Source organism: Paenarthrobacter sp. YIM B13468, from assembly GCF_042788025.1.
GTDB classification, from domain to species: domain Bacteria; phylum Actinomycetota; class Actinomycetes; order Actinomycetales; family Micrococcaceae; genus Arthrobacter; species Arthrobacter aromaticivorans.
In genome coordinates this window covers 1-56,150 of sequence record NZ_JBHZPI010000014.1, presented here as the reverse complement: position 1 = coordinate 56,150, position 56,150 = coordinate 1, and the positions used below count along the sequence as shown (strand labels likewise).

Here is a 56,150-nt window from a genome sequence, read left to right as displayed (position 1 = left end):
CGCGTCATGCGATCTTCCTAGCTCAAGTTCGTCTTCGTTAGCGCCCGCTGAGGCCTCACAACGCGAGTGGGGCAGTACGCGCCACAGTGTCGCCGACGTCGAAATCGTGACGCGGGCCCAGATAACAATCTGGCTGCAGGCATGAAACGGGCGCTCATTGAACGAAACGTGAAGCAGTTATTGTGGTAGTTTCCTCTTGAATGTGACCCATGCCATACATGGCTCGGTGATCACGGAAGGGGCGCTGGGGGACCCAAACTACCCGCTGCGCCAATTCGTAGCTGACGCCGGCCACAGCCGGGAACCGCGGAAGGACGAGCATTGAGCTTTGCCACGATCCAGGGCAGCCGCCCGACATGCTGAAATATCTGACAAAGCGGTCGGGCATCTACCTGATCATGATCTTCCTGACCACGAGCGCGGGCTATTTCCTGGCAGTATCAACGCTCAAACCGGCGGTCCTGGAACAGGAGAAGATCCCCCGGCCAACCCCGGAACAAGTAGCCGCCTCTTTCCGTGGACTCGGCCTGGACCCTGACGCCACTCCTTGGGAACGCTACATTGGTTGGCTCGGCGGCATCATCACCCGCTGGGATTGGGGCCGCAGCCCAAACGGGGCATTCGTCAACGCCGAATTCGCTGACCGGGTACTTGTTTCAACCAGGCTGTTTATCGCCTCCATCATCCTGACGCTGATCATCGGCGTCGCGCTCGGCGTTTATTCAGCGGCGCGGCAATACAAGTACCAGGACCGCGTCATCACGTCCTACAGCTACCTGGTGCACATCCTTCCAGCGCCGATCGCCTACTTCCTGGTCCAGTTGGGCGCCATCAGCGTCAACGAAACCGTAGGCCAGCGCATCTTTTTCGTCACGGGCATCTCGACGCCGGGGATCGAGCCGGGCTGGCCGGCTTTCGTTGACCTCGTTGCCCACTACGCCGTGCCCACCTTCGCAATGACCATCTTCGGTTGGGCCGGTTACCAGATCGCCCAGAGGCAGTATCTCCTGGACAACGTGAATGCCGACTTCGTCCGCACCGCCAGGGCAAAAGGACTTACCCGCAACCAAGCCATCCGCAGGCATGCCCTGCGGGTGTCCTTCATTCCCGTGGCACAGAGCATCGCCTTCACCATCCCCGCGATCTTCACCGGCGGCTTCTTTGCCGAGTCGATCTTCGCCTGGCCCGGCATTGGCCTGTGGAGTATCCAGTCAATCGGGCTTCAAGACGTCAACGTCGCCACGGCCACACTGGCCTACGGGTCGGTGATCTTCGCGATCGGCGCCATCCTTGCCGACTTCGCGACGACGCTGGTGGATCCACGAGTGAGGGTCCAGTAATGACGAACATCATTGATCCCATTGCGGAAATCGACGAGTCAAGGGCTGCCGACCAGGACGTCGTGATTGGGAAGTCCCGCATTATCTTCCGTCGTTTCATGCGGAACCGTACCGCCGTCGCCGGTTTGTTCATCTTCCTGGCGCTGTTCCTCTTCTCCCTGTTCGGCGGGTTCCTGACACTCTGGGACAAGGACACGATTGATCCCCTCAACATCGGAATGGGACCGTCACCCGATCACTTCCTGGGCACGTCCCAAGCAGGTATCGACCTCATGGCGCTCATCGTTGAAGGCACGCGGATCTCGATCTTCATCGGCCTGATCGTGGGCGGCGTGTCTGTCCTGATTTCCGCCGTCTACGGCTGCACCATGGCGTTCTTCGGCGGCAAAGTGGACGCCGTGATGTTGTTCATTCTTGAAGCCCTCATCATGATGCCGGCGATTCTGGTGGTCGCAGTGGCCACCAGTGGGGGCGGCGGACTGAAGAACCTTCCCAGTTGGCTCCTGCTGATCATTGTTTTGCTGTTCTTCAGCTGGATGGGCACCGCCCGACTGGTGCGTTCTTTGTCGATGTCACTCATGCAGCGGGACTACGTCAAAGCCGCCAAGTATATGGGTGTTCCCTCCCGAAAAATCGTGTGGCGTCACCTCGTTCCGAACATCGGCTCACTCCTGGTCCTCGATTTCACCCGCGGTATCACCGGGGCAGTGCTGGCCGAAGTGGCGTTCTCCTTCATCGGCATCGGCATCAAGCTCCCCGACGTCAGCCTGGGAGTCCTCATCGGCCAAGCCACCGGCCAGGTGTCCTCGTTCCCGTGGATGTTCTGGGTTCCGCTGACCGTCATGTTCCTCCTGACCGGTTCGCTGGCCATGATGAACGACGGCCTCCGCGACGCCTTCGATCCCAGCTCAAGTTCCATCGGCCGCGCGAAGACCAAGACCGCAAAGAAGACGATCAAATGAGCACCAACATCTCCCACACGCCCGCGGAGCGTCTTCGTGACGCCGGCCTCTACGCACCCGGCGACGCCGTCCTGAGCGTCCGGGACCTCAACGTCCGCTTCAATTCTGAAAACGGCGTTGTCCACGCCGTGCGAGGTGTGGACTTCGACCTCATGCCCGGAAAAACCCTGGGCATCGTGGGCGAATCGGGCTCGGGAAAGTCTGTGACGTCCATGGCCATCATGGGACTCCTCCCCGAGACCGCGGACGTCTCCGGCTCCGTGCGTTACAAGGGCAAGGAACTCCTCGGCCTCAGCGACAAAGCGATGTGCAAGCACCGTGGCAGCGATATCGCCATGGTGTTCCAGGACCCGCTGTCGTCGCTGACCCCCGTCTACACCGTGGGGAACCAGATCATCGAGGCCCTCACCGTCCACAACCCCACCATGAGCAAACAGGCTAAAGAAGCCCGCGCCGTCGAACTTCTGCGGATGGTGGGCATCCCGAGCCCCAAGGACCGGCTGAAGGCATTCCCGCACGAATTCTCCGGGGGCATGCGCCAGCGCGTGATGATCGCCATTGCGATTGCCAACGATCCGCGGGTCCTCATCGCGGATGAACCGACGACGGCGCTGGACGTCACCATCCAGGCGCAGGTGTTGGAAGTCCTTCACACCGCGCAAGAGGAGACCGGGGCCGCCGTCGTCATGATTACGCACGACCTCGGCGTCGTAGCGGGCATGGCGGACGACATCATGGTCATGTACGCAGGCAAGCCGGTGGAAACCGGGACCGTGGAGGACATCTATTACAACCCCCGCATGCCGTACAGCATGGGTCTCCTCGGCGCCGTGCCACGCGTCGACACTGCCAATAAACAGTCACTGGTTCCGATCGAAGGCACGCCGCCCAACCTGGCACTGCCCGTAACCGGCTGCTCCTTCGCACCGCGCTGCCCGCTCGCCAGCGATGCCTGCCTGCACGGTGAGCCCGAACCCGTTTCGGTGCCAGGCTCCGAAGGCCACAGGGCTGCCTGCATCAAAACGGACGAACTCTCCGGCGAAGCTAATGCCCACGCGATTTTCCAGGCGCCGGCCAAGCCCGTTTCAAAGTTCGACGGCGTTGCGCGGCTTGAGCGCGAGAAGGTCCTTGAGCTCAAGGACGTCAAGAAACACTTCCCACTGCTCAAGGGCGCGCTCATCAAGCGCCGCATCGGCACAGTGAAAGCCGTTGACGGCCTCAGCTTCGACATCCGTGAAGGTGAATGCCTCTCAATCGTGGGCGAGTCCGGCTGCGGCAAGACCACCACACTGCTGGAGATCATGGAGTTCCACCCGGACCAAGTGGGCGAAGTGGTCATTGGCGGCGTCAGCAATAAGGTGGCCACCGACTCCAAGACCAAAATGGCCATGCGCAAGGAAATGCAGATGGTGTTCCAGGACCCCACGGGTGCGCTGGATCCGCGCTTCACGGTGTACGAGGTCCTGGCTGAGCCGCTGGAAAACCTCGGCATGCCAAGGGCCGCCGTCCGGAAGCGCATCATGGAACTCATGCGGCTCGTGGGCCTGCAGGCGGACCACGTGAACCGTTTCCCCAACCAGTTCTCCGGGGGGCAGCGCCAGCGCATCGGCATTGCGCGGGCGCTCGCAGTGAATCCGAAACTGGTGGTGCTGGATGAGCCAGTCTCCGCTTTGGATGTTTCGGTCCAGGCTGGTGTCATCAACCTGCTTGACCAACTTCGCGCCGAGCTGGGCCTGAGCTACCTCATGGTTGCCCATGATCTCTCCGTGGTCCGCCACATCTCGGACCGCGTGGCTGTGATGTACCTAGGCAAGATCGTGGAGACCGGCGATGTGGACGAAGTGTTCGACAATCCGCGGCATCCCTACACCAGGGCCCTGCTCTCTGCGATCCCGGTACCCGATCCCAATCTGGAACGCACGCGTGAACGGATCATTCTGCAGGGCGACCTGCCCAGCCCGCTTGACGCGCCGAAGGGTTGCAATTTCGCAACGCGTTGCCCCGTATTCGCCGCACTACCTGCCGCCAAGCAGGAGAAGTGCCTTACTCTGGAGCCGCCACTTGCTTCAGAAGGTCAACAGGAGTTTGCATGCTTCTTCCCGGACGGGGAAATAGATGCCGACATGCTGGTGGTGCATGCCTGACGACAAATGACTCATTGATTGAACCCTGTATTCAATTCGTAAAGAATTCCAGTCGTAAAACATGAAGGGCAAACCATGAAGAAGTACACGACGATCGGCGGCGTGGCAGTTGCAGCGGCACTGCTGCTGACCGCTTGCGGCGGGGGAACGCCGTCGGGTCCGGCCTCCCAGAAGGCCGAAGAAGCTGGCGGTGACATCAGCAAGCTCATTAGCGTTAATGCCAAGGAAACCAAGGACCTGGAGCAGGGCGGCACTGTCACCCTTGCCATAGGCAGCATTGGCCCGGACTTTAACGGCTTCTCCAATGTGGGCAACAGCGCAGACAACTCTGCGCTGATGACTCCGGTTAATACGGCCTCCATCAACAGCGGCGGCATCGGCGGCTGCTGGAAGCTGGACTTCGACGGCAAAGCAGAGCCCAACAAGGACTTCTGCGAAGACGTCAAGAGCGAAGTCAAGGATGGGAAGCAGACCATCACCATCAAGGTCAATGACAAGGCGACCTGGAACGACGGAACGCCGATCGACGTCAAGACCTTCGAAAACACGTGGAAGATGCTGAAGGGCGACGATAAGTCCATCGACATCGTTTCCGCCGGCGCTTACGCTTTCGTGGACTCGGTAAAGGCCGGCGCCAACGACAAAGAAGTCATTGTTACCACCACCCAGCCGGTCTTCCCCCTGGAGGGCCTTTTCTTCGGCCTGATCCACCCGGCAATCAACACGCCTGAAATTTTCAACACGGGCTTCGCAGGCAACATGCACCCCGAGTGGATGGCCGGCCCGTTCAAGATTGAAAACTACGACACCACCGCAAAAACGGTGACTATGGTGCCCAACGACAAGTGGTGGGGACAGAAGCCGGTCCTTGACAAGGTGGTTTGGCGCCAGATGGAGCCGAGCGCCACGATTGCCGCCTTCAAGAATGGTGAAATCGACGCAGCCAACGGCCGTACCCTTGGCCGGTACAAGCAGCTCGAAGGTACCAAGGATTCCGATATCCGCCGCGGCCAGCGCCTGTTCGCAGGTGGCCTCAACCTGAACGCCAAGCGCCCGGCCCTTACCGATGTGGCCGTACGCAAGGCAATCTTCACCGCAGTGGACCGCAAGGCCATCCGCGATGTCCGCTTCAACGGCTTGAACTGGTCCGAAGAGAGCTCGGGTTCCATGATGCTCATGCCGTTCTCCGAGTACTACCAGGACAACTACCCCGTGAAGGACACCGGCGCTGAGGCTGCCAAGAAGGTGCTGACCGATGCCGGCTACGCCCCGAACGATAAGGGCATCATGGCGAAGGACGGTGTTCCTGTTTCCTTCAAGATCACCAACTTCGGCGACGACCCCACCACGGCCGCAACCTCGCAGACGCTGCAGAAGCAGCTCCAGGCTGCGGGAATGGATGTTGCCATCGATCAGCGCGGAGACGCCGACTTCGGCAAGGTCATTGGTGGCCGCGAGTTCGACGTAACCATCTCCGGTTACACCGTGGGCGCAGACGCTACCGACGCCGTAAAGCAGTTCTACGACTCCACCACCAACGAGAACGGCCTGGGCGACGCTGAGCTGGATGCCGAGATCAAGCGCCTGGCAACCATCGCAGATGACAAGGAGCGCAACAAGGCGGCCATGGACGTAGAGAAGAAGCACATGGAGAAGTACTTCTCCATGGGCACCGTCCTCAACGGCCCGGAGATCCAGTTTGTGCGCACGGGTCTGGCCAACTACGGCCCGTCACTGTTCAAGAGCCTGTCCAACGTTCCGGACTGGACCACTCTCGGCTGGGTAAAGGGCGCCAAGAAGTAACGCTCTGCAGTAAAGCTTGAAACACACGAAGGCCGGGATCTTCCTCTGAACCTGTAAATGGTTTGGGAGGTCCCGGCCTTTGCCGTGCCATCCTCTCTCACATCCTGAGGTCTTTTCCCGAACGTTCTCTCACATCCTGATCCTGGGAACAGCGCACCGGCGGGACACTTACTGAATTAGCCTTGGGGCATGACTTCCAGGCCGATCCGTACCGCCATCGCAGGTTTTGGGTTATCGGGCCGCGTGTTCCATGCGCCCTTCATTGCAAGCAACCCTTCGTATGACCTTGCCGTCATTGCTACATCCGACGCTCAAAGGCAGGCAAGTGCGGCTGAACGCTACCCGCAGGCAAAGGTAGTCAACACGCCGGCGGACATCCTGGCGCTGGCCGACGAATTGGACCTCATCATCCTCGGCACACCGCCAGCGACCCACTATCCGCTTGCGAAAGCCGCGCTGGAAGCCGGGCTCGACGTCGTCGTCGATAAGCCGTTTGTTGTGCACAGTGCGCAAGGTGAGGAACTGATCCAACTCGCCGCGCGAGCGGGCCGCGTCCTCACTGTCTACCAAAACCGCCGCTGGGACGGGGACGCGCTCACCCTGAAGAAACTGCTCGACGCCGGGACGCTGGGTACCGTGACCAGGTTTGAAGCGGGGATGGAGCGCTGGGCGCCGGAGATCGCCAAAGCGTGGAAGGCAAGCGCTACTGCCGAGGACGGCGGTGGGGTGCTGTTCGACCTTGGTGCACACGTACTGGACTTGGCCGTCCAGTTCTTCGGCCCCGCGTACGTCACCTATGCGGAGATCATTGCACGACGTCCGCAGGAGAAGGCCGACGATGACGTCTTCATCGTGCTCCAGCACCAATCCGGCGTCGTCAGCCACCTGACCCTGAACCTCAACAGCCACCTCCACGGACCACGTTTCCGTGTGCTGGGAACGAAGGGTGGATTTGTAAAGTTCGGCACCGATCCGCAGGAGCCCTTTGTTCTGGGCGGTGGATTGCCGACGGACGCGGAGTACGGCGTCGAACCTGCCGAAAATTACGGGACCCTTGAGTCGGACGGCCAGCGCCGAACCATCACCACCGAGCGCGGGGCCTACCCGGAGTTCTATCGCCTCCTCGCCGAAAAGATCGACGACGGCGGTGCGGCATCCGCACGTCCCGCACCAGTGGATCCGGCTGACTCGGTGGAAGTGCTGAAGCTGATCGAACAGGCGCGTGCCCTGAGTTCCTAAACCGGACCTGCTCAGGCAGGCCCGGCAGTCACGTCCGCACTCGCCACCAAGGAATAGATTGCTTTCAGGTCCTGGTCTCCCTCAAGCGGCTGGCAGCTACCGGTCAACTGCACGACGTCGGCGGCTACTTCGTGGTGGAACACCGTCACCGCCGTGAATTGTGCCAGGGAGCCGGCTTGCGGGTGCGTATAACGGGCCTCCCGGACATGCCATGGGCGGCCATTGATGGCCACCGGCTCGGTCCCCAGAAGTACGGCGTCAGGCAAGTCAGCCAGGAAGGCGTCCACGGAAGCAGCGATGTCCTGCAGTTGGTAGCCAGGCAGGCGGCGGGATACGGAAATCACCACATTCGGCGTGTAGCCGCCCTCGGAGGCGGGTCCCATCAGCGCACCCACGGCGTCGGGGACCACCTGCTCCGTCCAACCTGCCGGCGGGTTGACGCGGATAGTGGGGTAGGCGGGGAATGCCTTTGACGGGAAAACTTGCTGTGCGGTCATCGTGAGAGCCCTTCCGGCGCTGTTTTAGGGAAGTTCAGGGAACGGGAATGCTTATTTGTTGAGAAAATCGACAAAGCCGGTGACGGAATCCACAAATGCGGACGGACTGAGCGTGACCTGCACGCCAGCGCCAAGTCCCAACTCCGCCGTGATCTTGGCACCAACGCCCAAGGTGAGTCCGTCCTCGTCCAGGGAAGCGTTGAAGAAGTGTCCCTCGCCCGCACCGGCGGCAACTGTTTCCGACGTCGCGAGTTTTTGGCCGAGGACTTCCACGTACTGGGATGCGGTCAGTTCGGCGCCGACACCTGCACTGGCGCCTGCACCCGTCACATCACCGGTTTTGTTGACGTTGATTTCGCTTTCTCCAGCGCTTGCCCAGGCGCCGCCACGGATTTCCGTGCCCTGCCCGAATCCGAACAGGCCGCCGGCGATTTCTGTCTCGTTGCCGACGGTCATTTTCTGGCCCGCAAAAGCTTCGCCGCCGGGGGAGAAGAGGAACGGGCTTTGTCCGGTGATGTGGGCGCTTGCTTCCGCACCAGTCATGACCCTGGTAGTGACGGTGTTGTTGATCCAGCCATCGAAGAAGTCGCTCTTCGCAGTGGTGATGTTCTCCACGCCCACGAACGCTTCACCGTTTGCTTCAAGGTGTGCCGGGCCGAAGCCAATGGGAATTTTTCCGTCAAACTTGCCGTCGGCGCGCCACCCGGCGAACGTCTCGTTGGTTACGGTGGTTTTGGCAGGTCCCCGTTCCCCCTCGGCGGTGAACGTTACTCGAGCGCCGGATGAGACCTTCCCCGAGGCGTCAATGCTGATTCCATCAGGACCAACCGATACGTGGGCCTCTGACGTGCCCTCAGTGCCGACGGTTCCGCTGCCCTGGACAGTGATGGGCCCATAGGTCCGGGGGCTCATGGTGAAACCGGGCAGGCCAGACGGGTCCTTGCCCTCTGAAGCACCTGAAATACCTGAACCACCCCCGCCCCCGGGGAGACCAAGGGACGCCTGTTCCTGCTGCTCCGCGTTGAGGCGAAGGGTGCGCGCGTTGGTCTTCAAGCACAGTGCTGCTGCTGCGAGCCTTCCATGGAGGTCGCTGTTCCATTGGCTACGGAATTGCTCGGCATCGTTTCCCCGCCAGTAATGGCCGTTCTGGATCATCGTGCTGAGCTGCCGCTGAAGATTGCTGATCTTCTCTGCTTCGGAATCCATGACGGCCGATAGTCGCCGCAGGTCTTCGACGTCGGCGCCAACCAGTCCCTGTCCCATAACGCTCCCCCTGTACGCCGTGGCGTGTCGATCGCCGACGGGCATGAAGTGCTGCGCCGGGCATCCCATGAGCATAATCGCCTGCCCGATGAAGCTGCCATGGGGAGAACTATCGGATGTGGAAAACCAGCACCTCCATTGCGGCGCCGAAAAAATTCTTGAGGAAGGCGTAACCTCAACCGCTTCCGGAACGATGTAGAGGGTGTGCGGGCCACGTCCGCACGATGATCATCCGGCAGCGACCCAAACGCTGCCGGGGCAATCCCCACATCGTTTGTCGGAGGCTTTTATGTCCTTGTTCACTGTCCTTGCCACTAGCAAAGTCGCCGCCGGCGTCCTGGCTGCCGGAGCTGTAGCTGCTGGCGGAACCGGTGTCGCTGCCTTCAATGGCGCGCTTCCCACCGAAATCCAGCAGAGCGCCCACGACCTCGTCGGTGCTCCTGCGCCCCTCGCCACGAAGGCAGCAGACGCAGCCGAAGCCGGGCAGACCAAGGCGACTGACGCCGTCGAGACCGCACAGGCCAAGGCAACTGACGCTGCCAAGGCTGGCGAAGACAAGGCAACGGACGCTGTTGACGCTGCGAAGTCCAAGGCCGAAGACGCCGTCGCTGCAACGCCTGAAGCTTTCGGTCTCTGCACTGCCTTCATCAATGGCGGACTCAAGGCTGACACCAAGGTCCCCGGTTTCAAGTCCCTGGTTGTGGCCGCAGGCGGCGAAGCCAACGTTGAATCGCACTGCCAGGCCGTAGTCGACGCCGGCAAGGCTGCCGGTCTCAAGGCTGACGGTTCCGCTGACGCTGACGCTTCCGTTGCAGCCAAGGTGCCGGCCGTTCCTGCTGTCCCGGCCGTACCGGGAACGGACGGTGCCCCTGCTGTCCCCGCTGTCCCGGCTGTCCCTGCAGCACCGACCGCCCCCGCGCTGCCGACGCAGGTGCCCACCGATGTTCCTGCCGCTCCCGGTGCAGGCCTCGATTCGGTCCGCTAAGCACTCAGCGGTTACGGTTTAAGGGTGGGGCTCCTTCGTTTAGTACGGGGAGCCCCACCACTTTACGGACGGTGGCGTACGTAACAGACGGCAGTGGCAACGGATGTCCTGAGCCCGGGAAACAACCGGGGAGGGTGCTCCAGAGAGGCCGCTGCGCTGCGCGGGATGGAGGCATCCACGGGTGCTAAACCCATTAGCTGATGAATATGTGCAGACGGACGATGACGATCCCGCTCTGCTCTTCACTGATGCCTACAACCAGTTCTCTGGACCCGTCTTCGGCTACCTCCGCGCCCGCGGCGTGGATGATCCCGAAGCCGTGACGCAGGACGTCTTCCTTGCCCTGTATCCGAAGCTGGCGAACCTGCAGGGCGGTCTCCAGGGCGCCAGGACCCTGCTTTTCTCGATCGCCCACGCGCGCATGGTGGACCATTATCGCAAGCGTGAACGGACCCCGGATTCAGCTCCGTATGAGGCTGAGCTGGATGCGCGGAGGGCGCCCTCGGCGGAGGAGCAGGCCTTTGGCCGCGGCAGCCTGGGTGTCACGGAACTTCTGGAGGACCTCGCTGCAGATCATCGCGAAGTCCTGGCATTGAGGGTGGTGGCTGACCTCTCCGTGGAAGAAACGGCGGCCATCATGGGCAAGTCCCAAGGGGCAATAAAACAACTGCAGCGCAGGGCATTGAGTGCACTAAGGAAAAGTGCACTACGAAGGAATGGCACACCATGAGTGAAGACAGCACCCCGGCCGGACGGCGGACGGCTCGCACCGAGGGTTATACGGGCGAGCAGGCAATTGACCGCCTGTTGGCCGATTCCGGACTCGACGATGCCCGCGACATCCGTGCCGAACTTCTTGAACTGCGCTCCCTCGCCAGCACCGCTCCGCCGCCCTCTGCGGCCGTCCGTGCGCTGATGATCACTGACCTGGCTGCCGGCAGCAGAAGCACGACGGCGGAGCTCGCCTCCACCGTGGCAGGTGCACCGACGGCGGTACTTACCTCGGTCCAAGGATCCACTGACCTGACCTCTAGTGACGAACTCGCGGCCCGCCGTCGTCGTAAGCGCCGCACCGCGATCGCCGGGCTCGCTGTGGCAGTGTCATTGGCAGGCGGTGCTACAGCCGCGGCCGCCTCCGAGGGTGGCATCCCTGGCGCTTTCCAACATCTGGGCTCGACAATCGGTTCAGTAGTTTCGCAGCTCACGCCGGGATCAGGCAATGGATCGCGGCAGAATCCTGGTTCCCCCTCCGATCAGGAGCGAGGCCGCACTGTGACTCCGGCCACCCCATACCCGTCCGGCCGCAATCCTGCCGGCAGTGGCACTTCGGGAAATGGCGCCTACCCAAGCCAGGAGCCACAAGGCGGCACCAATGGCGCGTCCGGACACTCCAATTCGCCCAAGGCTCCCAACGGGGGAACGCCCGAAACACCCAAGATCCCCGGGAATGGCCAGCCCGGAAACATCAGCATCCCGACTCCCGCAGCACCCATCACGCCGCCGGGCATCGAGGCGCCTAATTTAACCCCGCCGACCCTTCGGCAATCGGATATCCCCGTGCCGGTACCCACCCACGTTGTCCCTGAGGAACCAGTTACCCCCGGCAACGGCTAGGCACGGGTCTGCCCGCCCCAGCACGGGTTTGCCGCCCCAACACGTGCAAAGCCCGCTATCCCGTTGCTGGGCAGCAACGGGATAGCGGGCCAGCGACTTGTCACCGCCGCAAGGGCAAAGCCTACGCGGTAACCACGCTGTGCCAGTCGGCGACGAGGGGCAGGTTGTGCGCCTCCGACACCGAGTGGTGTGCCACGTGGCCTGCAGCGATATTGAGGCCTGCGGCGAGGGCGGGGTCGCGGTCGAATGCGGCCTTGACGCCCAGGTTGGCCAGTGCCACGGCGTAGCGCAGGGTGACGTTGGTCAGTGCGTACGTGGACGTGTTCGGAACAGCGCCAGGCATGTTGGCAACGCAGTAGAAGATCGAGTTGTGGACCTTGTACGTCGGTTCCTGGTGGGTGGTGGGGTGTGTGTCCTCGAAGCAGCCACCCTGGTCCACGGCGATGTCCACCAGAACCGAACCCGGCTTCATTCGGGACACGAGTTCGTTGGTGACCAGCTTGGGAGCCTTGGCGCCCGGGATCAGGACGGAGCCGATCACGAGATCTGCGTCGACAACTGACTTCTCGATCTCGTAGGCGTTGGATGCCACGGTCTTCAAGCGGCCCTGGTAAAGAGCGTCGAGTTCCCGCAGGCGGTTGATGTTGATGTCCATGATGGTGACATCAGCACCGAGGCCCAGCGCCATGGCGGCAGCGTTGGTTCCGGCAACACCGGCACCGAGGACAACAACTTTGGCGGGACGGACACCCGGCACACCGCCGAGGAGGATGCCCTTGCCGCCAGCCGGAGCCATCAGCGAGGAAGCGCCGACCACCACGGACAGGCGGCCCGCGACCTCGGACATCGGGGCGAGCAGCGGGAGGGTGCGTCCTTCCTGGACCGTCTCGTAGGCGATGGCCGTGACGCCGGAGTTGATGAGCTCGGCGGTGAGTTCGGGCTCTGCGGCGAGGTGCAGGTATGTGAAGAGGATGAGGCCCTTGCGGAAGCGGTGGTACTCGGCCTTGATGGGTTCCTTGACCTTCATGACCATGTCGGCCCGGCCCCAGACGTCGTCCGCGTCGGCAACGATTTCGGCGCCCGCGATCGAGTATTCCTCGTCCGTGATTCCCGAGCCCAGGCCCGCGCCCCGCTCAACCAGAACGGTGTGTCCGTGAGTGCGGAACTCGTGGACACCTGCGGCCGTGATGGCTACGCGGAACTCGTTGTTCTTGATTTCTTTGGGGACGCCGATGATCATTTGCTGGCTCCATCGTTAGCGGCTTTTCGGCCGGATATTTGCTGCGGGCTGTGATTCCAGAATAAATCCGGCTGTGAGGCAGGCGACATGGACCTCCCAGCTCGGCGCAAGTGAAAACCCCGTAAATTCAAGGAACAGCTCAAATCAAGCTCGACATTTGTCGAGAGCTGGAGCGTCAGGTGTCGCCTTGTGTTGGTACGCTTTCTGGATGCAGCAGGACGTCGAGGAGATCGTTGAACGAGTGGCGCTCAAGCTTGGCAGGGGGTTGTCCCTGGAGGACCTCGACGGCGTCCTCCTCGCCTACAGTTCCAACCAATCCCACGCCGACCGCGTCCGCGTGAACTTCCTGTTGAGCAAACGGGTGCCGAGCGATGTCAGTGCTTGGCAGCTCTCCCACGGCATCGCGACGGCGGTGCGCCCGGTTGTTGTTCCGGCGAACGACGAGCTAGGCATGCTCGGGCGCGTTTGCGTCCCACTGTTGGTGCGCGGTTTTCGGGTTGGCTACTTATGGGTGCAGCAGGACCTTGAGGAGCAAACCGCGACGGCGATACTCGCCGAATTGCCCGGCGTGCGTGACGAACTGGACCTGTTGGCTGGTTTGCTGCTCGATTCCAACACGGCCGAGTCAGAGTTTCGCAGGAGGCGGGAGCAGGAGTTTCTGGCGGCCTGCACTGGCGAGTCGAACGCAGTGGCAGCGGTGGCCGGTTGGAAGGAGATCCAAGGCCGCGGTCCGTGGCAACTGGTGACCATCCTGGACGCGGACGGCGGCGGAACCGACGTCGACCCCATCGCCGCGACGCTAACGCACCGAACAGCAGCGCTGCAGTCCACCATTGGTGTCAACGCCGCGCTGTTCAGCGCCGGGACGGAGACGCATTCCGTTGTCCTGTTCCGCGAATCCGGTGGCAGGGCGGATCACGCCCAGGTCCTGGTGCACTATCAATTGGAGCTCGCAAAGCGTGCGGGCCGCAAAGTGGACCGGGTGATCCTGGGCATCAGTGAGCCGTTCCAGGTTATCCGGCAACTGGCAGGCGCCTACAGGCAATCGAAAGTGGCAGCACAGGCCGCCGCCGTGGATCCGCCCCTCGGGGAACTGGTGGAGAGTCGGGCGGTGGGCGTTTATCAACTCTTTGATCGTCTTCAGGCGCCGGGCGGCTGGGATGATACGGGCTCCGTTCATTTCAGGACTTTGGAGGACCAGGATAAGAACGGCGAACTCCTGCCCGTGTTGGAACTGCTCTATGACAACGACAGCTCAGTGCAGGACGTTGCCGCGAAACTTCATCTGCACAGGAGCAGCATCTACAACCGCCTCGGCCGCATCCGCCAGCTCATCGGAGCTGATCCGTTGAGCGGTGGGATCAGGCTCGAGTTGCACGCCGCACTGAAGGCCCAGAGGTGGGCCTCGCGGCCCCGGATCTAGGCCCCGGATCAGGTGCGGAAGGGAGCACAAGGGGCAGACACCCTGGTAGGTGCCTGCCCCATCTTGTTGCTGCTATTCCTATCGCGTGATTCCTGGTGCCGTGAGTCCTTAGGCTCGGCGCAACCGCTGGCAGCTCCAGCGGCCCATCCGACTGCGGAACGTGGCAGTGCGGCTGCTGCTGCAGTACCGGCCGTGCCATCCGACGTGCGCGCTGGTCCTGGGAAGCCGCGTGCTCATTTCAAGATCCCTGTGGCGCCGTCAAGTACGGAGTCCAGGTCCAAGGGTGAATCAGTGGACGGTGTGGTGGTGCTGGGGCTGCCGGTCGGCTTTGGCTTTGGCGCCGGAGTCTGTGTTGGAGTGGGCGCCGGCGTCCCCGTTGGAGTCGGGGTGGTCGTGGCCGGTGGGGTGGTAACCGTGTCCGACGGGACCGGGCTTGGGGCCGGCTGGGTTGGGACAGGAGTGGTCACGCCCGGCACAGGAACCACAGCCGACGGGACTGCCGAAGGAACCCAAACAGGATCCGCAAGTGAAACCTGCGGAGTCGGAAGGGACGACGGCGACTGAGCGGGTGCCTCTTCTGACGACTGCGTTGCAACAGTTGCCGGCAGTCCGGCCTCGCTGGTGGCCGACGAAGCGGACGCGGCGGAGGTGGACGAGCTGGGTGCAGGGGCGGCCGAAGTTGACTGCCTGCTGTCGCCACCCGTCTTTGCGTCACTGGCTTCCTTCGTCGGCGTTTCCTGCCCGAAGAAGGGGAGCTCGAAGGCCTGGCTCATGGTGCCAACAGTCAATACCAAGCCCAAGGCTCCAGCCACAACTGCCATGCGCTGGCCCATCGTTTTGACCGAGGCCGCCTTGGTGAGCACGGAGTGTGGTTCGTGGCTGAAGGACGACCCACCCCGTGATGACCCGCCCACGGATGAAGCTCCGAAGGTAGGGGCGCCTGCTGGAGTTTCGGCAGCGGGTGCCAGTTTATGGGCCGTACCGCTCTCGGTTTCCTGGGCGCGAAGGGCTTTCCGGCTTGCGAGACCAGCAGCGGCGGTCGCGGCCGCGGCGAGCTGGGCAGGGCTCTTTGCCTGAACGATCGGGATCGCAGCGGTGGCGGGTTCCGGTTCCGGCGCGGCGGGGGTGGATGCAGCGGCAGGGCTCTTTGACTGAACGACCGGGATGGCAGCGGTGGCGGGTTCCGGTTCCGGCGCGGCGGGGGTGGGTGCAGCAGCGGGCGTGGCCGCCTGAACGATCGGGATCGCAGCGGTGGCCGGCTCGGGATTCGCAGGCGGTTCGGACGCGACCGGTTCGGGCGCCTGAACAGTTGGAATCGCAGCAGTTGCCTGCTCCAGGGGAGCAGAACCCGCCGGAGCAGAATCCGCCGGAGCAGAGTCCACCGGTGCTGTTTCTGTTGGAGCAGTTTCAGCGGGAGCTGTCTCAGTTGAAATAACTGCCTGGGCTGCCCGTGCACGCTCTGCCGCGCGAGCGGCCGCGCGCGTGGTGGGTGCCACAGGGGTGGGAGTGGAAGCAGTGGCGGGTTCCGGCGTCGTGCCTTCTAAACCTTCTGCTGGCGCGCTGGTGGAGGATCCGCTGGGTTGGGCCCGACGGCGTCCGGTTGGCTGGGTACGCTCGCGCGCTATTTGGGCGCGGCGCGGCTGATCCATGGTTGGGGACATGGTGGTTGCCTCTCAACGCCTGCGAGGTTAGCTGTCGGGTTCGGACGAGGCCGTCCGGCCGCACATGGCGGCTTCACCCCAAGGGCCTATGGAAAATCAGGCCCGGGAACTCTGGGTCCCCCGTCTCTGCCGCGAGTCTGGCGGATCCCGGTTTGCGGCAGAGCTCGGCGTCAACCCGGAAGCGGCCCAGCGGAGATACGGGTCGCTCTTAGACCGTACATGAGCGCCATACTAAAGTCACATTAATGTAACGGGCGGGACGCCTTCCAGCGTGAAGGTCCGTTAGGACTTAGGCTCCGGGGCCGGAGCCGGGGCTGGCAGCTCGTGCTGGATCCTTTGGACCTGGTGTGCGTAATGGGTCTCGGGTCGGAAAATTTCGTCCGCCACACCCAGCACCCCGCCCGTGGCGCCGCGCCGTACTTTCCCCTTGCTGTTCTGGCGGGAGACCCAGAACCATAGGGCCGCAACGAGGGCAGGTGCTGCCAGCACTGCCACTAGAACGGCCAAGATATCCATGGCCCAAGACTAGCTTCAGCCGCGGGCGGCAGGTAGAACATAGTCGTATGGACCTCCCAGTGATGCCGCCCATTTCGCCCATGCTTGCCAAGTCCGTTCCTTCGATCCCTGATGTGGGCCATTTTGAGCCAAAGTGGGACGGGTTCAGGACGATCGTTTTCAAAGACGGGGATGAGATCATCCTGGGCAGCCGCAACGAACGTCCCATGACACGGTATTTCCCTGAGCTGGTGGAAGCCCTCCAGAAGAATCTTCCGGACAAATGCGTGATCGACGGCGAAATCGTCCTCATAGCTGGGAACAGGCTCGACTTCGAAGGCCTTCAGCAGCGCATCCACCCCGCAGATAGCCGTGTACGGATGCTTGCCGGGAGCACCCCGTCCTCCTTCATCGGATTCGACATCCTCGCGCTGGGAGACGAGAACCTCATGGGCAAGCCGTTTTCCGAGCGTCGGGCCGCCTTGGAGAAGGCGCTGGCCAAAGCTGAGGCGCCTGTGTACGTAACGCCGGCGGTGACGGAACTCGACCAAGCACAGGAGTGGTTCGTGCAGCTGGAAGGTGCTGGGCTCGACGGCATACTTTCCAAACCGCTCGAGGGGACGTACCAGCCGAATAAGCGTGTCATGTTCAAAACCAAGCATGAACGCACCGCGGACTGCGTGGTGGCTGGATTCCGCTGGCATAAAACGGGAAAGGTTGTGGGGTCGATGCTGCTTGGGCTGTATAACGACGCCGGTCAGCTGCAGCACGTGGGGGTGGTGGCCTCATTCCCCATGGCCAAGCGCGAAAGCCTGGTGGCCGAACTTGAGCCATACCAGACGGAGTTCAGCGAACATCCTTGGGGGCAATGGGCCGATCAAGGAGATGCCGCAGCTACAGGTTCCCGAATGCCGAGCGCGCAGAGCAGGTGGAGCGCCGGCAAGGACTTCACCTTTGTTCCCCTTCGGCCTGAGCTCGTCATCGAGGTTGCCTATGACTACATGGAAGGCGACCGGTTCCGGCACACCACCCAATTTCGTCGATGGCGTCCGGACCGGACTCCGGAGAGCTGCACCTACTCGCAACTGGAGGAGCCAGCTGACTACGACCTCGGGGAGATTCTAAGGCTGCCATAGCCCGGGGCGTCCGTCAGTTGCCGGTTATCACGTTGTTGAGCCGCTACCCCGTTGTTGAGCAACGACGGGATAGCGGCTTGGCGACGAGCTATTCTTCGTGCCCTTGGTCGCTGCTCATGCTGCCCTCGGCCGGCGGGGTTTCGCCCGGGGGAACTCCACCGCCGGGCTCAAGTCCTGTGACGTTGCCATCCAACGGATCGGGATTGGCGGAGGCAGCGGGGTCGTCGTCTTCGTCCTGGTGCATATCCGGATCGGTGTGCACATCGCCTGTCGTGTCGGCTGGCTCGGCGGCGTCGGAACCTCCGAAGGTCCGGGGATCGTCCTCAGGGTCATAGCTGGTCATGGTCACCCTTCCTAAGCAAACTTACTATTGTGCCTGCCCGGCCAGCCTAGTCTCCGGATCGCAAACCCAACAAGGGGCATCCCAAGCTGGCGCCGCCGTCGTACGAATACGCCTAGTTGGAGCGGGACGTTGCCGAAACGAAGCTCATGATGGCATCCGCCACGGCCTTCGGCCGCATGTGCTGGGCGACGTGCCCTACTCCGGGGATTTCAACGAGGCGCCCCTGGAGTACCGCCCGGGAGAGCCTAAGCGACCACTCCGGCCCTGCCACATGATCGCGGCTGCCGCGGAGCACCAGCACGGGAATCCGGACTTTGGCCAGCTGCTTCTCCGTTGGGTAGCTCATCATCACGGGCAGCTCCGTCATGTACCAGCGCGGACCGCATTGAAGGTAGTCCGTGATCACGACCCAGTTGGACGATGGGCTTTCGCGGAGTACTCCGTCCAGGAACAGTGCGAGCGACTGCTGTGCCACGTTCTTGTGTCGTGAGTCCACCACGGGACCCATAAGGACAAGGTGCAAGGCGCGTTCGGGCGTGTGGAGGGCCGCTTCAATGGCGAACTGCACGCCCATCGAGTGGCCTACCAGGATGTACGACTCGATGCCGCAGGCCTTCAGCGCCTCAGCAATGAATGCACCGTAGTCTTCCACGGACAGTTGCCGCCCGGGCTTGGGAGTACCCGCAAAGCCTGGGAGGTCCAGCGAGTAGGTGGGCGCGCCCGCTGCCAGGACGCCGTGAAGGCGCGCAAGGTAGCGATGCGAGACGCCGATTCCGTGGATAAGGATGAAGGCCGGCTGGTCGCTCCCGTGCGTCCCTGGAGGCGGCGTTCCTTCCGTCCAGAGAATCCGACCCCCTAGGCCGCAAGCCTCGACGTCGGCACACAGTAGCGTGGTCCGCGTCCCTCGGCGCCCCGTCAAGGCCGGGCCTGTTCCAGGAACACCGGAGCTCCGGGACCGGTTAGCTCGTCCTCAGACACTAGCCGTCCTGAAACAGCGAGAAGCAGGGAAATGGCTGGTCCTTGAACCTCCGGGCCGTCGCCGTGCTGGAAATCGGTGTCCGTGGCAACCAGTCGCCAGCCTGCGGCTATCTCCTTGCCGCCGCCCATCCTTGTTGTTGTCTTGACCTGGTAACCAAGAGCCAACGCGACCTGCTCGGCCGGGTAGTTGCGTGTCATGCCCAGGGGGCGCCGGATGTCTTCGCCATGGACGAATGCTTCCACCAATCGGGTGGCAATCCCCGCCGGCGGCCCCGATGTCCGAGACACTACAGCACGTAGCGCGGTCAGCGTGCGGCCGGGATCCTTGGCCTTTTCCCGTTCCACGCCCACGGCGTTGTCGCGGTCGAAGTCGAAGCGGGCTTCAATCATTCGCCTGATGAAGCCCAAGCGGGTGGTCTTTGCGCTGTCCACAACGTGCGCCAGGACGTCATGGATGTCCCAGCCCGGGCAGAGTGAAGGCGTCTCCCAGAGTGGCTCGGGAAGGGGTTCCAGATCGTGGATCAGTGCACGACGCTCATCGTGCACAACGGGCCAAATGACGGAGCGGGGACTCGAAGCCATACCGCTATTGAAACAGCCCTGGTTCGGATTTGGGGCTGTTCGACCCGCCCGCGGGCTAATCCCGGGTGGCGTCGTCCGATTCGGCGGGGTCGCTTGTGGGACGTGAAACGTCAGGGGTGCCTGTAGCATCGGCCGCTTCCCGGCGTCGGGCGATTTTGGATTCTGTCCACATGGCGACCGCGACGAAGACGACGCACGCAAACATGAAGGTGGCTACGAAGTTCAATCCCATGGCCGATCCCAAGGGTGCGGCAAGGGCCATTGCGGCCACCCCGGCCACGATATGCCACCCTTTGAAATTGCCCACCAAACAAGCGTAACCCCGGGCTAATCAGGTGCTGGCCCGTTGGCTGGGATCGTTGCTTGATCCTTATCACTCCGACGCTTTTAGCCGCCGGGTGCGTCATTTCCGGGGCCATCCCGGCTGTCATCTTCGATGGTGGCTTCGGCCTGCTTGCGCTTCTGGGTTTCCAGCCACGCGATGATCGCAGCCTGACGGATCCGCCGATGCGTGCCGCGGTATTCCACGGGGATCTCTCCGCGGTCGGTCATATTGCGCAGGTAGGTGTGGGAAATGCCTGCGAGCTCCGCGGCCTGGGACGTCGTGAGCATTTCCTCCACGCTGCTGACCGTGACGGTTTCGCCCCGGCTCAGCCGAGCAAGAAGATCGACGACGGCGTCCCTCGCCTGATCGGGGAGGCGGTGGACCGTGCCATCAACGAACACGGTGATGTCGTCGCTGTCTTGGAGGGAGCGTGCGAGATTCCGGGCGTCGTCGGCGGGGAGGCCAGCTGTAACGCGGGGAGCTATCAATGCCATGGCAGAAGCCTAGCGCGGTGCTGGCTGGTGGCTGCGCCGGGCAGGGCTGGTGGCTGCGCTGGACTGGGCTGGTGGCTGCGCCGGCCGAGGGAGATTGCCCGATTCGATGCTTCGCTGCGTGCAAGACGGGAGGAGCCGTCTTGTGCACAGCGCGTCGTCGAGTCGGGCGGGGGTGGGTCAAAAGAAGACGTTGACAGGAAACAGGTAACGCGCGTAACCTGAATCACACGTTCCAAGTAACGCGCGTTACCAAATTCCGTTCTAACAATAAGCATCACCAACCCGAACCAACACCGGAGCATTCAATGGCGAAAAGCACCACCCCCAACAAAGCCGCGGCTGTGCGGCAGCGGGGAGTCACCATGAATGACGTCGCCAAGCACGCCGGCGTCTCCCGGACCGCAGTCTCGTTCGTGCTGAGCAACCGCGAAAACGCCAGCATCTCCGAGGAAACCCGGACCCGTATCAACGACGCCGTGCAGGCACTGGGCTACCGCCCGAACGCCGGAGCACGTGCGCTGGCATCCCAGCGCAGTGATTGGTACGGGCTTGTCACCGAGATCGTGACGGCACCGTTCGCCGTCGACATCATCAAAGGTGCCCAGGACCAAGCCTGGCTTGATCGTCGGTTCCTGCTCATCGCGCCCTCCGACCAGGCCGATGCCGTAGGACCCAACAAAGGCTTGGAAGATGCCGCCATTGAAAAGCTGCTGGAACAACGCGTGGAAGGACTGCTCTACGCAGCCACCTTTCACCGGGGCGTGCACGTTCCGCAGAGTGCCAACGAAGTACCAACCGTCTTGATCAACTGCTTCGACGCGGACGGAAAGCTGCCCTCGATCGTCCCTGACGAGCGTGCGGGTGGCAGGGTCGCCGTCGAGCGCTTGCTTCAAGCCGGCCACACCCGGATCGGAATCATCAACCTTGACCCGGTCATTCCCGCAGCAGTCGGGCGATTGGAGGGTGCCCGCGAAGCACTGGCCGTCGCAGGACTTGAGCTGGATCCGGAACTGGTGGTGTCCGGATACGCAACGGCCGACGGCGGCTACGAAGCCGCATGCCGGATTCTGGACCGCTATCCCCAACAGGACAGGCCAACCGCGCTGTTCTGCCTCAACGACCGCATGGCGATGGGCGCCTACGACGCCATCAAAGAACGGGGCCTGACCATCCCCGGAGACATCGCAGTGATCGGCTTCGATAACCAGGAGCTGATTGCGGCCTACCTGAGGCCAAAGCTGACCACCGTTGCGTTGCCGTTCCAAAAAATGGGAGCCCTGGGAGTCCAGACGCTCGCCGCTCTTACAGCAGGACAGCCGATCATTGCCGACCAGCAATTGGTCGACTGTCCGCTGCTAGAACGCTCTTCGGTCTGACCGCGAAATCAACCTCGAAGAGCAAACCCCTTACCCACCCCTTCACCTTGGACGATGAAGATAGGAAAGAGATAACCATCATGACACAACCCCGATTCCTGAGGTCTGCCCGCATCACGGCGGCCGGACTGGCGGTGGGCGCTATGCTGCTGACCGGCTGTGCCGCCACCGTCAACAAGACCGCCGGCACGGACGCCGCAGCAAACGCGAGCGCGTTCCTCACCATCCCGCGTGAGGACATGGGCACGTTCGTGCAGAACTTCAACCCGTTCGCACCCACCGTCAACCCGATGGTCCAGCAGTCCATCTACGAGTCCTTGCTGATCTTCAACCCGGCAAAGGGAGACACGGTGCCGTGGCTCGCAACTGAGTGGAAGGCGGCCGACGACGGCAAATCGATCACCTTCACGTTGCGGGACGGCGTGAAGTGGTCCGACGGCCAGCCCTTCGTCGCTGACGACGTGGCTTACACGTTTGAGCTGCAGAAGAAGATCAAGGGCGGCTACGAGTACCTGGACAGCGTAACGGCTGATGGCACTAACAAGGTCACGTTCAACTTCAATAAGCCGTGGTCGCCGGCGCTTTACGACGTCGGTCAGCTCAGCATCCTGCCCAAGCACATCTGGTCCGCGCTGGCCGACCCGGAGAAGGATGCCAACGCCAAGCCTGTGGGCACCGGCCCCTACACGGAAGTGGACAGCTTCCAGGCCCAGTCCTTCGTACTGAAGAAGAACCCCAATTACTGGCAGCCGGAAAAGCAGAAGATCGCCGGCATCAAGATGCTCGCCTTCGCAGGGAACGACGGCGCCAACCTCGCCGCTGCGAACGGGGACGTCGACTGGGCCCCGCAATACATCCCGAACATCGAAAAGACGTTCGTCTCCAAGGACAAGGAGCACCGCCAGTACTGGTTCCCGGCCACGGGCGCCATGATCAACTGGCAGCTCAACACCACCAAGGCTCCCTTCAACGACGTTGATGTTCGCAAGGCACTGAGCATGGCTGTTGACCGTGACCAAGTCACCAAGATCGGCATGAGCGGCTACGCCAAGCCCGCGGACTGCACTGGCCTTTCCGGGAACTACGAGAAGTGGAAGAACTCCGAGGTCAAGGACAACTGCACCTGGACCAAGCTGGATGTGCAGAAGGCCAACGAGCTGCTGGACAAGGCTGGCTACGCCAAGGGTGCTGATGGCAAGCGCAAACTGAAGGATGGCTCGCCGTTCGAGTTCAAGATCTCCGTGGGCGCTTCGTCTTCTGACTGGCTTTCAGTAGCCAACGTGATTTCGCAGAACCTCGCCGAGGTTGGCGTCACGGCAAAGGTTGACTCCCCGGACTGGGCAGCCGTGGTTGCGGGTTACGAGACGGGCGACTTCGATTCCGGCATCGTATGGAGCGCCAACGACCCCAGCCCTTACAAGTACTTCAACACCTCCATGGGCACGGCAACCGTGAAGCCGGTGGGAACCAAGACGTTCGACAACTACCACCGCTTCGGTGACACCAAGGCTGATGCCCTGCTGGCCGACTTCGCAGCAGAGGCCGACGAGTCCAAGCAGAAGGACATCGCCAACAAGCTCCAGGAAGAGTACAACGACGTCGCACCGCTGGTGCCGCTGTTCTCCGGCCCGGAGTGGGGTGCCTTCAATGACACCCGCTTCACCGGCTGGCCCACCGAAGGCAACCCGTACGCAACCCTCTCGGTACGGTCTCCCACCACAGTCCTGGTGCTGACCACGCTGGAACCGCGTAAGTAATCCTTCACACTGCACGCCCGGCGGCGAGCCGCCACCTGATAGCCCCCGCCGGGCGTGCCCCAAACTTTCCGCAATTCCCGAATGGAGGGAAACCGTGCGCTTTATCCTGCGCCGCCTGGGTTTCTACCTGATCGCCTTCTGGGCATCCATCACCCTGAATTTCCTGCTCCCGCGCTTCATGCCCGGCGACCCCGTCTCCCGCATGTTTGCCCGCTCCCAGGACAGAATGCAGCCCGAACAGATCGAGGCCCTGCGCAAGCTTCTTGGCGTGGACGATCGGCCCATTTGGGAGCAATACGTCGACTACATGCACAACATCTTCACCGGCCAGATGGGCGTCTCCATCTCCCGTTTTCCAACACCGGTCACGGAGGTTATCTCTGCCCAGATCGGGTGGACCCTCCTGCTGGGCGGAACCGCACTGGTGATCGCCGCCGTCGTGGGTAACCTGCTGGGCATCCTGGCCGCTTGGCGGCGGGGTGGCGCGATCGACTCGGCACTGCCGCCGGTGCTCGTTTTCATCGGCTCGTTTCCCTACTTCTGGCTCGCGATGGGTGCCCTGTACCTGTTCGGTGTGGTGCTGGGTTGGTTCCCGATCCGCCACGCGTTCACGGATGGTTTGGAACCCGGGTTTACGTGGGAGTTCATCGGCGACGTCGGTGCGCACCTCGTGCTGCCGGCGCTGACGATCGTGCTCGTTTCCATTGGTGGCTGGATGTTGGGCATGCGCAACACCATGATCGCCACGAACTCCGAGGACTACATCACCATGGCCGAGGCCAAGGGTCTTAGGCCGGGCCGCATCATGCTCCGTTATGCAGCCCGAAATGCGATGCTGCCGTCCGTCACGAGCTTCGGCATGGGACTAGGTTTCGTGGTGGGAGGTGCGCTGCTCACCGAGGTGGTGTTCGCATATCCCGGCGTGGGCTACCAACTCCTCAACGCCGTCCAAGGCCTGGACTACCCCCTCATGCAGGGCCTCTTCCTGACCATCACCGCCGCCGTGCTGCTGGCGAACTTCCTGGTGGACATCCTCTACGTCCGCCTCGATCCGCGCGTGCGCAGCAACTAGAGGACTGATCATGACAACCGCACTTCTGAAGCAGCCAACTCCAAGCCAGGCTGTCCGCAAGCCCAACCGCAGCTTCGTCCACGGGCTCCTCACCAATAAAAAGGCCATGCTGGGCATGACCGTGATGCTCGTATTCATCGCACTAGCGTTGCTGGCACCCGTGCTCTTCCCTGGCGATCCGTCGCGGATCACCGGGATGGCCTCGCTGGAACCCTCCCCCGAGCACTGGCTGGGCACCACCGCCAAGGGACAGGACGTGCTCGCACTGACCGTCCACGGCTCACGAAGTTCACTGTTCGTCGGGCTCACCGTAGGCTTCGCGTCCACGTTCGTCGGCATCCTGGTGGGCCTTGCTTCTGCCTACTTCGGCAAGTTCATCGACGAAGCACTCTCTTTGGTGACCAACGTCTTCCTGCTCCTTCCCGGCCTGCCGTTGCTGGTCATCCTGGCCGCATTCCTGCCACCGGGCCTTGGCACAGTGATCCTGGTCCTCGTGGTCACAGGATGGGCCGGTTCGGCACGTGTGCTGCGCTCGCAGGCATTGTCCATCCGTTCCAAGGACTTCGTGGCCGCAGCCGTGGTGTCCGGTGAACGGGCGGGCCGGATCATGTTCCGCGAGATCCTGCCGAACATGGCCTCGATCGTCATGGGTACGCTGCTGGCTTGCGTCATTTACGGCATCGGTGCGCAGGCTGGTCTCGAGTTCCTGGGCCTGGGCGATGTCAGCACGGTCTCGTGGGGCAACAACCTCTTCTGGGCCGGAAATGAAGGCGCCCTGCTGACCGGTAGCTGGTGGGTCTTTGTTCCCTCCGGCGTTTGCATCGCCTTGGTCGCCTTCGCCCTGGCACTTATCAACTACGCCGTGGACGAGGTTACCAATCCGCGGCTGCGGAAGATCAAGACACCCAAGACCCCTGCAACCACAGAAAGGAGCGCCGCCAAGTGACTGTCTCCCAAGTCTCCTTCGGCTCCCATGAGCCCGTCCTGGACGTCAAGGACCTCACCGTGAAGTACGTGGGCGATACCCGCTCAACCACCGCCGTCGATCGCGTTTCCTTCAGCATCGGCACCGGTGAGGTGTTCGGGCTGGCCGGTGAATCGGGTTGTGGGAAATCGACCATTGCCAACTCGATCATGCGGCTCCTGAAGGACCCGGCCAAGATCGCCGGGGGCAGCATCTCCTTTGGCGGCAAGGACGTCCTGGCCATGAGCCCGGAGGAACTGCGGCGATTCCGGTGGCAGGACGTAGCCATGGTGTTCCAGTCTGCCATGAATTCGCTCAACCCGGTGCTCACCATCGGCGAACAGATCGTGGACATCTTCACCACGCACGCCGGTTACTCTCGCAAGGAATCCCTCCGCCGGGCGGGCGATCTGCTGGAGCTCGTCAGGATCGACCCCGCGCGCCTGAAGTCCTACCCTCACCAGCTCTCAGGTGGCATGAGGCAACGGGCAGTGATTGCCATGGCCGTTGCCCTCAAGCCGTCGCTGCTGATCCTGGACGAACCAACTACCGCACTGGATGTGGTGGTGCAGCAGGAAATTATGGCCCAAATCAAGGAACTCCAGCGCGAACTCGGGTTCTCCGTCCTCTTCATTACCCACGACATGTCCCTCATGGTGGAGCTCTCGCACCGCATGGCCGTCATGTACGGCGGCCGGATTGTGGAGACGGCCAAGGCCCAGGACGTCTACGCCAACCCGCGCCACCCCTATACACAGGCGCTCATGGGTGCGTTCCCGCCGCTCACCGGTCCTCGCGTTCCGCTCACGGGACTGCCCGACGGCGTGAAGTTCCGGAACATCCCCGATCTCACCGAGGTGGCACCAGGCCATCTGGTGGCCCCCTTTGGTGCCGACGCTGAAGCACTTGTTCTGGAAGGAGCAGCACGATGAGCCACTCTGCACTGTCCCCCACACGGCCGGACGTTTCCACCCAGACACCCGCTCTCGAAGTCCGCGGCCTGGGCAAATCGTTCCCCATCGGCGGCCTGTTCTCCCGGCAATCCGTCCGGGCCCTGCACGGCGTGGACCTCACCATTGGCCGCGGCGAAATCGTGGCACTCGTGGGGGAGTCCGGTTCCGGCAAGAGCACCCTGGCCCGCTGTGTTGCCCGGCTCGAAAAGCCGAGCTCCGGCGCGATCCTGGTTGACGGCGTCGACGTCCTCAAGCGCGACCGATTCCAAGCGTCCCGTGCCTTCCGGTCACAGCTGCAGATGGTCTTCCAGGATCCGTTCGGTTCGCTCAATCCGGCCCACAGGATTGAACACTTCCTGCGGAGATCGCTGGCCATCCATGGGAAGGGCGGCTCGGAGTCCGAAACCCAGCGCCGTCTTGAGGAACTCATGACCACCGTTGGCCTGCAGGCCGACATGCTCAACTCCTACCCGCACGAACTCTCCGGCGGTCAGCGCCAACGCGTAGCGATCGCCCGGGCGCTCGCCGTGGAGCCGCAGGTCATCCTTGCCGACGAACCGACGTCCATGCTGGACGTGTCAGTGCGGATCGGCGTTTTGAACCTGATGCGGAAACTCCGCGACGAGCAAGGCATTTCCATGCTCTACATCACCCACGACCTCGCCTCGGCACGCTACTTGGCCGACCGGACCGCGGTGATGTTTGCCGGCGAACTCGTGGAAGAGGGGGAGTCCCTGGACTTGCTGGCCAACCCGGCCCACCCCTACACACAACTGTTGGTGTCAGCCGTTCCGGACCCGGCGCGCGCAGGTTCCTACGATCCTGTCCGCCGCGCTGAGCTGCGGCAGGCCGTCATGGCTTCCACGGGCTGCGCTTTCGACGGCGATCCCCACCAGGCCTGCTCCGCCTCCGAGCCTGTACGCCATCAGGTGGGCGATGCCGCAAACCGCCACTGGGTGCGCTGCCACCTCTACCGGCCGCGGGCTGGAGCGGGCGGACACGCGCTGGCAACCGAACCCGTGGCGACTGAACCTCTGGCGACTGCACATACAGACAAGAAGGCTTCCGCATGACTGAACTGACCCACCCGCTCGCCACCGTTCCGCGTGACGAGCTGGTTGCCCGCGCTGAAGCCGATCCTCTCCGGCCGCGATTCCACTTTGTTTCCCCGGCTGGCTGGCTCAACGATCCCAATGGCGTCAGCCAGTGGAACGGCGTCTACCACCTCTTCTACCAGTACAACCCGGAGGGCGCGTTCCACCACCGTATCCAGTGGGGCCACGCCACGAGCACCGACCTCATCACCTGGACGGACCAGCCAATTGCCCTGGAGCCGTCGGCGGGTCCGGATGCGGACGGGTGCTGGTCCGGTGTGTTGGTGAACGACGGCGGTACGCCCACCTTGGTGTACTCGGGACGACTCGACGAGCGTGAGCTGCCCTGCGTTGCCGTAGGATCTGCTGACCTCATGACCTGGACCAAAGTGTCCGAAAACCCGGTGATCGCGGCCCCTCCCGCCGGCGTCGACATCACCGCATACCGGGACCACTGCGTGTGGCGGGAGGGCACGGTGTGGCGGCAGTTGGTTGGTTCGGGCATTCGGGGGCGCGGTGGGACGGCGTTCCTGTACGAGTCCGCGGACCTGCGGACCTGGACGTACATCGGCCCCCTCTTCATCGGCGACGCTTCGCAGGGCGACCCTGCAGATACCGACTGGACCGGGACCATGTGGGAATGCGTGGACCTGTTCAGGGCGGGGGAGGGTGCTTTGGGTGCTGCCTCGCTCGGTTCTGTTCAGCCGGACGAGGATCCTGATGTGCTGGTTTTCTCTGCCTGGGACGACGGCGATACCCGCCACCCGTTGTATTGGACCGGACGCTACTCCGGGGACGCGTTCGAGCCCGCTGCCCTGCACCGGCTCGACTATGGTGGGCGGTTCTTCTACGCTCCGCAGTCGTTCGAGGATGAATCGGGCCGGCGCATCATGTTCGGTTGGATGCAGGAAGGCCGCAGTGATGCCGCCATGGTGGAGGCAGGATGGTCTGGCGTCATGAGCCTGCCACGGGTCACCACCTTGGCCGATGACGGAACCCTGGACTTTGCGCCGGTTCCTGAGGTTGAGAAGCTCCGGCGGAACCACGTGAGCGTACCGGGCAAGAGGCTCGTCGGGGGCGGTACGCCTGTGGAGACCGGTGTGTCCGGGAACCAGCTGGACCTTGAGTTGGACGTTCAGCTGACACCGGGTTCTGTGCTGCAACTGGGCGTCCTCGGATCAGGGGACGGTGCTGAGGAGACGGTTATCGAACTCTGCTGCTCTCGCGAAGGCGAAAACGGCACCGTCCGACTCGACCGCACACGGAGCAGCCTTGATCCTGGCGTGGATGTGGAGGACAAGTCCGGCCCCGTCCCGATGCCTGACGGACGTGTGCGCCTGCGCGTCCTGGTGGACCGGTCCGCCGTCGAGATTTTCGCGAATGGAAAGCCGCTCACCGCCCGGGTTTACCCAACCCTGGGCGGCGAGCGCGTGACCCTGACTGTGGAAGAGGGTACCGTCACCTTGGCGAGCTTCGATGCTTGGACCATGGCCGACTCCTGGGGAGGTCCGCGTCCCCTCTTCCCCTAGCACCACCCGCCCAAACCATCCTTCTCTCACATCCCGAGCGCTTTTCGCCGATCTTCTCTCACATCAAAGGAGGTTTTGGCGAACGCTCTCTCACCCCTGAGATCAAAGGCGATCTGAATGCATAAGAGAATAGTTGCCGGCCTCACGGCCGCGGTCCTTGGTGTTGGCTTGGCGGGGACGGGGGTCACTGCTCCGGCGGTGGCCCTCGACCCCGCGCCTGTCACCCTCAACAGCACCACGAGCCCCATTCCGGATGTCGTCGGAGTCAGCGGTTCGTGGACCCGGACAGCGCACGGCGGGTACACCGCCGTCGCGCCTTCCGGCCAGAATGCGGCGGCCACCAGCGAACAAGTGGTTGCAGGAACCGCCCGGTACACCGCCTCGGTGACGGTCGACGCCGGGAGTCCCTACGGTGTGGGGGCGCTCCTCTTCCGTGCAACTCCCGACGCCGGGGCGGGTTACGCCGCGACGATCGACCCCAACCTGGACCGGGTGAGGTTGTTCGACCTCGCGACCGGAGACGATGTTGTAAGCCCCGTGCCCGTGCCACTGAATTCGGGGCAGGCCTACACCGTGGATGTCCATGTGGATGGACCTCGGATCTACGTTGCCGTGGATGGCATCAAGAGGATCGACGCCACGGACTACCGTTACGAGTCGGGGAGGGTGGGCCTGCACGCGTTCAACGGGACCGTGGCTTTCGGAACTCCCGGTGTGCGGACCATAGATACCAACCTGAGCGGATGGGCTGTCACCGCCAACGGCTGGCAGGCCTCGGCCACCGGTTTCCGCGGTGATGCGCCGTCGAACAGCAACATCCGGGCCATCGCGACAGGACAGTCACCCACTGACGTCGACTTCTCCGCCGACATTCAGGTCGGCTCGCAATACGGCGTGGGCACATTGTTGTTCCGCACCAACGCCGCGGGCACAGCGGGTTACGCCGCGGAGGTGGACCCGAACGCCGGACGTTTGCGCCTTTACCGGGTCTCGGACAATGCCACACTGGGGACCTTCACCACTGCCATAACCCTCAACCAGGTCTATCGCCTGCGGGTCACGGCACTGGGCAACCAGTTGGCCGTCTACTGGCAGACCGACTTCCTGGACCCGAACGGCGCCACACCCGCTATCACCGCCACGGATTCCGCCCAGGCGTCGGGTCACGTCGGGCTGGGTTCCTTCAACGGCACCGCTGTGTTCCAGAGCATGACCCTTCGAGGACTTGAGACTTCGTTGCAGGGTTGGCGTCCGGCCGCCGGCTCCTGGGAGCCCGATGCCAAGGGGCTCCGAGCGGACGCAGCGGGTGCCACCGCGGCGCGGTTCATCCCGGCGGTGGCTTCCGACGTCGTTGCCTCCTTGGACCTGACCGTCACCTCGCCGGCCACCGCCTCAGTCGTGGTCCGCAGCGCTACCGACGGCACCGGCGGCCTGGAACTGAGGATCGACCCCGGGGCGGGCACGGCGACACTGTACAACCGGGCCACCTCGGCGTTGCTGCACTCCGGATCGTTACCCCCAACCAGCTTCAAAGCCGGCCAACTCAACCGCGTCCAGCTCACTGTCCAGGGCAGCGAAGCGTCCGTTTTGATTAATGGCACGCCTGTGCTAAATGGGGCGGTTCCGACCTTATCCGGGCAAGGTTTCGCCCTGCTGACCACCGGAACGGCCCGGTTCCAGAACGTCCGTGCAGACGATGTGGATCAGTACATGAACGGCCTCTACCAGCCCGGCTACCACTACAGCCAGAACTCGGGTACCAGTTCTGATCCCAACGGACTGGTCTATTTCGACGGTGAGTACCACCTCTTCCATCAGGACCGCGGGCGCTGGGCACACGCCGTCAGTGCAGACCTGATGCACTGGAAGCAACTGCCCATCGCCCTCCCGCACATGGCAGCGGGGGAGTCTTGGTCCGGCTCGGCGGTGGTGGACGCCTCCGACTCCAGTGGCCTCTTCGACGGCGGGTCCGGGCTTATCGCCTACTACACCAGCTTCAACCATGATGCTTGGAACGGAAACCAGTCCATCCGCGCCGCCTACAGCAAGGATAAGGGGCGAACCTGGCAGACACTCCAGGCCGATCCTGTGGTAGAAAACCCGGGAGGTCCCGACGGTGGGTGGGACTTCCGCGACCCCAAGGTCACGTGGGACGCGGCTTCCAGTAAATGGGTCATGGTGGTGGCCGCTGGGGACCACATCCGCTTCTACTCCTCCACAGATCTCATCCACTGGACCTTCTCCAGCACCTTCGGCTACGGCGACTGGGTACGTGGTGGCGTCTGGGAATGCCCGGACTTCTTCGAGATGCCTGTGGAGGGACAGCCGGGCGTGAAGCGGTGGGTCCTGTGGTGGAGTACTGGGGCGGTCCGGGCCACGAACGGTTCGGCAGCCCAATATGTGACGGGCACATGGAACGGCGCAGCGTTTACCCCGGACACCGCCGCTTCGCAGGTCCTTCAAGCCGATCGCGGCCGGGACTACTACGCAGCCATGAGCTTCTTCGGCGCGCCCGAGGGCAGGCGCATCATGATCGGTTGGATGAGCAACTGGGACTACGCGTTCAGCCCGCCCACAGGCCGCTGGAATGGCCAATTGTCCATCCCCCGCGAGCTCAAACTCGCTGACGTTCCCGGCGCCGGGCTCCGGCTGACGCAGACTCCCGTTGTGGAGGAAGAGTCCCTGCGGACGTCAATCTGGCAGGCCTCTGATGTGACCATCACGCCAACGTCAGCCAACGCGCTCGCCGGTGCGGCGGGCAGATCTTTCGAGCTTGAGGCGGAGGTAGGGATTCCTTCTTCCGGAGGGGCAACCTCCTTCTCGTTCGGGCTGAGGAGGGGCAACGGAACCTCGGGCGCCCAGGAGACAACGGTGAAGTACGACGCCGGTGCTGCCGCACTCACCGTGGACCGCGGCACTGCCGGGCGGGAGGACTTCACGCGGTACTTCGCGGGTTCGACGGCCGACAATTCCTCGGCCCCCTGGAGCTCCACGGTGGTGGGATCCGAGCGCCGCGTGAAACTTCGAATCCTGGTGGACGCGTCCTCCGTGGAAGTCTTCGGTGGGGATGGCACCGCGGCCATCACGTCGCTGATCTTCCCTGACCCTTCCTCCGCAGGCTTGTCCTTCACAGCCACCGGAGGGAATGCGCGGCTGGTGTCCGTCAAAGTACACCAACTCAGCGACACGGCCCGCCTGACTGCCGCCCCGCCGTCGAACATTTTGCCTGCTGCGGGTGGGACGGCCCGGCATAACCTCGGCGCCTATTCAGTGGTCCCCGGCGGAAAATGGGAGAGCACAGGCGCGGGCTTGGCAGGTACGTTCGACAAGGATTCGACGGCCATGAGCGCAGCCGCGTTCGCCAACGTGAGAGTGCAGGCAACAGTGCGGTTCGGCGGCGAACCGTTCAACGGCGAGCTCCTCAACCGGGACCTGGCTCCGGAGAAAGGGTACGGCGGTGCAGGCTCGGTGTTGCTGAGATCCTCCGCCGACGGATCTAGCGCCTATTACGTGAACCTGGACCCCAACCTGCGCGAGGTACGTGTGTTCAAGCTGGTCGACGGCGTATTCACCGTCATTGCGAGCACGCCCGCAGCCTTGGGCCATGGAGTGAGCTATGGCCTGGACATGTTTGCTGTCGGCAACAGGATCACGGTCTCCGTGGACGGCGCGCAGGTAATCGACGTGACGGACTCCGCGTTGGCTTCAGGCAAGGTTGGCGTCAACGTGTTTGATGGACGGGCCGCGTATCAGGATGTGGTGGTGACAGCGCTCCCTTAGGCCCGGCATTCAAGCTGGTGAGCCCGATTCGATGACTCCCTGCAGGCCAGACGACTCCTACCGTCTAGTGCGCAGCGGACCATCGAATCGGGCAGCCAAGCCCACAGGCCAAAGCTACACCGCGTCCAAATCCGTCTCCAGCAACGCCACCAGTGCGTCCAAGGCAGCGTCGGCCCCGTCGCCCTCCGCCCGCAGCACCACGACGTCGCCCTTGGCGGCACCGAGCGTCATGAGCGAGAGGATGCTGGCGGCGTCGAGGGCTTCATCGGCGGGTTCGCCTTGCATGGCAATGGTGACCTCCACCGGCTGCTCACCTGCGGCTTCGGCGAACAGTGCGGCGGGCCGGGCGTGCAGGCCGGAGCGGCTGGCGATGGTGGCTGTGCGTTCAGGCATGGGTTTCTCCTTTGATGGAAATTGGCAGGGTTTAGAGGCCGAGTTCTTCGAGCACGGGGAGCTTGGCCCGGACCCACTCGCGCGCCTCGGTAGCGCTGGGCGCGGTGAGGGCCAGCCGGGCGAGTTCCTGCGCCTGCTCCAGTGTGACGGTCTTCAGCACAGTCCCGACGGCGGCCAATGAGCGCGCGGTCATGGACAGTGTGCTGACGCCGAGTCCGGTAAGTACGACGGCGAGGGCAGGGTCCGCGGCTGCCTCGCCACAGACTCCCACGGGTTTGCTGCCGCCTTCCCGGCCGGATGCTTCCTGCTCTGCACCCTCCACTGTGAGCTGCACCAGCCTCAGGACAGCGGGCTGCCATGGAGTGTTCAGTTCCGCGAGGGGCCCGAGTTGGCGGTCGGCGGCCATGGCGTACTGGGTGAGGTCGTTGGTGCCCAGTGAAGCGAAGCCAACTTCGCGGAGCACGGAGGCGGCGGTCAAAGCAGCCGAGGGAACTTCCACCATGACACCAGGGGTTTGGATGCCGGCAGCAGCGCACAATGAGGCGAACCGTCCGGCTTCCGCGGCCGTGGAGATCATCGGGGCCATGACCCAGACGTCGGCCTCGGATTCGGAGGCGGCCCGAGCGATGGCTTCCAGTTGACGTTCCAAAACGCCGGGCGTGGTGAAGTCTGTCCGGTAGCCGCGAACACCAAGGGCGGGGTTGGGCTCGGTGGCGTCGGTGAGGAAGGGGAGGGGCTTGTCCGCGCCGGCGTCGAGGGTTCGCAGCACTACTTTCTTGCCGGGGAACGCGTCAAACACAGCCTTGTACGCTGCGGCTTGTTCGTCGACGGAGGGCTCGGTATCGCGCTCGAGGAAGCAGAACTCGGTGCGGAACAGGCCAACCCCCTGGGCGCCGAGGCCGGCTGCTGCCACGGCATCCTTGGCCCCACCCACGTTGGCGAGGAGCGGGACCAAGTGGCCGTCCGCCGTCGTGCCGTTTCCGTCGAAGGCGGCCAGCGTTGCGGACGTTTCTGCCCAGGCGGTCGCTGCAGCGCGCTGCTCGTCCGAGGGGGAAACTGCCACAAACCCTGCAGCGCCGTCCACATAGACTTCGGAGCCGTCAGGAATCAGGTCAACGCCGTGGGCGGCAACCACCGCTGGCAGGCCGAGCGAGCGCGCGATGATCGCCGTGTGCGATTGCGGCCCGCCGCCCGAGGTCACCAGGGCAAGCACCTTCTCGGCGTCAAGAGTGGCGGTGTCCGCGGGAGCGAGGTCCTCGGCCATCAAAATGAAAGGAGTCTCCGAAGCCGGGATGCCGGGGGCGGGGACGCCCCGCAGCTCAGCCACAATGCGGGCGCGCACGTCCAGCACGTCCGTTGCGCGTTCGGCCATGTAGCCGCCCAGGTTGTGCAGCATTTCGGAAACGGAGGCGCCGGCTTCCCAGATGGCGCGTTCCGCGGATGAACCTGCGTTGATGAGCTTGGCCGCGGATTTCAGGAGCATGGTGTCCTTCGCCATGAGCGCCGTGGCTTCCAGGACGGCCTTGCCATCGCCGGAGGCAGAATCGGCCCGGCCCTTGAGCTCGTCATGGACAGCTTGGGCTGCGGTTTTCAAGCCCGCGACGGCGTCCTCCGGACTCACGTCTGCGGCCAACCGTTCACCCGACGGCGGTTCACTCACCGGTTTGGGCATCTGGCGGACGGTGCCAATGATGCGGCCAGGGCTTACCCCTACTCCTTGGAAATTCTGCACTGAATCCTCTGTTCCTTGGTGTTGGTTCAGACCCACCGGCGACGGCACCACGAGCCTGTGAAATTAGCCTACAAAATTCTGTTGTGAGCCACTTCATATAGCAACGCTATAGGTGCTAGGGTAGCGGTTATGAGTTTCGATGACCAGCTTCCGCCAAAAATTCGGTTGCTCCGTGCAGCTGCTGAATTGCTGGCAAGTTCGGAGGGGTCAGCGGTCTCTACACGCCAGATCACAGCCTTGGCCGGGGTTACGGCCCCAACGCTCTACCACCACTTTGGAGACAAAGAAGGACTGTTCGACGCCGTCGTTTCCGCTGGCTTTGAAGAGTACGTGGCAGGGGAGCGGGACTTTGCACCGTCCGGGGAGCCTTTGGAAGATGTCCGACGGATGTGGGACAACCACGTCCAGTTCGGGCTGAGCCAGCCCCACCTGTATTTGGTGATGTTCGGCAATATCAGGCCGGAAAGCCGCCCAGCCATCGTGGCCGATGCTGAAGCGCTTCTGGAAGAAATGCTGAACAAGGCCGCCATCGCCGGTCAGATCAATGTGCCGCCCCGCGAAGCGGCACGAAGCATCCTCGCGGCCAACGTGGGTGTAACGCTCATGCTCATCGCCGAACCGGTGGAAGAAAGGAACCTCGAGCTCTCAACGATGACCCGGGATTCCATGATTTTCGCCGTCTCCACGGATACCGCCCGTGGCGCCGCAGCGGAGGACTCCGGTAAGTCCTCCGTGGTTGTTGCGGCAATCGCCCTGAATGCGGCACTGCAGGCCTCGCATTCAGACCAACTTTCCAGCTCTGAATTGAAGCTCTTCCTTGAGTGGCTTCACCGCATTTCCAGCAGCTCCTAAGGCTGTTCTCTCTCGATCTATATCGACTGACCCCGCGCCGCTGCGGGACACACGTTAGGAATTCACATGGCAACAGAGACCGTTGCGAAGCCCCGCACCAGCCTGCGCGTTGGCGTCCAAAAGTTCGGAACATTCCTCTCCGGCATGATCATGCCCAACATTGGCGCCTTCATCGCCTGGGGCCTCATCACGGCCCTGTTCATCAAAGAAGGGTGGATTCCAGTCGCGGAACTTGGCGGTTTCGGGACCAACGCTGAGGGAGTAACCAACCCCGGCCTCGTTGGCCCCATGGTCAAGTACCTGCTGCCACTGCTGATTGCCTATACCGGCGGCCGGATGGTCTACGACGTCCGCGGCGGCGTGGTGGGTGCTATTGCCACCATGGGTGTCATCGCCGGTACAAGTTCCCCGATGTTCATCGGCGCCATGATCATGGGTCCGCTGGGTGGCTGGACCATCAAGCAACTCGACCGCCTTTGGGATGGCAAGATCCGTCCCGGCTTCGAGATGCTGGTGAACAACTTCTCCGCAGGCATCTGGGGCGCAGCCTTGGCCTTGGGTGGCTTCTACGGACTTTCGTGGCTCGTCAAGATTTTCACCGATGGCGCTGGACAGGTTGTCCAGTTCCTGGTCAACAATGGCCTGCTCCCGCTGACCAGCATCTTCATTGAGCCGGCAAAGGTCCTCTTCCTCAACAACGCCATCAACCACGGCGTGCTGACTCCCCTGGGAATCCAGCAGTCCCTGGACCACGGCAAGTCCATCCTGTTCCTCCTTGAGGCCAACCCCGGCCCGGGCATGGGTATCCTGCTGGCCTACATGTTCTTCGGCCGCGGCGCAGCAAAAGCTTCGGCACCGGGCGCAGCGATCATCCACTTCTTCGGCGGCATCCACGAGATCTACTTCCCGTACGTGCTCATGAAGCCGATCCTGATCCTCGCTGCCATCGGTGGCGGCATGACGGGTATCGCAACACTGGCCATCACCAACTCCGGCCTAGTGGCTCCGGCAGCGCCAGGTTCCATCCTTGCAGTTATCGCCCAGACGTCGCGTGACAGCTACGTCGGCGTGATTCTGGCTGTACTCCTGGCGACTACCGTTTCCTTCCTGATAGCTTCAGTGATCCTGCGCACCTCCAAGAACAAGGGCGAGGACGATCTTTCCGAAGCCACATCCCGCATGGAAGCCATGAAGGGCAAGAAGAGCTCTGTCTCCTCGGCCCTGGTGGGTGACCGTGGTGGCCGCAGCGACGTTGCCGTGCTGACCCGGCCGGTGCAGAACATCGTGTTCGCTTGCGACGCCGGGATGGGCTCCAGTGCCATGGGCGCCTCGGTGCTGCGCAACAAGATCAAGGCAGCCGGCTTCCCGGACGTCAAGGTCACCAACTCGGCTATCGCCAACCTGAGTGACACCTACGATGTTGTGGTCACCCATCAGGACCTTACGGAACGTGCCCAGCCGCGAACTTCCAGCGCGGTGCACTATTCCGTGGACAACTTCATGAACAGCCCCAAGTACGACGAAATCGTGGACTTGGTCAAGACGAGCAACACGGAAGGCCCTGCGGCAGCCCACGCCGACGGAGCGGTCGAAGCTGAAGCAGCCGCGACGCACGGTGCGCACGCAGCTGAGCCAGCCGCCGTCGTCGGGGGTAAAGCAGTCCTGCTCCCCGAAAGCGTTGTGCTGAATGGAACGGCACGCGACCGCGATACCGCGATCGACGAAGCGGGGCAGCTCCTGCTTGACCGCGGTGCCGTGGATGTCAGCTACGTGCACGCCATGCACGAACGCGAGGAATCCGTATCCACGTACATGGGCAGCTTTCTGGCAATCCCGCACGGCACCAACGATGCCAAAGAACACATCATGCACTCGGCAGTTTCCATCATTCGGTACCCCGAGGGCATCGACTGGGGTGGCAAGCAAGTGAAGTTCGTGGTCGGCGTCGCTGGCCTCAACAATGAGCACCTCCACATCCTGTCCTCGATCGCCAAAATCTTCACCAACAAAGCCCAGGTAGCCCAGTTGGAGGAAGCAACCACGGTTGAGGAAGTGCTGGAGCTGTTCGGAAAGGTCAACGCATAGTGAAGGCAGTCCATTTTGGGGCAGGCAACATCGGACGCGGCTTTGTGGGGCTGCTGCTCCACGAAGCCGGCTATGAGGTGGTGTTCGCGGATGTTGCGGACGCCCTGATCAGCCAGCTCGCTTCCGCGAGCAGCTACGACGTCCATGAGGTGGGGGAGAACCCGGCGGTTAAAACCGTTGACCGGTTCCGTGCACTGAACTCCAGCACGCAGGAAGCCGCCGTTGTTGAGGAAATCTCGACGGCGGACCTGGTCACCACCGCGGTGGGCCCACACATCCTGAAGTTCGTGGCACCCGTGATCGCTCGAGGGCTCGCTGCGCGGGAGCCCTCACTCCCGCCCCTGCAGATAATGGCCTGCGAGAACGCCATCAACGCGACGCACCTCCTTCAAGTGGAAGTCCGGGCGGCTTGGGACGATTCCGCGGCTGATTTGGATTCAGTCGCTGTCTTTGCCAACACCGCCGTGGACCGAATTGTCCCGAATCAGGCGCCGGGCCAGGGCCTGGATGTCACCGTGGAGACGTTCTACGAATGGGTCATCGACCGCACACCGTTTGGTGACCACGTCCCCGACATTCCTGGTGCTACCTTTGTGGATGATCTTGGCCCGTACATCGAGCGGAAGCTGTTCACCGTGAACACCGGGCATGCATCTGCTGCTTATTTCGGTTACGCGGCGGGCCTGGAGAAGATCTCCGAGGCCATGGCTGATCCGTCCGTGGCGGCAAAGGTCCGGGCGGTGCTGGAGGAGACCAAGGAACTACTGGTGGCCAAGCACGGATTCGTGGAGGCCGAGCAGGAAGCGTACGTGCAGAAGATCCTGTCGCGCTTCACCAACCCGTACCTGCCCGATACCGTGGTCCGCGTCGGCCGGGCACCGCTGCGGAAGCTTGGCCGGCACGAGCGGTTTGTGGGCCCCGCGGCTGAGCTCGCCGAGCGTGGTGTCACTCCGGTTGCGCTCCTGGAGGCGATGTCGGCCGCCCTTCGTTTCGACGACGGATCTGACGACGAAGCCGTGGAACTCGCAAACATGCTCTCCGAGCTGGACGCGGCTGCCGCCGTCGAGCGCATTACCGAACTTCCGCCGTCGCACCCGCTGTTCCCGGCGATCCAGAAGCTCATAGAGGACCGCAAAGCCGAAGCCTAGTTCCTCTCTCACATCCTGTGGCTTTTCGGGCGATCTTCTCTCACATCCTGCGGGTTTGTGGGCGATCCTCTCTCACATAAGAAACGTTCGACGTCGGCACCCAGCCTTGGGTGCCGACGTCGACGGTTGTCCTGCTCTGCCGAGAAGATCATCAGCCGTATCTTCTTCTCTGAACCAGTTCAGTGGGATGTGAGAGAGCGTCTACGGGGCTGCGGCGTGGTGGGCATCGCGAAGCGGGCACAGCCCCATAGACGCTCGGCTACTTTCTCACTGCCGCCGTTTCGGCTTCCGCCATCGCCTTCCATTCGGCCACGCGCGCCTGATGCAGCGGGGATTTGCGGACCACGGCGTAGGCGATGCCAAGGATCGCGAACCAGATCGGCGTCACCAGCAGGGCCGTGAGCGTGTCCGGCTGTGTGGTGAGAGCCCAGACCAGGAACGCGAAGAATGCGAAAACAACCCACACCATCGGAATGCCGCCGGGCATCTTGAACGGGGAAGCCGCGTGTTGCTCGGGGCGGCGCTTGCGGTACACGAGGTAGCTGGCAAGGATGATGGACCAGACGAACATGAAGCAGACCGCGGACACGGTGGTGACCATGTCGAACGCCGCGCCGACGTCCTTGCCCGCGTAGAGGAGTACGACGCCGGCCAGCAGCAGGACGCAGGACAGGAACAGCGCGTTCTGGGGTACTTTGCGGCTGGAGAGCCGGCCGAAGACCTTGGGTGCGTCGCCGTCGTTGGACAGGCCGAAAACCATGCGCGATGTCGAGTAGATGCCCGAGTTGGCCGAAGACATGGCAGAGGTGAGCACCACGAGATTGACCACGGTTGCCGCCATGCCCAGGCCTGCCAGGGAAAACATGGCGATGAACGGGCTGTGTCCTGCCTTGAACTCGGTCCACGGGGTGACGGACATCAGGATGATGAGGGCGCCTACGTAGAAGAGCATGACGCGCAGGGGGATGGCGTTGATGGCGCGGGGAAGGTTGTGCTCGGGGTTCTTGGTTTCGGCTGCGGCGGTGCCCACCAGCTCGATGCCCACGAATGCGAAGACGGCGATCTGGAAGCCGGCAACGAAGCCCATGAATTCCTTGGGGAAGAACCCGCCATGGCTCCACAGGTTGGTGAAGCTGGCTGTGCCGGCGTTGGACTGGAAGCCGGTGAAGATCATGACCAGGCCAACGACGATCAACGCGACGATTGCAACGATCTTGATGAGTGCGAACCAGAACTCGGTCTCGCCGAATGCCTTCACGGTGGGGAGGTTTAGGAGGAGCAGGATGATGATGGTCGCAATTCCCGGGACCCACAGTTGAACACCTGGCCACAGCTCATTGGCATAGCCGGCAATGGCGATAACATCCGCAACACCCGTGACTACCCAGCAGAACCAGTAGGTCCAGCCCGTGAAAAAGCCTGCCCACGGGCCAAGGAGGTCGCCCGCGAAGTCGCTGAAGGACTTGTAGTTCAGGTTGGACAACAGGAGTTGACCCATGGCCCGCATGACGAAGAACAGCATGAAGCCGATGATCATGTACACAAAGATCACGGAGGGCCCGGCAACCGAGATGGTTTTGCCTGAGCCCATAAAGAGGCCTGTGCCGATGGCTCCGCCAATGGCGAGGAGCTGGATGTGCCGGTTGCTGAGCGAGCGTGATAGGTGGGGCTCGCTGTCCCGGCTGGAGGCGTGGAGTTGCGCCTTTGTCGTCTGGTCGGACATTAGTTCAAGAACCCTTCGAAGAGCCCACCAAAATGGTGACGGCCGTTACAAATCTGTTTCGATAAAGCTATAGCTAATGTCTGACAAATGGCCAATCGGTCTGCATGCGCTGGATCCACCCATCATCCATGTGAGGAGGTCGGGCGCAATGAACCACCACGCCGGGGGCGTCCAGAGGTCGGGGGTCATCTGAGTAAAGGCCTGCAAGCGTGTCCCACCGGCATAGCCGACCGGTGGGACACACATGCACGAGCGTCAAGGCAGACCCACAAGCGACGAGTACCCTTATAGCGATAAAACTTATCAGCTTTCATTTAGAAGTAGATTAAAAATAACTACCGCCTGCAGGTGCGCGGGAATTAATCACCCTACAGAGAATCGGCTAATTTGGATTGGTTAGCATCCGCCAATGTAATACGCAAAGTTGAGGCCACCCAAGTTCGGGTTCGCATAGAGGCGGGTCTCTCCGGGGGTCACGCACAGGTCGCGTTCGGCGTAGTAGTACTGGACTCTGATCTTGACGTTACCTGGACCGCAGTGGTTATAGATCGCTTCTTCCCACGGGGCTACGTTGCCGCCGATGTTCGGAGTGACAACACCCTGAAAACCGCACACAGCTGCAGATGCCGGCGCGGCGGTGACTACCAGCCCGGTGAGTACAAGCGCTGCCCCAGTCGTTATCGCGGCGCAAATGCGCTTGAAACCGTTGACCTTGATCATGGGAGCTGTCCTTTAGCAGAGGCCGACGTAGTAGGCGCCAGTGATCCTGTCACCCTGGTTCACGAATCCCAGCCAGCTGTCACCCGGGGGCACGCACACGTAGCGGTTGCCGTTGGGTGATTCGGTGACGATCTTTACGTTTGTGGGACCGCAATGACCGTAGACAGACACGACCTTTTGGCCGCCAAACGGGTCCAGGGTCTGACCGAGCAGGCTCAGGCTGAGGATGGAATTGTAGGAGCGGACCTCTTGTGAGTAACCACACACCGACGCCTTCGCTTCTTCCGGCGCCACTAGTGAGGCCCCGGCGATACCACCGGCAACAAGAAGCACCGCCGACAGGATTCCAGTAATTTTTCGAGCTTTCATACAATTTCCCCCATGTTGTTTACAAACCTGTCAATTTAGGTTTGATCGACACGATAGAATATATCCATGGCTACTTCAAATAGATCGCCGATGACTCGCGAGGATCGCAGGCAGAAAGTACTGGGCCTGGCGTTTTGCGTGTCGATGGCGGGCCTATTGGCATCAATCTTCCTTACCGGCGGGAACCCGCTTTTCCCCGGGATGTCAGGTCCGCTTCTGGTGCTGTTCTTCTTCTTGGCCGCAGCGGGGAGCGTCCTCGGACTGGCTGTTATCAGATTGCGGCGAACGGCGAAGGAAATCTCGGGCAAAGGATAAGTGAGCAGTCTTCGCCCCTTTGGAGGTGACGTACGGCTACAGGACGTCCTGTCAGGACGGAGAAGAACTCTCGTAGTCGAGCTTAGGCCCTGCATGGCGAAAGCTCACTTGCGGAAAAGGGAGCTTAAGCCGGTGATATGGGAAGGCGCGACTAGGCGATCTTCCGCCGGTATGCGGTCATGGCGAAGGCGAACGCCAGGACCAAGATGCCGAAGCACCAGGCCAGCGCAATCCAAATGTCGCTGCCCACCGGCTGCTGCGCGAACAGCGCGCGGATGGAGTTCACGATCGAGGTCACTGGCTGGTTCTCGGCGAACCAGGCCACCGGGCCCGGCATCGTCGCGGTCGGCACGAAGGCCGAACTGATGAACGGCAGGAAGATCAGCGGGTAGCTGAACGCGCTGGCGCCGTCGACGGTTTTCGCGGAGAGCCCGGCGATCACGGCCAGCCAGGTCAGGGCGAGCGTGAACAGGACCAGGATGCCGGCGATTGCAAGCCAGGTACCCACGGATGCTCCGGTGCGGAACCCCATAAGGAGGGCCACGCCGACGACGATTGCGACCGAGACGAGGTTGGCCACGAGCGAGGTGAGCACGTGCGCCCATAGCACGCTCGACCGCGCGATCGGCATGGACTGGAAGCGCTCGAAGATGCCGCCCTGCATATCCAGGAACAGGCGGTAGGCGGTGTAGGCGATGCCGGAGGCAATCGTGATCAGCAGGATGCCGGGGAGCATGTAGTTGATGTATGACTCGTCGGATCCGGTATTGATCGCGCCGCCAAGCACGTACACGAACAGCAGCATCAGCGCGATCGGCGTGACCGCGGTGGTGATGATCGTATCGGGGCTGCGTAGGATGTGGCGCAGCGAGCGGCCGGTGAGGACGCGGGTATCGCCGAGGACGTGGGTGCTCATCGGGATGCCTCCTGTTCTTTCTGCTCTTCAGCCGTTTCGCCGACGAGTGCCAGGAAGACGTCTTCGAGTGAGGGCTGCTTCTCGACGTACTCGATCTCGGCCGGCGGCAGCAACCGCTTGAGCTCGTCGAGCGTGCCGTTCTGGATGATCGTGCCCTTGTGCAGGATCGCGATGCGGTCGGCGAGATGCTCGGCCTCGTCGAGATATTGGGTGGTGAGCAGCACTGTTGTGCCGTTCCGGGCGAGATCCTTGATGGTCTGCCAGACGTCGATGCGCGCCTGTGGGTCCAGGCCGGTGGTCGGTTCGTCCAGGAAGATCACCTTCGGGTTGCCGATCAGGCTCATGGCGATATCCAGGCGGCGACGCATGCCGCCGGAGTAGGTGGCCACCTTACGGGACCCGGCATCGCTGAGGTTGAACTGCGCCAGCAGCTCATCTGCGATCCCGCCAGGGTTCTCCAGATGGCGCAGTTTGGCCACCAGGACCAAGTTCTCTTTGCCGGACAGCACCTCGTCCACTGCCGCAAACTGCCCGGTTAGGCTGATGGACTGTCTTACCTGGAGCGACTCGGCGGCAACATCAAAACCCTCGACGGCCGCAGTGCCGGCGTCCGCTTTCAGCAGGGAGGACAGGATCTTCACCATGGTGGTCTTGCCAGCACCATTGGAGCCGAGGAGGGCGAAAATGCTGCCCGACGCTACTTCAAAGTCGACGCCCCGGAGCACGTGGAGGTCCTTGTAGGACTTTTCGATGCCCTGGACGCGGATGGCTGTTGCAGTCATGATTCCGCCTCCTTCGCCTTATCTACTGCCTTGGTGAGGCGTTCCCTTTCCTTGTCGATCCAGCGCTTTCCGCCGTAGGCCTGGGCAAAAGCCTCGGCGAACTCGATCGGATCTTCGCCCACGATCCCGCTCACGGGCGTTCCGTCGATGGCGGCCCGTTCCCAAAGATCTGCGAGATCCGTGAACATCTGCACCATGGTGTCCCCTTCGGTAACCCCGCCGTAGTACATGAGGTACCGGTTGAAGGCTGTGGCTACTGTGAGGTAGGGCTCGGGCAGGGCATCCAGCCGCGCCTTGGCCTGCTTGTACTGCTTCTTCTGCTCGAGTGATCCGGTGACCATTTCGATCCATTTTGCTGCCATGTCAGTTTCCTTCCTTGCGGAGCTGTTCAAGCCGTTCGGACAAGAAGCTCCAGGTGTTCCAGAATTCGTCCAGTTCGTTCTTGCCCTGCGCGTTGAGCGTGTACACCTTGCGGGGTGGTCCCTTTTCCGATGGCCGCTTTTCGACGTCCACCAGCCCCTTTTGTTCGATCCTGACTAGCAGCGCGTACACAGTGCCCTCGGCGATGTCGGTAAATCCCTGCGCCCGGAGCAGCGTGGTGATCTCATACCCGTAGGCCGCCTTTCCGGTGAGGAGCGCCAGGACGATGCCCTCCAATGTGCCTTTGAGCATCTCCGTCATTTGCTTGCCCATCGAACACCTCCTTCACTACTCAGTATCACTAGCTACCACTATATAGTAGAACTAGGTACCGGTACCTAGCAATACTGAGTTCCAGTCCAAGTGGCATGCTGGGGTGGTGACCACAGACCCTGCCGCCGCGCCCGCTTTGATGACTGCCGACGTCGACTCTGGAACCTTCAGTCTTCGGCGCGCTACCAAGGCTGATTTGCCGCGAATCCTTGCGCTGCTGATGGATGACCAGTTGGGCGCTACCCGCGAAAATCTGGACGACCTTGCGCCGTACGAGCGTGCTTTTGAAATGATCGACAGCGACCCCGCCCACCTTTTAGTGGTGGGCGAACTCGACGGGGAGGTTGTTGCCACTTTCCAGCTCAGCTATCTCCCGGGCCTGTCGCGCAGGGGATCCTTGCGCGCCCAGATCGAAGCCGTCCGCGTGGACGATGCGCTCCGCGGGCAGGGGGTGGGTGCGCTCATGATCCAGTGGGCCATCGACCAGGCGCGTGGGCGGGGATGCTCCCTGGTGCAGTTGACCACCGACAAGTCCCGCGCGGCTGCCCATCGCTTCTATGAGCGATTGGGCTTTGTTGCAAGCCATGAGGGTATGAAGCTCACGCTTTAACCCAACTGAGTCGCATTTGTGCGCGTTTTCAGGGCTCTAAACGCGCTCACCTGCGACTCACTTTGGGTGCTGCATTGCTTGACACTTAGGTACCCTAACTATTAGGCTACCTAAATATGAATCGTGCATCCGATCCCAACCTCACCGAGCTCGCGCAGCAATTCCGCGAGTCATTGCGCTTGGGCGTGTACATGTTCCGCCGCCTGGATCCAGAAGGTGAACTCACCGCAGCGCAGCTCAGCCTGCTCTCCATGATTTCCGACGGCGGACTCCGCGTGGGTGACATCGCCAAGAACCTGGGGATCAAGGTGCCGAGTGCCACCGAGCAAATCATCAAGCTCGAGCGCGCCGGCCTGGTCACCCGGCAGGCTGACCCCGACGATTCGCGCGCAGTCCAGGTGGTCATCACCAAAGCCGGGACCGCCGCCGTCGAATCTGCCAACCAGCGGCGCAACGCCATGGTGGCCGGGATGCTCCAAGAGCTGAGCACCGCCGAAATCGAGCAACTCGCCGCGGCTCTGCCCATCATCAGCAAGATCAACAGCTCATTCCAGAACTAACCAAAACCAAACGCACCGACAAGGAGCCCTTGAATGTCACGCCAGCTGGCTGACGCTTCAGAAAGCGCCGAAACAAGCATCGAAACCACCCTCGAAGCCGAGAAGGCTTCATTCCTCAAGCAGCCGAAGGCCGTGTGGGCCACGGCGCTCGCAGCCGTGTTCGCGTTCATGGGCATCGGGCTCGTGGACCCCATTCTTCCTGCGATCGCCAAGAACCTGGACGCGTCCACCAGCGAAGTTTCCCTGCTCTTCACCAGCTACTTCCTGGTGACGGCGATCGCCATGCTGATCAGCGGCTTCGTTTCCTCGCGCATCGGTGGCAAGAAGACGCTGCTGATCGGGCTGGCCGTAATCGTGGTGTTCGCATCCTTGTCCGGCCTGTCCGGCAGCGTTGAGCAGTTGGTTGGTTTCCGTGCTGGTTGGGGATTGGGTAACGCCCTGTTTGTCGCCACCGCGCTTGCCGTGATCGTTGGTGTGGCCAGTGGTGGTACCGGAACGGCCATCATTCTCTACGAAGCGGCGCTCGGCCTGGGTATCTCGCTGGGCCCGCTCCTTGGGGCATTGTTGGGTGGGTGGCAGTGGCGCGCACCGTTCTTTGGAACCGCGGTCCTCATGGCTGCCGCTTTTGTCGCCCTGCTGGCCCTGCTTCCCAAAACACCCGCCCCGGCAAAGAAGTCCCGCCTGCGGGATCCGCTTCTCGCGCTGGGACACAAGGGCCTCAGCACAACCGCAGCAAGCGCCCTTTTCTACAACTACGGCTTCTTCACCATCCTCGCCTTCACGCCATTCATCCTCGGCATGGACGCATACGGTATCGGGGGAGTGTTCTTCGGTTGGGGCGTTGCCGTGGCCGTGTTCTCGGTGTTCGTAGCTCCCGTGCTGCAGAAGCGTTTTGGCGCTGTAAAGGTCCTGACCGGAACGCTGCTCGTGCTCATGTTGGATCTGGTTGGACTGGGACTTGCCGCGGGGCACTCGGTGACTGCCGTCGTCGTGCTTGTGATCGTGGCCGGTGCCCTGCTGGGCATCAACAACACGATTTACACCGAACTGGCCATGGGCGTCTCCGATTCACCGCGACCCGTCGCATCCGCAGGCTATAACTTTGTGCGGTGGATGGGTGGTGCGCTGGCCCCGTTCGCCGCCGCGCAGCTGGGTGAGCACTTTGGGCCGCAGGTGCCTTTCTTTGCCGGTGCTGTTGCCATGGTGATCGCGATTCTCGTTGCCTTCGGTGGCCGTGGGTACCTGAAGTCGCACGAACCGCACCTGGTGTAGGCACCCAACTACGTAGCAGCAGTGCGCGTTTTGAGCGCTCAAAACGCGCACTAATGCGACTTACTTGGGCTGAGGTGACAGCGGTGCCACCGGCGCGCCCTTGGGAACGAAGAGCGTCTCAGCCTGCTCCAGCGACATGCCGTTCGTCTCGGGAACCTTGAACATCACAAAGAAGAACGACGCCGCAGCGAACGCCGCGTACAAGGCGTACGTCAGTGGCAGCGAACCGGCCGCCATGATGGGGAAGCTGAGCGTGATGGCAAAGTTGGCGATCCACTGCGCAGCTGCCGCCAGTCCGAGCGCGCGGGCCCGGATGCGGGATGGGAAGATCTCGCCAAGCAGCACCCAGACGAGTGGACCCCAGGAAGCACCAAAGCTGATCACGAAGACGTTGGCCGCAACCAAGGCAACTGGCCCCCAAGCGCCCGGGAGACTGATCTCGGAGCCCGTGCCAACAGCGGAAGAGAAGGCCAACGCCATGACGCCGAGCGAAACGGCCATGCCGATGGAGCCGGTCAGCAGGATGGGGCGGCGGCCAATGCGGTCCACCAGCGCGATGGCTACCAGAGTCACCAAAATGTTGGTCACCGAGGTGGCAACCGAGATGGCCAGGGAGTCCTTCTCCTGAAATCCAACCGCTTTCCACAGCGTGGTGGAGTAGTAGAAGATCACGTTGATGCCAACGAATTGCTGCAGCACCGACAGGATGATGCCGATCCACACTACTGCCTGCAGGCCGAATCTCTTTCCGCGCAGCGAGCCCTTCTTGGTGGACAGCTGATCCTGCTGGATGGACTCGCGGATGTCGCGGATGTGCCGCTCGGTATCGTCGTTGGGGATGAGGGTATCGAAGATGTTTCTAGCCTGGTCTTCCTTGCCGTTGAGCACCAGGAAGTGTGGCGACTCCGGCAAACGGAAAGCGATCCAGCCGTACACGGCGGCCGGCACGGCGCAAGCGATGAACATCCAGCGCCAAGCTTCCATCCCCAGCCAGAACGTGCTGCCGGCGCTGCCGGCGGAATTGGCCAGGACGGCGTCGGACAACAGGGCCGCGAAGATACCGGTAGTGATGGCGAGCTGCTGAAGTGACGCCAAGCGACCACGCACGTGCCGAGGGGAAATCTCGGATATGTAGGCCGGGGCGATGACCGAAGCAAGGCCGATGCCCAAGCCTCCAACCAAGCGCCAGAAGATCAGGTCCCACACACCAAAAGCCAGTCCTGTACCTACGGAGCTCACCAGGAAAAGGAGGGCGCCGATCTTCATGGCCGGAATTCGGCCGTAACGGTCTGCGACTTTGCCGGCCAGGTAGGCCCCCAGCGCGCATCCCAGCAAGGCGACGGCGACAGCAAAACCAGTGACGGCTTCGCTCATCAGGAATTCGTCCTTCATGGCGTCCACGGCACCGTTAACCACCGAAGAATCGAAGCCGAACAGGAAGCCGCCCACCGCTCCAGCGACGGCCAGGCCGATCACTTTCCTGGACACTGGGGGCACGCCTTCGGTGCTGGGATTGGACATGGGTCTCCCTTGGGAATGGTGGTGTGGGATTCACGGTGCGGGACGTCGTCGGCTGTTCCGACGGGGACGCCGGTGCACACGCGCTACACAGTGTGGCACGCCCCATCCGCCAAGTTCCAGTCAAGCGGATTCAGATGACGTGGATTCACTAAATTAACGCACGTGCCCTGTTTGGAGGCTGGGAGTCAGCTGAGTGCCTGTTTAGGGCGGGAAAGGCGGCCTTTGGGGCCACTACTTGAACGCAAAGCACGACGGCGGCAGGTGCGTCGCGAGTCAAACGCGCGTTCCGTCGTCAGTCCCTTAGGGAGTGGGCGTAAGACGTTAGGAGAGCTCTTTCAGTGCCTCCGTCAGAAGGCTGCCCGGCCTGCCGAGCCGCGTGTGAGCGCCGTGGGAGGCCACCAGTTCTCCGGCGATGATGACTTCGGTGACGTCGCTGGAAGTTGCGCTGAATGCCATCTGCAAAGGTCGGGACCCGGCGGTGCGGGTGGATGCCGGATCAATAACCATGAGATCGCATACTGCGCCGACTTCAAGGCCTGATGCGGCAATGGGCGTAGCCATGGACCGGGCAGCCCCTTCGGTTGCGGCCCGCAGGAGTTCCTGAGGTGAGAACCTGCCCCGCTGTCCTGTGCCCAACCGCTCGCCGTGTTCCAACGTACGCATTTCAGTCCATGGGTCGATCACCGCATGCTGGTCCGTGCCCAGAGCAATGGCTGCCCCGGCGCCGGCAAGCTCACGCGCGGGACCGATCCCGTCTGCGAGGTCGGCTTCCGTACTGGGGCACATGACCACAGTGGTGCCTGCGTTTCCGAGCAGGGCGATGTCTTCCTGCGTCAGGTGCGTGGAATGGACGGCGGACAGCCTGCTGGAGAGGAGTCCGTGGCGTTCCAACAGACCCGCTGGCGTGGTGCCGTAGGCCTCCAGGCATGCCTGGTTCTCGGCAGGTTGTTCACTGAGGTGGATGTGAAGGGGGATGTCTTCGGGCAGCTGCCTGGCCACAACTTTCAGGTCCTCCTCGGGGACAGCCCGGACGGAGTGAAGTGCAGCTCCGACGCTGACGAGTTCCTTAGGAAATTGCCCGGCAACAACCGCCCGGAGGGAGTTTAACCGATCGAGCCAGGCGTGCACATCCGCGTCCCCGAACCTTGCCTGTTCGGGATTGAGGGGCGTACCGATTCCTCCGGCCAGATACAAGGTGTCCAAGAGCGTGAGGCGGATCCCGCTGGACATGGCCGCACGGGCCAGCGCCAGCTCCATGGCATGGGGTTCCGCGTAGGGCGTGCCGTCTGGTTGATGGTGGACGTAGTGGAATTCGGCCACGCTGCTGAAGCCCGTGACCACCATTTCAGCAAAGACAGCAGTGGCGAGTTTCTCGTATTTCTCCGGAGTCAGCTCGGATGCGCTCCGGTACATCTGCTCCCGCCACACCCAGAAATCTCCGCGGCCTTCATGGGTTCGGCCGCGCAGGACTCTGTGGAAGGCGTGGGAGTGGGCGTTGGCAGCGGCCGGGAAGGTGATCCCGCTCAGTCTCATGTCATTGGGTTGTGCTTCAGTATCAGTCGTAATGCTGGAGATCCGACCGTTGTGCGTTTCGATCCGCACGCCTGAGGCAGCGGCCAAGGCCGGATAGCCTTCTTCCGGGTGGTCTGCCCTGACGATGGCGGTTTCGCACCAGAACGCGTTCATAGGAGTCCTTCCAGTACATCCGCGAGGGCAACGGTTCCTGCCGAAGCATCTTCGTCGGCCACGTATTCTTCGGGTGAATGCGAGATTCCGCTGGGATTGCGGACGAAGAGCATGGTCGAGGGAACGTATCCGGCCAACACCCCGGCGTCGTGCCCTGCGCCCGTTGCCAGCACGGGGGCTCCGGGCAGGAGCCCGCCGATGCGTCGGCTCAGCCCCGGGTCAAAGTGCACGGTGTCGCTGTAGGACTCTTCGGTGAGAGTTGCCGTGCATCCTTCAGCTGCGGCGACTTCCTGTGCCGCGCCGTAGATGGCTTCGATCAGGCGGGCTGTAACGGCGTCGTCGGGATGCCGGGCATCAAGCCAAAGATCGACGCGCGAGGCGATCACGTTGGTGCCGCCGGGAACGGGCGACAAGCGGCCGACCGTGGCCCGGGCATCCGGTTGCTTCGCGGCGGTGTCGCGGACAGCCAGAACGATCTGGGCGGCAGCGACCATAGGATCGGCGCGGTCTGCCATGAGGGTGGTGCCGGCGTGGTTTCCTTGGCCGCTGACGCTGATCTTCCAGCGCCCGTGACCCAGGATCGAACTTCCAACCGCAATAGCCGGGCCGCCTTGCCCCAGTCCCTTGCCTTGCTCCACATGTAACTCAACGAAATCGCCGATCCGGGCCACGGCCTCAGAGTCGGGGCCAATGTGCCGGGGGTCCAAGTCGTTGGCTCTGGCAACGTCGCCGAAGGTGTTTCCGTCCGCGTCGCGCAGGTTCAATGCCTTGTCGACGTCGATGGCGCCGGTGAGGAGTCGGGAACCCAAACAGGCCACGCCAAAGCGGGACCCTTCTTCTTCCGGGAAGACCGTTATGGCCAGTGAACGCGGCGGCTGAACTCCGCGGGATTTGAGGATGTCGACGGCGGCCAGCGCGGAAGCGACGCCAAGGGGTCCATCGAAGGCACCTCCGCCGGGGACGGAGTCGAGGTGGCTACCGGTGACTAGGGCGCCATTCTGGGGCTTGCCCCACCAGGCCCAGATGATCCCGTTGCGATCTGTCTCAACGTCCAGGCCGCGTTGTTTGGCTTGCTCGATGAACCACTGCCTGAGATCCAGTTCGGGCGTTGAGTAAACGGCCCTGGAGTAGCCTCCGCGCACCGCATCGCGGCCCACATCCTGTATTGAGGCAAGGAGCTGATTGACGGTTTCCACGTGTTCCTCCGATTGATGAAGACTGCCACCAAGTAAAAACCAGATGCCACCACATGGCAATGGTTTGGGCGACTATTAACAGGCCGGAAGCATGCGGAGGCCCCATTGGGGCAAATGACGACTCATTTCCCGGATTGTCAAGTAATCTCCCGTGAAGTCTTGCCATTTGATGAAAATTGATTTTTACTAAGTGGCAAGACATGGTGATTTAGACCACTTGAAAGCAGGTCATGCAGTGGCAGCAGATTCCTCCACCCGGACAGTCGAAAGGGCGTTGGCTCTCCTTAGCGCAGTCTGCACTGATGGCTCCATCAGCCTGAGTGACGCCGCGCGGGTGGTTGACCTTTCTGCCAGCACCGCGCTCCGCCTCCTTCGCACACTGGAAGGCAGCGGCTTCGTGACGCGGGATCCGGGCGGTAATTTCCGTCCGGGAGCCAGCGTCATCCAGTTGGGAGCCCTCGCCTTAGGGCAGGAATCCTTGGTGTCACTTTGCACGCCGCACATGAAGCGGCTCGTCGCCGAAACCGGCGAGTCCTGCTATTTGAGTATTCCCGGTCCTGGGGAAACCGGGATCTACATTGCCATCGTCGAAGGTACGCGCTCTGTCCGGCACACCAGTTGGGTCGGCCGGAGCATCCCCTTGGAAGGGTCCGCTGCCGGCAAGGTACTGACTGGCGGACAGAATGGCCGCGGTTACGCCATCGTGCGCAGCGGCGTTGAAGACGACATTACGGCGGTTGCCGCGCCCATCGTGATCGGTGGCCGAACAGTGGCAGCCCTCAGCATCGTCGTTCCCAGCTACCGCCTGGATGAGGCTAAAGCCCAGACATTTGGCGAGGAACTGGTGAAGGTAGCGGACAACATCCTCGTGGAACCCGACGGAAACCATGAAGTGCCCCAGGAAAGCATGGAAGAGAAATGATCAAATTTGAAAATGTCACCAAGGCGTACCCTGACGGTACTGTCGCCGTCGATGGCCTCAACCTGGAGGCTCCGACCGGAAAGCTGACCATTCTGGTGGGCCCGTCCGGCTGCGGCAAGACCACCTCGCTGAGGATGATCAACCGCCTCATCGAACCCACCAGCGGCACCATCTACCTTGATGACGAGCCCACTTCCGGCATGGACGCAGCGTTGCTCCGGCGCAGGATCGGATACGTAATCCAGCACGCAGGGCTCTTCCCGCATAAGACCATCGTGGACAACGTCTCCACCATGCCGGTCCTCTTGGGCGAGAGCCGCCAGAAGGCGCGCACCAAGGCCCTGGAACTCATGGAGCGAGTGGGTTTGCCCGCGAGCTTCGCCAAGCGCTATCCGTGGCAGCTTTCCGGCGGCCAGCAGCAACGTGTGGGCGTGGCCCGAGCACTGGCATCGGACCCGGCGTTCATGCTCATGGACGAGCCGTTCAGTGCCGTGGATCCTGTGGTGCGCGGGCAGCTGCAGGAGGAGTTCCTCCGGCTCCAGCGTGAGATCGGCAAGACCATCATCATGGTCACACACGACATCGATGAAGCCCTCAAGCTCGGCGACCAGGTTGCCGTGATGCGGGTCGGCGGCAAGCTCGCACAGATGGCAACGCCGTCAGAGCTACTCACCTCGCCGGCGGATGAGTTCGTTGCGGACTTCGTGGGCAGGGACCGTGGTTATCGCTCCCTGGGCTTTACGAAGACCGCGGGCAGCGTTGCGATCGGTGAAGAAGCTGTGGTTCAGCTCGGCGCTTCCGGAGAGGAGGCCCGCGCCAAGGCTTCGGGTGCTTGGGTGTTGGTAGTCGACGGCGGCCGGAAACCACTCGGGTGGGCCCAACCCGAGCTTCTTAACGGTGAGCTCAAGCGCGAAAACCTGAATCTCAGCGGCATCCCGGCAGCTGCCTCGGGAACGATGCGCCAACTGCTGGACGCCGCACTTTCCTCGCCCAGCCGCCGCGGTGTGGTTGTCAACGAGCATGGTGAGCTGATCGGAACCGTGACGGCCACAGACGTCGTAAAGGCCATCGAGGCCGAACCACACCTGGAGACGGCCCGATGAACTTTGAGTGGCTGGGCCGCCAGTTCGACAACATCGTTTTCCTGCTCGGCTGGCACGTCCTGCTGGCCGTCATCCCCTTGGTCCTTGGTCTACTGATCGCCTTGCCCCTGGGCTGGTGGGCGCACCGGAGCCGTCGGATCTATCCGCTGCTGGTGGGAGTTGCAGGACTTCTTTACACCGTCCCGTCCCTGGCACTCTTCGTCCTGCTGCCACTTGTCCTTGGCACCAAGATCCTGGACCCGCTGAACATCGTGGCGGCGTTGACCATCTACACGGTGGCGCTGCTGGTGCGAGTGGTGGCAGATGCCCTGGACTCCGTGCCTGAAGACACCGTCCAAGCTGCCAAGGCGATGGGCTACCGCGGTTATCAGAGCCTCATGAAGGTGGAGCTGCCAGTGGGCGTTCCGGTCATATCGGCAGGCCTTCGCGTGGCCGCTGTATCCAACGTCAGCCTGGTCTCCGTTGCCGCGCTGTTGGGTATCCCGCAGCTCGGGTCCCTGTTCACGCAGGGCTTCCAACTCCGCTTCTTTACTCCGATCATCGTGGGCATCGTCCTCTGCGTGATTCTGGCCATGATCCTGGACGGGCTGATCATCCTTCTCAACCGGTGGCTGACACCGTGGACCCCCAAGGTGGTGGCATCGTGAACTACTTGTTCGACCCCGCGCACTGGAGCGGCGCAGACGGCATCCCGACCTTGATTGGTGAGCACCTCCTGTATTCCCTGATCGCACTGGCCATCGCTGCGGTTATCGCAGTGCCGCTGGGCATCTACATCGGAGTAACGGGCAAAGGCGTGTTCATGATTGCTGGCTTGGCCAACGCCCTGCGCGCCCTGCCGAGCGTCGGCCTGCTGATCCTTTTGGTCCTGCTGATCTCACCGGCCTTCCCATCGAGAATGGGCTACATCCTGCCAAGCCTTATCGTGCTGGTACTCCTTGCAGTGCCGCCTATCCTGACCAACACTTATGCCGGTGTGCGCGCAGTGGATGCTGCCGCCGTCGACGCCGCCCGGGGCATGGGCTTCCGCACCATGAAGATCCTTACGGATGTCCAGCTGCCCTGCGCACTTCCGCTGGTTTTATCTGGTGTCCGAAGCGCACTGCTGCAGATCATCTCGACTGCGACCATCGCAGCATACATTTCGCTCGGCGGCCTGGGCCGGCTCCTGATCGACGGCAAGGCCCAAAATGATTACAGCCAAATGGTCGCCGGCGCCGTCCTCGTTGCTTTGCTGGCACTGTTCTTCGACCAGCTCCTCGCCTTCATCACCCGCCGGGTCGTCTCACCAGGACTGACACGGCGAACCATCAAATCGGCTCCTGTAGCCGAACCCGTGAAGACCCCCGTCACGGTCTAACCAACACCCGGCGCTGGATTCGGCGCGTAAGTTTCACCTCCATCCACCCCACCTGGCTGCTGCATGCCTTGTAAGCGCCATCTCAGGAGAGCTGACATGAAGAAGTACTTGACCGGTTTCACCCTTGCCGCCGTTGCGGCCATCACCTTGAGTGCCTGCGGCGGCGGGGACCCTATGAGCACGTCCAACACTGCGGCAGCAGGAGCCTCCGGCGACAGCATCATTGTCGGTTCGGCTGACTTCCCCGAAAGTCAGCTGATCGCCAAGATCTACGCCGAGGCCCTGAAGGCCAAGGGCGTCAACGTCACGGAAAAGCCAAGTATTGGCAGCCGCGAGGTCACTATCCCCGCACTAAAGGACGGCTCCATCGACCTCATGCCGGAGTACGGCGGTGCGCTCCTCCAGTACCTGGATTCCGCCACCAAGGCAGTCTCCTCCGAGGAAGTCACCAAAGAACTGGCCACCAAGATCCCCTCTGGGCTGACTGTTCTGACGGCTTCTGAAGCGCAGGATAAGGACGTCCTCACCGTAAAGAAGGACATCGCGGACCAATACAAGCTCAAGACCATCGAGGACCTCCAGCCGGTTGCCAAGGAACTCGTCCTGGGCGGGCCGCCGGAGTGGAAGACGCGCCTCAACGGCGTTGCCGGACTGAAGTCCGTGTACAACCTTGAGTTCAAGGAATTTTCAGCGCTCGACGCCGGTGGGCCGCTGACGCTGAACGCCCTCCTTTCTGGCCAGATACAGGTCGCGGACCTCTTCAGCACCGATCCGGCCCTGGCGGAGAACAACCTGGTGGCGCTCGAGGACAACAAGAACCTCTTCCTCTCAGAGAACATCCTGCCGGTCATCAACCAGAAGAAGTCCACGGATACAGTGAAGGCAACCCTGGATAAGGTCTCGGCTGCGCTCACCACAGAGGACCTCATCAAGATGAACGGCCGCGTGGCGAAGTTCGAGGACATCGGCGAGATCGCCAAGGAATGGCTTAAGAACAAGAACCTGGGCTAATCCCACTGACTTTGCGCTGATTTTCCAGGATTCATAGGAGTAAAGAATGACTGCCGATTTCACTACTGGTGCCCGTCCGGTTAAGGCCGCGCGGGGTACTGAGCTTACTGCCAAGTCGTGGCAGACCGAGGC

At 62.5% G+C, this 56,150-nt stretch carries 53 protein-coding genes and 1 riboswitch (1 of these 54 running past the window's edge); of the genes, 31 read left to right on the top strand and 22 right to left on the bottom strand.

All coding sequences use genetic code 11. The annotated features are described in order from the left end of the window. From ACFX4T_RS14350 to ACFX4T_RS14325, 6 genes are all read left to right on the top strand, one after another. Nucleotides 1-21 carry the 3' portion of a TetR/AcrR family transcriptional regulator gene (locus ACFX4T_RS14350; RefSeq protein ID WP_377652456.1) on the top strand. 585 nt of this gene lie to the left of the window's left edge, so 21 of the gene's 606 nt are visible here — the last part of the coding sequence; the start codon falls outside the window, past its left edge; it ends in the stop codon at nt 19-21. 335 nt (nt 22-356) lie between these two features. After that, entirely contained in the window at nt 357-1,340 is a 984-nt protein-coding gene (locus ACFX4T_RS14345; protein WP_377652455.1) for an ABC transporter permease, read from the top strand. After that, nucleotides 1,340-2,302: an ABC transporter permease gene (locus ACFX4T_RS14340; protein ID WP_377652454.1), complete on the top strand. Its 963-nt coding sequence runs from the start codon at nt 1,340-1,342 to the stop codon at nt 2,300-2,302. Before ACFX4T_RS14345 ends, ACFX4T_RS14340 begins: the two co-directional genes overlap by 1 nt. Continuing rightward, entirely contained in the window at nt 2,299-4,446 is a 2,148-nt protein-coding gene (locus ACFX4T_RS14335) for a dipeptide ABC transporter ATP-binding protein (protein ID WP_377652453.1), read from the top strand. Before ACFX4T_RS14340 ends, ACFX4T_RS14335 begins: the two co-directional genes overlap by 4 nt. Before the next feature lie 75 nt (nt 4,447-4,521). Next, entirely contained in the window at nt 4,522-6,249 is a 1,728-nt protein-coding gene (locus tag ACFX4T_RS14330; protein WP_216926259.1) for an ABC transporter family substrate-binding protein, read from the top strand. Between the two features lie 189 nt (nt 6,250-6,438). After that, the gene (locus ACFX4T_RS14325) at nt 6,439-7,488 is read left to right on the top strand and encodes a Gfo/Idh/MocA family oxidoreductase (protein WP_377652452.1); all 1,050 of its coding nucleotides are present in this window, start codon (nt 6,439-6,441) and stop codon (nt 7,486-7,488) included. Between the two features lie 11 nt (nt 7,489-7,499). Here ACFX4T_RS14325 and ACFX4T_RS14320 read toward each other — a convergent pair whose 3' ends face one another. Together ACFX4T_RS14320 and ACFX4T_RS14315 are read right to left on the bottom strand one after the other, a co-directional pair. Continuing rightward, nucleotides 7,500-7,985: a hypothetical protein gene (locus tag ACFX4T_RS14320; protein ID WP_223947235.1), complete on the bottom strand. Its 486-nt coding sequence runs from the start codon at nt 7,983-7,985 to the stop codon at nt 7,500-7,502. A gap of 51 nt (nt 7,986-8,036) precedes the next feature. Continuing rightward, nucleotides 8,037-9,248 (bottom strand): WXG100 family type VII secretion target, encoded by a 1,212-nt coding sequence (locus ACFX4T_RS14315; protein ID WP_223947234.1) that lies wholly within the window; start codon nt 9,246-9,248, stop codon nt 8,037-8,039. Between the two features lie 289 nt (nt 9,249-9,537). On the opposite strand from ACFX4T_RS14315, the gene ACFX4T_RS14310 reads away from it, so the two are divergent. The 3 genes from ACFX4T_RS14310 to ACFX4T_RS14300 all read left to right on the top strand — a co-directional run bounded on the left by ACFX4T_RS14310 (nt 9,538) and on the right by ACFX4T_RS14300 (nt 11,847). After that, nucleotides 9,538-10,233, top strand: coding sequence for a hypothetical protein (locus ACFX4T_RS14310; RefSeq protein WP_377652451.1), 696 nt, complete (start codon nt 9,538-9,540; stop codon nt 10,231-10,233). 181 nt (nt 10,234-10,414) lie between these two features. Then, nucleotides 10,415-10,963, top strand: coding sequence for an RNA polymerase sigma factor (locus ACFX4T_RS14305; RefSeq protein WP_223947232.1), 549 nt, complete (start codon nt 10,415-10,417; stop codon nt 10,961-10,963). Then, nucleotides 10,960-11,847 carry a hypothetical protein gene (locus ACFX4T_RS14300; protein ID WP_223947231.1) on the top strand — a complete coding sequence of 296 codons (888 nt, stop codon included), beginning with the start codon at nt 10,960-10,962 and terminating at the stop codon, nt 11,845-11,847. The genes ACFX4T_RS14305 and ACFX4T_RS14300 overlap by 4 nt, the downstream gene beginning before the upstream one ends. Before the next feature lie 121 nt (nt 11,848-11,968). On the opposite strand, the gene ald is transcribed toward ACFX4T_RS14300, so the two are convergent. Further along, a complete protein-coding gene (ald, locus tag ACFX4T_RS14295) occupies nt 11,969-13,087 on the bottom strand; it encodes an alanine dehydrogenase (RefSeq protein WP_216926266.1) in 1,119 nt (372 codons plus the stop codon). A gap of 208 nt (nt 13,088-13,295) precedes the next feature. Between ald and ACFX4T_RS14290 the strand changes: the two genes are divergently transcribed. Continuing rightward, nucleotides 13,296-14,510 (top strand): PucR family transcriptional regulator, encoded by a 1,215-nt coding sequence (locus ACFX4T_RS14290; RefSeq protein ID WP_377652450.1) that lies wholly within the window; start codon nt 13,296-13,298, stop codon nt 14,508-14,510. Nucleotides 14,511-14,743: 233 nt separating this feature from the next. Here ACFX4T_RS14290 and ACFX4T_RS14285 read toward each other — a convergent pair whose 3' ends face one another. Next, nucleotides 14,744-16,171, bottom strand: coding sequence for a hypothetical protein (locus ACFX4T_RS14285; protein ID WP_377652449.1), 1,428 nt, complete (start codon nt 16,169-16,171; stop codon nt 14,744-14,746). 2 nt (nt 16,172-16,173) lie between these two features. Then, a riboswitch (cyclic di-AMP (ydaO/yuaA leader) is annotated at nt 16,174-16,324 on the bottom strand. 129 nt (nt 16,325-16,453) lie between these two features. Beyond that, a complete protein-coding gene (locus tag ACFX4T_RS14280; protein ID WP_377652448.1) occupies nt 16,454-16,687 on the bottom strand; it encodes a hypothetical protein in 234 nt (77 codons plus the stop codon). A 47-nt stretch (nt 16,688-16,734) separates the two neighbouring features. Here ACFX4T_RS14280 and ACFX4T_RS14275 point away from each other — a divergent pair, with 47 nt between their 5' ends. Next, nucleotides 16,735-17,802: an ATP-dependent DNA ligase gene (locus ACFX4T_RS14275; protein WP_377652447.1), complete on the top strand. Its 1,068-nt coding sequence runs from the start codon at nt 16,735-16,737 to the stop codon at nt 17,800-17,802. Between the two features lie 88 nt (nt 17,803-17,890). On the opposite strand, the gene ACFX4T_RS14270 is transcribed toward ACFX4T_RS14275, so the two are convergent. The 5 genes from ACFX4T_RS14270 to ACFX4T_RS14250 form a co-directional block, all read right to left on the bottom strand. Next, complete coding sequence (locus tag ACFX4T_RS14270) at nt 17,891-18,145, bottom strand: DUF6480 family protein (RefSeq protein WP_377652446.1); 255 nt, start codon at nt 18,143-18,145, stop codon at nt 17,891-17,893. Nucleotides 18,146-18,257: 112 nt separating this feature from the next. Further along, nucleotides 18,258-19,064: an alpha/beta fold hydrolase gene (locus ACFX4T_RS14265; RefSeq protein WP_377652445.1), complete on the bottom strand. Its 807-nt coding sequence runs from the start codon at nt 19,062-19,064 to the stop codon at nt 18,258-18,260. After that, entirely contained in the window at nt 19,061-19,705 is a 645-nt protein-coding gene (locus tag ACFX4T_RS14260; protein WP_377652444.1) for a maleylpyruvate isomerase family mycothiol-dependent enzyme, read from the bottom strand. Before ACFX4T_RS14260 ends, ACFX4T_RS14265 begins: the two co-directional genes overlap by 4 nt. A gap of 55 nt (nt 19,706-19,760) precedes the next feature. Then, on the bottom strand, nt 19,761-20,012 hold the full coding sequence (locus ACFX4T_RS14255; RefSeq protein ID WP_223947223.1) for a hypothetical protein: 252 nt from the start codon (nt 20,010-20,012) through the stop codon (nt 19,761-19,763). Nucleotides 20,013-20,092: 80 nt separating this feature from the next. Next, nucleotides 20,093-20,524, bottom strand: coding sequence for a helix-turn-helix domain-containing protein (locus ACFX4T_RS14250; protein ID WP_216926274.1), 432 nt, complete (start codon nt 20,522-20,524; stop codon nt 20,093-20,095). A gap of 305 nt (nt 20,525-20,829) precedes the next feature. On the opposite strand from ACFX4T_RS14250, the gene ACFX4T_RS14245 reads away from it, so the two are divergent. From ACFX4T_RS14245 to ACFX4T_RS14210, 8 genes are all read left to right on the top strand, one after another. Further along, the gene (locus ACFX4T_RS14245) at nt 20,830-21,900 is read left to right on the top strand and encodes a LacI family DNA-binding transcriptional regulator (protein ID WP_216926275.1); all 1,071 of its coding nucleotides are present in this window, start codon (nt 20,830-20,832) and stop codon (nt 21,898-21,900) included. Nucleotides 21,901-21,980: 80 nt separating this feature from the next. Next, nucleotides 21,981-23,657: an ABC transporter substrate-binding protein gene (locus ACFX4T_RS14240; protein WP_216926276.1), complete on the top strand. Its 1,677-nt coding sequence runs from the start codon at nt 21,981-21,983 to the stop codon at nt 23,655-23,657. A 94-nt stretch (nt 23,658-23,751) separates the two neighbouring features. Continuing rightward, entirely contained in the window at nt 23,752-24,729 is a 978-nt protein-coding gene (locus ACFX4T_RS14235) for an ABC transporter permease (protein WP_056080554.1), read from the top strand. A 10-nt stretch (nt 24,730-24,739) separates the two neighbouring features. Continuing rightward, entirely contained in the window at nt 24,740-25,675 is a 936-nt protein-coding gene (locus ACFX4T_RS14230) for an ABC transporter permease (RefSeq protein ID WP_377652443.1), read from the top strand. Further along, entirely contained in the window at nt 25,672-26,625 is a 954-nt protein-coding gene (locus ACFX4T_RS14225) for an ABC transporter ATP-binding protein (protein WP_377652442.1), read from the top strand. Before ACFX4T_RS14230 ends, ACFX4T_RS14225 begins: the two co-directional genes overlap by 4 nt. After that, nucleotides 26,622-27,719, top strand: a complete 1,098-nt coding sequence (locus tag ACFX4T_RS14220) for an ABC transporter ATP-binding protein (protein WP_216926279.1) — start codon at nt 26,622-26,624, stop codon at nt 27,717-27,719. The genes ACFX4T_RS14225 and ACFX4T_RS14220 overlap by 4 nt, the downstream gene beginning before the upstream one ends. Beyond that, nucleotides 27,716-29,269: a glycoside hydrolase family 32 protein gene (locus ACFX4T_RS14215; RefSeq protein WP_377652441.1), complete on the top strand. Its 1,554-nt coding sequence runs from the start codon at nt 27,716-27,718 to the stop codon at nt 29,267-29,269. The genes ACFX4T_RS14220 and ACFX4T_RS14215 overlap by 4 nt, the downstream gene beginning before the upstream one ends. Nucleotides 29,270-29,386: 117 nt before the next feature. Next, nucleotides 29,387-33,049, top strand: a complete 3,663-nt coding sequence (locus tag ACFX4T_RS14210; RefSeq protein ID WP_377652440.1) for a GH32 C-terminal domain-containing protein — start codon at nt 29,387-29,389, stop codon at nt 33,047-33,049. A 114-nt stretch (nt 33,050-33,163) separates the two neighbouring features. Here the strand turns inward: ACFX4T_RS14210 and ACFX4T_RS14205 are convergent, their stop codons facing one another. Together ACFX4T_RS14205 and ptsP are read right to left on the bottom strand one after the other, a co-directional pair. Beyond that, nucleotides 33,164-33,442, bottom strand: a complete 279-nt coding sequence (locus tag ACFX4T_RS14205) for an HPr family phosphocarrier protein (protein WP_216926282.1) — start codon at nt 33,440-33,442, stop codon at nt 33,164-33,166. Between the two features lie 31 nt (nt 33,443-33,473). Beyond that, nucleotides 33,474-35,174: a phosphoenolpyruvate--protein phosphotransferase gene (gene ptsP, locus ACFX4T_RS14200; protein ID WP_377652439.1), complete on the bottom strand. Its 1,701-nt coding sequence runs from the start codon at nt 35,172-35,174 to the stop codon at nt 33,474-33,476. Nucleotides 35,175-35,303: 129 nt separating this feature from the next. Between ptsP and ACFX4T_RS14195 the strand changes: the two genes are divergently transcribed. The 3 genes from ACFX4T_RS14195 to ACFX4T_RS14185 all read left to right on the top strand — a co-directional run bounded on the left by ACFX4T_RS14195 (nt 35,304) and on the right by ACFX4T_RS14185 (nt 39,259). Then, on the top strand, nt 35,304-36,026 hold the full coding sequence (locus tag ACFX4T_RS14195) for a TetR/AcrR family transcriptional regulator (RefSeq protein WP_216926284.1): 723 nt from the start codon (nt 35,304-35,306) through the stop codon (nt 36,024-36,026). 66 nt (nt 36,027-36,092) lie between these two features. Then, the gene (locus ACFX4T_RS14190) at nt 36,093-38,111 is read left to right on the top strand and encodes a PTS mannitol transporter subunit IICBA (protein WP_223947215.1); all 2,019 of its coding nucleotides are present in this window, start codon (nt 36,093-36,095) and stop codon (nt 38,109-38,111) included. Further along, nucleotides 38,111-39,259: a mannitol-1-phosphate 5-dehydrogenase gene (locus ACFX4T_RS14185; RefSeq protein ID WP_377652438.1), complete on the top strand. Its 1,149-nt coding sequence runs from the start codon at nt 38,111-38,113 to the stop codon at nt 39,257-39,259. The genes ACFX4T_RS14190 and ACFX4T_RS14185 overlap by 1 nt, the downstream gene beginning before the upstream one ends. A 259-nt stretch (nt 39,260-39,518) precedes the next feature. Here the strand turns inward: ACFX4T_RS14185 and cycA are convergent, their stop codons facing one another. The 3 genes from cycA to ACFX4T_RS14170 all read right to left on the bottom strand — a co-directional run bounded on the left by cycA (nt 39,519) and on the right by ACFX4T_RS14170 (nt 42,071). Beyond that, the gene (gene cycA / locus ACFX4T_RS14180; protein ID WP_377652437.1) at nt 39,519-40,982 is read right to left on the bottom strand and encodes a D-serine/D-alanine/glycine transporter; all 1,464 of its coding nucleotides are present in this window, start codon (nt 40,980-40,982) and stop codon (nt 39,519-39,521) included. Nucleotides 40,983-41,378: 396 nt separating this feature from the next. Continuing rightward, nucleotides 41,379-41,702 carry a DUF6355 family natural product biosynthesis protein gene (locus ACFX4T_RS14175; RefSeq protein WP_223947212.1) on the bottom strand — a complete coding sequence of 108 codons (324 nt, stop codon included), beginning with the start codon at nt 41,700-41,702 and terminating at the stop codon, nt 41,379-41,381. Nucleotides 41,703-41,714: 12 nt separating this feature from the next. Next, on the bottom strand, nt 41,715-42,071 hold the full coding sequence (locus tag ACFX4T_RS14170) for a DUF6355 family natural product biosynthesis protein (protein ID WP_377652436.1): 357 nt from the start codon (nt 42,069-42,071) through the stop codon (nt 41,715-41,717). 66 nt (nt 42,072-42,137) lie between these two features. Here ACFX4T_RS14170 and ACFX4T_RS14165 point away from each other — a divergent pair, with 66 nt between their 5' ends. Beyond that, entirely contained in the window at nt 42,138-42,386 is a 249-nt protein-coding gene (locus tag ACFX4T_RS14165; RefSeq protein ID WP_223947210.1) for a hypothetical protein, read from the top strand. Between the two features lie 151 nt (nt 42,387-42,537). On the opposite strand, the gene ACFX4T_RS14160 is transcribed toward ACFX4T_RS14165, so the two are convergent. From ACFX4T_RS14160 to ACFX4T_RS14145, 4 genes are read right to left on the bottom strand one after another with little or no spacing between them, the layout of a single operon-like run. After that, nucleotides 42,538-43,302: an ABC transporter permease gene (locus ACFX4T_RS14160; protein WP_216926288.1), complete on the bottom strand. Its 765-nt coding sequence runs from the start codon at nt 43,300-43,302 to the stop codon at nt 42,538-42,540. After that, the gene (locus ACFX4T_RS14155) at nt 43,299-44,084 is read right to left on the bottom strand and encodes an ABC transporter ATP-binding protein (protein WP_377652435.1); all 786 of its coding nucleotides are present in this window, start codon (nt 44,082-44,084) and stop codon (nt 43,299-43,301) included. Before ACFX4T_RS14155 ends, ACFX4T_RS14160 begins: the two co-directional genes overlap by 4 nt. Then, the gene (locus ACFX4T_RS14150; protein WP_223947208.1) at nt 44,081-44,446 is read right to left on the bottom strand and encodes a DUF1048 domain-containing protein; all 366 of its coding nucleotides are present in this window, start codon (nt 44,444-44,446) and stop codon (nt 44,081-44,083) included. Before ACFX4T_RS14150 ends, ACFX4T_RS14155 begins: the two co-directional genes overlap by 4 nt. Nucleotide 44,447: 1 nt before the next feature. After that, nucleotides 44,448-44,777 carry a PadR family transcriptional regulator gene (locus ACFX4T_RS14145; protein WP_216926291.1) on the bottom strand — a complete coding sequence of 110 codons (330 nt, stop codon included), beginning with the start codon at nt 44,775-44,777 and terminating at the stop codon, nt 44,448-44,450. Between the two features lie 139 nt (nt 44,778-44,916). Here ACFX4T_RS14145 and ACFX4T_RS14140 point away from each other — a divergent pair, with 139 nt between their 5' ends. The 3 genes from ACFX4T_RS14140 (at nt 44,917) to ACFX4T_RS14130 (ending at nt 47,219) form a co-directional block, all read left to right on the top strand. Continuing rightward, nucleotides 44,917-45,387 carry a GNAT family N-acetyltransferase gene (locus tag ACFX4T_RS14140; protein ID WP_377652527.1) on the top strand — a complete coding sequence of 157 codons (471 nt, stop codon included), beginning with the start codon at nt 44,917-44,919 and terminating at the stop codon, nt 45,385-45,387. 116 nt (nt 45,388-45,503) lie between these two features. Then, complete coding sequence (locus ACFX4T_RS14135; RefSeq protein WP_223947206.1) at nt 45,504-45,947, top strand: MarR family winged helix-turn-helix transcriptional regulator; 444 nt, start codon at nt 45,504-45,506, stop codon at nt 45,945-45,947. A gap of 33 nt (nt 45,948-45,980) precedes the next feature. Next, on the top strand, nt 45,981-47,219 hold the full coding sequence (locus tag ACFX4T_RS14130; protein WP_377652434.1) for an MFS transporter: 1,239 nt from the start codon (nt 45,981-45,983) through the stop codon (nt 47,217-47,219). Between the two features lie 60 nt (nt 47,220-47,279). On the opposite strand, the gene ACFX4T_RS14125 is transcribed toward ACFX4T_RS14130, so the two are convergent. The 3 genes from ACFX4T_RS14125 to ACFX4T_RS14115 form a co-directional block, all read right to left on the bottom strand. Further along, nucleotides 47,280-48,740 (bottom strand): sugar porter family MFS transporter, encoded by a 1,461-nt coding sequence (locus ACFX4T_RS14125; RefSeq protein WP_216926294.1) that lies wholly within the window; start codon nt 48,738-48,740, stop codon nt 47,280-47,282. Between the two features lie 321 nt (nt 48,741-49,061). Continuing rightward, nucleotides 49,062-50,426, bottom strand: a complete 1,365-nt coding sequence (locus ACFX4T_RS14120; RefSeq protein ID WP_377652433.1) for a formimidoylglutamate deiminase — start codon at nt 50,424-50,426, stop codon at nt 49,062-49,064. Further along, nucleotides 50,423-51,622 (bottom strand): allantoate amidohydrolase, encoded by a 1,200-nt coding sequence (locus ACFX4T_RS14115; protein ID WP_377652432.1) that lies wholly within the window; start codon nt 51,620-51,622, stop codon nt 50,423-50,425. Before ACFX4T_RS14115 ends, ACFX4T_RS14120 begins: the two co-directional genes overlap by 4 nt. A 190-nt stretch (nt 51,623-51,812) precedes the next feature. Here ACFX4T_RS14115 and ACFX4T_RS14110 point away from each other — a divergent pair, with 190 nt between their 5' ends. The 5 genes from ACFX4T_RS14110 (at nt 51,813) to ACFX4T_RS14090 (ending at nt 56,018) form a co-directional block, all read left to right on the top strand. Next, a complete protein-coding gene (locus ACFX4T_RS14110) occupies nt 51,813-52,544 on the top strand; it encodes an IclR family transcriptional regulator (RefSeq protein WP_216926297.1) in 732 nt (243 codons plus the stop codon). After that, nucleotides 52,541-53,647: an ATP-binding cassette domain-containing protein gene (locus tag ACFX4T_RS14105; protein WP_377652431.1), complete on the top strand. Its 1,107-nt coding sequence runs from the start codon at nt 52,541-52,543 to the stop codon at nt 53,645-53,647. The genes ACFX4T_RS14110 and ACFX4T_RS14105 overlap by 4 nt, the downstream gene beginning before the upstream one ends. After that, complete coding sequence (locus ACFX4T_RS14100) at nt 53,644-54,294, top strand: ABC transporter permease (RefSeq protein WP_216926299.1); 651 nt, start codon at nt 53,644-53,646, stop codon at nt 54,292-54,294. Before ACFX4T_RS14105 ends, ACFX4T_RS14100 begins: the two co-directional genes overlap by 4 nt. Further along, nucleotides 54,255-55,007 (top strand): ABC transporter permease, encoded by a 753-nt coding sequence (locus ACFX4T_RS14095; protein ID WP_223947200.1) that lies wholly within the window; start codon nt 54,255-54,257, stop codon nt 55,005-55,007. The genes ACFX4T_RS14100 and ACFX4T_RS14095 overlap by 40 nt, the downstream gene beginning before the upstream one ends. Nucleotides 55,008-55,103: 96 nt before the next feature. Further along, the gene (locus ACFX4T_RS14090) at nt 55,104-56,018 is read left to right on the top strand and encodes an ABC transporter substrate-binding protein (protein WP_223947199.1); all 915 of its coding nucleotides are present in this window, start codon (nt 55,104-55,106) and stop codon (nt 56,016-56,018) included. The last annotated feature ends 132 nt before the right edge of the window (nt 56,019-56,150 follow it).

Bases quoted from the DNA above. Each gene is read 5' to 3' on its own strand.
- ACFX4T_RS14170 (WP_377652436.1), bottom strand. From the start codon at position 42,071: ATGAAAGCTCGAAAAATTACTGGAATCCTGTCGGCGGTGCTTCTTGTT.
- ACFX4T_RS14205 (WP_216926282.1), bottom strand. From the start codon at position 33,442: ATGCCTGAACGCACAGCCACCATCGCCAGCCGCTCCGGCCTGCACGCC.
- ACFX4T_RS14135 (WP_223947206.1), top strand. From the start codon at position 45,504: ATGAATCGTGCATCCGATCCCAACCTCACCGAGCTCGCGCAGCAATTC.
- ACFX4T_RS14100 (WP_216926299.1), top strand. From the start codon at position 53,644: ATGAACTTTGAGTGGCTGGGCCGCCAGTTCGACAACATCGTTTTCCTG.
- ACFX4T_RS14140 (WP_377652527.1), top strand. From the start codon at position 44,917: ATGACTGCCGACGTCGACTCTGGAACCTTCAGTCTTCGGCGCGCTACC.
- ACFX4T_RS14215 (WP_377652441.1), top strand. From the start codon at position 27,716: ATGACTGAACTGACCCACCCGCTCGCCACCGTTCCGCGTGACGAGCTG.
- ACFX4T_RS14165 (WP_223947210.1), top strand. From the start codon at position 42,138: ATGGCTACTTCAAATAGATCGCCGATGACTCGCGAGGATCGCAGGCAG.
- ACFX4T_RS14330 (WP_216926259.1), top strand. From the start codon at position 4,522: ATGAAGAAGTACACGACGATCGGCGGCGTGGCAGTTGCAGCGGCACTG.
- ACFX4T_RS14195 (WP_216926284.1), top strand. From the start codon at position 35,304: ATGAGTTTCGATGACCAGCTTCCGCCAAAAATTCGGTTGCTCCGTGCA.
- ACFX4T_RS14210 (WP_377652440.1), top strand. From the start codon at position 29,387: ATGCATAAGAGAATAGTTGCCGGCCTCACGGCCGCGGTCCTTGGTGTT.
- ACFX4T_RS14090 (WP_223947199.1), top strand. From the start codon at position 55,104: ATGAAGAAGTACTTGACCGGTTTCACCCTTGCCGCCGTTGCGGCCATC.
- ACFX4T_RS14220 (WP_216926279.1), top strand. From the start codon at position 26,622: ATGAGCCACTCTGCACTGTCCCCCACACGGCCGGACGTTTCCACCCAG.
- ACFX4T_RS14155 (WP_377652435.1), bottom strand. From the start codon at position 44,084: ATGACTGCAACAGCCATCCGCGTCCAGGGCATCGAAAAGTCCTACAAG.
- ACFX4T_RS14340 (WP_377652454.1), top strand. From the start codon at position 1,340: ATGACGAACATCATTGATCCCATTGCGGAAATCGACGAGTCAAGGGCT.
- cycA (WP_377652437.1), bottom strand. From the start codon at position 40,982: ATGTCCGACCAGACGACAAAGGCGCAACTCCACGCCTCCAGCCGGGAC.
- ACFX4T_RS14300 (WP_223947231.1), top strand. From the start codon at position 10,960: ATGAGTGAAGACAGCACCCCGGCCGGACGGCGGACGGCTCGCACCGAG.
- ACFX4T_RS14160 (WP_216926288.1), bottom strand. From the start codon at position 43,302: ATGAGCACCCACGTCCTCGGCGATACCCGCGTCCTCACCGGCCGCTCG.
- ACFX4T_RS14260 (WP_377652444.1), bottom strand. From the start codon at position 19,705: ATGGCTTCGAGTCCCCGCTCCGTCATTTGGCCCGTTGTGCACGATGAG.
- ACFX4T_RS14145 (WP_216926291.1), bottom strand. From the start codon at position 44,777: ATGGGCAAGCAAATGACGGAGATGCTCAAAGGCACATTGGAGGGCATC.
- ACFX4T_RS14275 (WP_377652447.1), top strand. From the start codon at position 16,735: ATGGACCTCCCAGTGATGCCGCCCATTTCGCCCATGCTTGCCAAGTCC.
- ACFX4T_RS14230 (WP_377652443.1), top strand. From the start codon at position 24,740: ATGACAACCGCACTTCTGAAGCAGCCAACTCCAAGCCAGGCTGTCCGC.
- ald (WP_216926266.1), bottom strand. From the start codon at position 13,087: ATGATCATCGGCGTCCCCAAAGAAATCAAGAACAACGAGTTCCGCGTA.
- ACFX4T_RS14315 (WP_223947234.1), bottom strand. From the start codon at position 9,248: ATGGGACAGGGACTGGTTGGCGCCGACGTCGAAGACCTGCGGCGACTA.
- ACFX4T_RS14240 (WP_216926276.1), top strand. From the start codon at position 21,981: ATGACACAACCCCGATTCCTGAGGTCTGCCCGCATCACGGCGGCCGGA.
- ACFX4T_RS14290 (WP_377652450.1), top strand. From the start codon at position 13,296: ATGCAGCAGGACGTCGAGGAGATCGTTGAACGAGTGGCGCTCAAGCTT.
- ACFX4T_RS14335 (WP_377652453.1), top strand. From the start codon at position 2,299: ATGAGCACCAACATCTCCCACACGCCCGCGGAGCGTCTTCGTGACGCC.
- ACFX4T_RS14175 (WP_223947212.1), bottom strand. From the start codon at position 41,702: ATGATCAAGGTCAACGGTTTCAAGCGCATTTGCGCCGCGATAACGACT.
- ACFX4T_RS14345 (WP_377652455.1), top strand. From the start codon at position 357: ATGCTGAAATATCTGACAAAGCGGTCGGGCATCTACCTGATCATGATC.
- ACFX4T_RS14325 (WP_377652452.1), top strand. From the start codon at position 6,439: ATGACTTCCAGGCCGATCCGTACCGCCATCGCAGGTTTTGGGTTATCG.
- ACFX4T_RS14105 (WP_377652431.1), top strand. From the start codon at position 52,541: ATGATCAAATTTGAAAATGTCACCAAGGCGTACCCTGACGGTACTGTC.
- ACFX4T_RS14280 (WP_377652448.1), bottom strand. From the start codon at position 16,687: ATGGATATCTTGGCCGTTCTAGTGGCAGTGCTGGCAGCACCTGCCCTC.
- ACFX4T_RS14150 (WP_223947208.1), bottom strand. From the start codon at position 44,446: ATGGCAGCAAAATGGATCGAAATGGTCACCGGATCACTCGAGCAGAAG.
- ACFX4T_RS14120 (WP_377652433.1), bottom strand. From the start codon at position 50,426: ATGAACGCGTTCTGGTGCGAAACCGCCATCGTCAGGGCAGACCACCCG.
- ACFX4T_RS14125 (WP_216926294.1), bottom strand. From the start codon at position 48,740: ATGTCCAATCCCAGCACCGAAGGCGTGCCCCCAGTGTCCAGGAAAGTG.
- ACFX4T_RS14190 (WP_223947215.1), top strand. From the start codon at position 36,093: ATGGCAACAGAGACCGTTGCGAAGCCCCGCACCAGCCTGCGCGTTGGC.
- ACFX4T_RS14245 (WP_216926275.1), top strand. From the start codon at position 20,830: ATGGCGAAAAGCACCACCCCCAACAAAGCCGCGGCTGTGCGGCAGCGG.
- ACFX4T_RS14130 (WP_377652434.1), top strand. From the start codon at position 45,981: ATGTCACGCCAGCTGGCTGACGCTTCAGAAAGCGCCGAAACAAGCATC.
- ACFX4T_RS14285 (WP_377652449.1), bottom strand. From the start codon at position 16,171: ATGTCCCCAACCATGGATCAGCCGCGCCGCGCCCAAATAGCGCGCGAG.
- ACFX4T_RS14270 (WP_377652446.1), bottom strand. From the start codon at position 18,145: ATGACCAGCTATGACCCTGAGGACGATCCCCGGACCTTCGGAGGTTCC.
- ACFX4T_RS14250 (WP_216926274.1), bottom strand. From the start codon at position 20,524: ATGGCATTGATAGCTCCCCGCGTTACAGCTGGCCTCCCCGCCGACGAC.
- ACFX4T_RS14320 (WP_223947235.1), bottom strand. From the start codon at position 7,985: ATGACCGCACAGCAAGTTTTCCCGTCAAAGGCATTCCCCGCCTACCCC.
- ACFX4T_RS14310 (WP_377652451.1), top strand. From the start codon at position 9,538: ATGTCCTTGTTCACTGTCCTTGCCACTAGCAAAGTCGCCGCCGGCGTC.